The sequence below is a fragment of the Rhodoluna sp. genome, assembly GCF_024641065.1.
Taxonomy (GTDB): Bacteria; Actinomycetota; Actinomycetes; order Actinomycetales; family Microbacteriaceae; genus Rhodoluna.
This window is the reverse complement of sequence record NZ_JAHEDV010000002.1, coordinates 113,074-169,747: the sequence shown is the minus strand read 5'-3', so window position 1 is coordinate 169,747 and position 56,674 is coordinate 113,074. Positions and strand designations below refer to the sequence as shown.

The 56,674-nt window shown below is 52.2% G+C and carries 55 protein-coding genes (2 of these 55 running past the window's edge); 28 read left to right on the top strand and 27 right to left on the bottom strand.

The window, feature by feature from the left end:
* Positions 1-924 carry the 5' portion of an ABC transporter permease gene (locus tag Q0L26_RS02945; RefSeq protein ID WP_296647139.1) on the bottom strand. 114 nt of this gene lie to the left of the window's left edge, so only the first 924 of its 1,038 coding nucleotides appear in the window; it begins with the start codon at positions 922-924; its stop codon lies beyond the left edge, outside the window.
* A 111-nt stretch (positions 925-1,035) separates the two neighbouring features.
* Positions 1,036-2,001 carry a substrate-binding domain-containing protein gene (locus Q0L26_RS02940; protein ID WP_296647137.1) on the bottom strand — a complete coding sequence of 322 codons (966 nt, stop codon included), beginning with the start codon at positions 1,999-2,001 and terminating at the stop codon, positions 1,036-1,038.
* A gap of 210 nt (positions 2,002-2,211) precedes the next feature.
* Between Q0L26_RS02940 and Q0L26_RS02935 the strand changes: the two genes are divergently transcribed.
* The 3 genes from Q0L26_RS02935 (at position 2,212) to Q0L26_RS02925 (ending at position 5,442) form a co-directional block, all read left to right on the top strand.
* Positions 2,212-3,243 (top strand): LacI family DNA-binding transcriptional regulator, encoded by a 1,032-nt coding sequence (locus Q0L26_RS02935; RefSeq protein ID WP_296647135.1) that lies wholly within the window; start codon positions 2,212-2,214, stop codon positions 3,241-3,243.
* Positions 3,244-3,316: 73 nt separating this feature from the next.
* On the top strand, positions 3,317-4,546 hold the full coding sequence (locus Q0L26_RS02930) for a Gfo/Idh/MocA family oxidoreductase (protein WP_296647133.1): 1,230 nt from the start codon (positions 3,317-3,319) through the stop codon (positions 4,544-4,546).
* Entirely contained in the window at positions 4,546-5,442 is an 897-nt protein-coding gene (locus tag Q0L26_RS02925) for a sugar phosphate isomerase/epimerase (RefSeq protein WP_296647131.1), read from the top strand. Before Q0L26_RS02930 ends, Q0L26_RS02925 begins: the two co-directional genes overlap by 1 nt.
* 120 nt (positions 5,443-5,562) lie before the next feature.
* Here Q0L26_RS02925 and iolG read toward each other — a convergent pair whose 3' ends face one another.
* Positions 5,563-6,573, bottom strand: a complete 1,011-nt coding sequence (gene iolG / locus Q0L26_RS02920) for an inositol 2-dehydrogenase (RefSeq protein WP_296647129.1) — start codon at positions 6,571-6,573, stop codon at positions 5,563-5,565.
* A 188-nt stretch (positions 6,574-6,761) separates the two neighbouring features.
* Here iolG and glpX point away from each other — a divergent pair, with 188 nt between their 5' ends.
* On the top strand, positions 6,762-7,724 hold the full coding sequence (gene glpX, locus Q0L26_RS02915) for a class II fructose-bisphosphatase (RefSeq protein WP_296647126.1): 963 nt from the start codon (positions 6,762-6,764) through the stop codon (positions 7,722-7,724).
* On the opposite strand, the gene Q0L26_RS02910 is transcribed toward glpX, so the two are convergent.
* Entirely contained in the window at positions 7,721-8,731 is a 1,011-nt protein-coding gene (locus Q0L26_RS02910) for a LacI family DNA-binding transcriptional regulator (RefSeq protein WP_296647125.1), read from the bottom strand. The genes glpX and Q0L26_RS02910 overlap by 4 nt on opposite strands.
* 157 nt (positions 8,732-8,888) lie before the next feature.
* Between Q0L26_RS02910 and Q0L26_RS02905 the strand changes: the two genes are divergently transcribed.
* The 6 genes from Q0L26_RS02905 to Q0L26_RS02880 all read left to right on the top strand — a co-directional run bounded on the left by Q0L26_RS02905 (position 8,889) and on the right by Q0L26_RS02880 (position 15,409).
* On the top strand, positions 8,889-10,100 hold the full coding sequence (locus Q0L26_RS02905) for a Gfo/Idh/MocA family oxidoreductase (protein WP_296647124.1): 1,212 nt from the start codon (positions 8,889-8,891) through the stop codon (positions 10,098-10,100).
* 2 nt (positions 10,101-10,102) lie between these two features.
* Complete coding sequence (locus tag Q0L26_RS02900; RefSeq protein WP_296647121.1) at positions 10,103-11,101, top strand: sugar phosphate isomerase/epimerase; 999 nt, start codon at positions 10,103-10,105, stop codon at positions 11,099-11,101.
* 84 nt (positions 11,102-11,185) lie between these two features.
* Entirely contained in the window at positions 11,186-12,205 is a 1,020-nt protein-coding gene (locus Q0L26_RS02895) for a sugar ABC transporter substrate-binding protein (protein WP_296647120.1), read from the top strand.
* 89 nt (positions 12,206-12,294) lie between these two features.
* On the top strand, positions 12,295-13,317 hold the full coding sequence (locus tag Q0L26_RS02890; protein ID WP_296647118.1) for an ABC transporter permease: 1,023 nt from the start codon (positions 12,295-12,297) through the stop codon (positions 13,315-13,317).
* Positions 13,317-14,126, top strand: a complete 810-nt coding sequence (locus tag Q0L26_RS02885; protein WP_296647115.1) for an ATP-binding cassette domain-containing protein — start codon at positions 13,317-13,319, stop codon at positions 14,124-14,126. The genes Q0L26_RS02890 and Q0L26_RS02885 overlap by 1 nt, the downstream gene beginning before the upstream one ends.
* Positions 14,127-14,233: 107 nt before the next feature.
* Positions 14,234-15,409 carry a serine hydrolase domain-containing protein gene (locus Q0L26_RS02880; protein ID WP_296647113.1) on the top strand — a complete coding sequence of 392 codons (1,176 nt, stop codon included), beginning with the start codon at positions 14,234-14,236 and terminating at the stop codon, positions 15,407-15,409.
* Here the strand turns inward: Q0L26_RS02880 and Q0L26_RS02875 are convergent.
* Positions 15,365-15,769, bottom strand: a complete 405-nt coding sequence (locus Q0L26_RS02875; protein ID WP_296647110.1) for a hypothetical protein — start codon at positions 15,767-15,769, stop codon at positions 15,365-15,367. The genes Q0L26_RS02880 and Q0L26_RS02875 overlap by 45 nt on opposite strands.
* Before the next feature lie 31 nt (positions 15,770-15,800).
* Here Q0L26_RS02875 and Q0L26_RS02870 point away from each other — a divergent pair, with 31 nt between their 5' ends.
* The 6 genes from Q0L26_RS02870 to Q0L26_RS02845 all read left to right on the top strand — a co-directional run bounded on the left by Q0L26_RS02870 (position 15,801) and on the right by Q0L26_RS02845 (position 22,416).
* Positions 15,801-16,394: a hypothetical protein gene (locus Q0L26_RS02870; protein ID WP_296647107.1), complete on the top strand. Its 594-nt coding sequence runs from the start codon at positions 15,801-15,803 to the stop codon at positions 16,392-16,394.
* A gap of 95 nt (positions 16,395-16,489) precedes the next feature.
* Positions 16,490-18,088: an ABC transporter substrate-binding protein gene (locus Q0L26_RS02865; RefSeq protein WP_296647102.1), complete on the top strand. Its 1,599-nt coding sequence runs from the start codon at positions 16,490-16,492 to the stop codon at positions 18,086-18,088.
* 88 nt (positions 18,089-18,176) lie between these two features.
* Positions 18,177-19,106, top strand: coding sequence for an ABC transporter permease (locus tag Q0L26_RS02860; protein WP_296647100.1), 930 nt, complete (start codon positions 18,177-18,179; stop codon positions 19,104-19,106).
* The gene (locus Q0L26_RS02855; RefSeq protein ID WP_296647097.1) at positions 19,096-20,037 is read left to right on the top strand and encodes an ABC transporter permease; all 942 of its coding nucleotides are present in this window, start codon (positions 19,096-19,098) and stop codon (positions 20,035-20,037) included. The genes Q0L26_RS02860 and Q0L26_RS02855 overlap by 11 nt, the downstream gene beginning before the upstream one ends.
* Positions 20,037-21,641, top strand: coding sequence for an ABC transporter ATP-binding protein (locus tag Q0L26_RS02850; RefSeq protein WP_296647095.1), 1,605 nt, complete (start codon positions 20,037-20,039; stop codon positions 21,639-21,641). Before Q0L26_RS02855 ends, Q0L26_RS02850 begins: the two co-directional genes overlap by 1 nt.
* A gap of 79 nt (positions 21,642-21,720) precedes the next feature.
* The gene (locus Q0L26_RS02845) at positions 21,721-22,416 is read left to right on the top strand and encodes a hypothetical protein (RefSeq protein WP_296647092.1); all 696 of its coding nucleotides are present in this window, start codon (positions 21,721-21,723) and stop codon (positions 22,414-22,416) included.
* A 5-nt stretch (positions 22,417-22,421) separates the two neighbouring features.
* Here Q0L26_RS02845 and Q0L26_RS02840 read toward each other — a convergent pair whose 3' ends face one another.
* Positions 22,422-22,628 carry a hypothetical protein gene (locus Q0L26_RS02840; RefSeq protein ID WP_296647087.1) on the bottom strand — a complete coding sequence of 69 codons (207 nt, stop codon included), beginning with the start codon at positions 22,626-22,628 and terminating at the stop codon, positions 22,422-22,424.
* Between the two features lie 9 nt (positions 22,629-22,637).
* Positions 22,638-23,111: an NYN domain-containing protein gene (locus Q0L26_RS02835; RefSeq protein WP_296647084.1), complete on the bottom strand. Its 474-nt coding sequence runs from the start codon at positions 23,109-23,111 to the stop codon at positions 22,638-22,640.
* A gap of 156 nt (positions 23,112-23,267) precedes the next feature.
* Here Q0L26_RS02835 and Q0L26_RS02830 point away from each other — a divergent pair, with 156 nt between their 5' ends.
* Complete coding sequence (locus tag Q0L26_RS02830) at positions 23,268-24,044, top strand: hypothetical protein (RefSeq protein WP_296647081.1); 777 nt, start codon at positions 23,268-23,270, stop codon at positions 24,042-24,044.
* Entirely contained in the window at positions 24,041-24,316 is a 276-nt protein-coding gene (locus Q0L26_RS02825; protein ID WP_296647079.1) for a hypothetical protein, read from the top strand. The genes Q0L26_RS02830 and Q0L26_RS02825 overlap by 4 nt, the downstream gene beginning before the upstream one ends.
* Before the next feature lie 29 nt (positions 24,317-24,345).
* Here Q0L26_RS02825 and Q0L26_RS02820 read toward each other — a convergent pair whose 3' ends face one another.
* The 11 genes from Q0L26_RS02820 to purS all read right to left on the bottom strand — a co-directional run bounded on the left by Q0L26_RS02820 (position 24,346) and on the right by purS (position 40,005).
* On the bottom strand, positions 24,346-25,644 hold the full coding sequence (locus tag Q0L26_RS02820) for a hypothetical protein (RefSeq protein WP_296647076.1): 1,299 nt from the start codon (positions 25,642-25,644) through the stop codon (positions 24,346-24,348).
* The gene (locus tag Q0L26_RS02815; RefSeq protein ID WP_296647074.1) at positions 25,645-26,526 is read right to left on the bottom strand and encodes a Dam family site-specific DNA-(adenine-N6)-methyltransferase; all 882 of its coding nucleotides are present in this window, start codon (positions 26,524-26,526) and stop codon (positions 25,645-25,647) included.
* Positions 26,527-26,645: 119 nt separating this feature from the next.
* Positions 26,646-28,499, bottom strand: coding sequence for a DUF1998 domain-containing protein (locus Q0L26_RS02810; protein WP_296647071.1), 1,854 nt, complete (start codon positions 28,497-28,499; stop codon positions 26,646-26,648).
* A complete protein-coding gene (locus Q0L26_RS02805; protein ID WP_296647068.1) occupies positions 28,499-31,960 on the bottom strand; it encodes a helicase-related protein in 3,462 nt (1,153 codons plus the stop codon). Before Q0L26_RS02805 ends, Q0L26_RS02810 begins: the two co-directional genes overlap by 1 nt.
* Positions 31,953-33,632 (bottom strand): NERD domain-containing protein, encoded by a 1,680-nt coding sequence (locus Q0L26_RS02800; protein ID WP_296647067.1) that lies wholly within the window; start codon positions 33,630-33,632, stop codon positions 31,953-31,955. Before Q0L26_RS02800 ends, Q0L26_RS02805 begins: the two co-directional genes overlap by 8 nt.
* 4 nt (positions 33,633-33,636) lie before the next feature.
* The gene (locus Q0L26_RS02795; protein WP_296647064.1) at positions 33,637-35,220 is read right to left on the bottom strand and encodes a hypothetical protein; all 1,584 of its coding nucleotides are present in this window, start codon (positions 35,218-35,220) and stop codon (positions 33,637-33,639) included.
* Positions 35,217-36,233 carry a hypothetical protein gene (locus tag Q0L26_RS02790; protein WP_296647062.1) on the bottom strand — a complete coding sequence of 339 codons (1,017 nt, stop codon included), beginning with the start codon at positions 36,231-36,233 and terminating at the stop codon, positions 35,217-35,219. The genes Q0L26_RS02795 and Q0L26_RS02790 overlap by 4 nt, the downstream gene beginning before the upstream one ends.
* 250 nt (positions 36,234-36,483) lie before the next feature.
* Complete coding sequence (locus tag Q0L26_RS02785) at positions 36,484-36,702, bottom strand: hypothetical protein (protein ID WP_296647059.1); 219 nt, start codon at positions 36,700-36,702, stop codon at positions 36,484-36,486.
* A gap of 2 nt (positions 36,703-36,704) precedes the next feature.
* A complete protein-coding gene (gene purL / locus Q0L26_RS02780; protein WP_296647057.1) occupies positions 36,705-39,023 on the bottom strand; it encodes a phosphoribosylformylglycinamidine synthase subunit PurL in 2,319 nt (772 codons plus the stop codon).
* Positions 39,024-39,041: 18 nt separating this feature from the next.
* Positions 39,042-39,743: a phosphoribosylformylglycinamidine synthase subunit PurQ gene (gene purQ, locus Q0L26_RS02775; RefSeq protein WP_296647054.1), complete on the bottom strand. Its 702-nt coding sequence runs from the start codon at positions 39,741-39,743 to the stop codon at positions 39,042-39,044.
* Between the two features lie 13 nt (positions 39,744-39,756).
* On the bottom strand, positions 39,757-40,005 hold the full coding sequence (gene purS, locus Q0L26_RS02770; protein ID WP_296647051.1) for a phosphoribosylformylglycinamidine synthase subunit PurS: 249 nt from the start codon (positions 40,003-40,005) through the stop codon (positions 39,757-39,759).
* Between the two features lie 122 nt (positions 40,006-40,127).
* Here purS and Q0L26_RS02765 point away from each other — a divergent pair, with 122 nt between their 5' ends.
* On the top strand, positions 40,128-40,436 hold the full coding sequence (locus Q0L26_RS02765) for a type II toxin-antitoxin system Phd/YefM family antitoxin (protein WP_366518390.1): 309 nt from the start codon (positions 40,128-40,130) through the stop codon (positions 40,434-40,436).
* A complete protein-coding gene (locus Q0L26_RS02760) occupies positions 40,423-40,689 on the top strand; it encodes a type II toxin-antitoxin system RelE/ParE family toxin (protein WP_296647045.1) in 267 nt (88 codons plus the stop codon). Before Q0L26_RS02765 ends, Q0L26_RS02760 begins: the two co-directional genes overlap by 14 nt.
* Positions 40,690-40,771: 82 nt before the next feature.
* Here Q0L26_RS02760 and Q0L26_RS02755 read toward each other — a convergent pair whose 3' ends face one another.
* The 3 genes from Q0L26_RS02755 to Q0L26_RS02745 form a co-directional block, all read right to left on the bottom strand.
* Positions 40,772-41,305, bottom strand: a complete 534-nt coding sequence (locus tag Q0L26_RS02755; RefSeq protein WP_296647042.1) for a hypothetical protein — start codon at positions 41,303-41,305, stop codon at positions 40,772-40,774.
* A 97-nt stretch (positions 41,306-41,402) separates the two neighbouring features.
* Positions 41,403-43,478, bottom strand: coding sequence for a cation-translocating P-type ATPase (locus Q0L26_RS02750; protein ID WP_296647041.1), 2,076 nt, complete (start codon positions 43,476-43,478; stop codon positions 41,403-41,405).
* A gap of 11 nt (positions 43,479-43,489) precedes the next feature.
* Positions 43,490-43,702: a heavy-metal-associated domain-containing protein gene (locus tag Q0L26_RS02745; RefSeq protein WP_296647038.1), complete on the bottom strand. Its 213-nt coding sequence runs from the start codon at positions 43,700-43,702 to the stop codon at positions 43,490-43,492.
* Positions 43,703-43,783: 81 nt separating this feature from the next.
* Here Q0L26_RS02745 and Q0L26_RS02740 point away from each other — a divergent pair, with 81 nt between their 5' ends.
* Together Q0L26_RS02740 and Q0L26_RS02735 are read left to right on the top strand one after the other, a co-directional pair.
* Entirely contained in the window at positions 43,784-44,287 is a 504-nt protein-coding gene (locus Q0L26_RS02740) for a hypothetical protein (protein ID WP_296647036.1), read from the top strand.
* Positions 44,288-44,324: 37 nt separating this feature from the next.
* A complete protein-coding gene (locus Q0L26_RS02735; protein ID WP_296647033.1) occupies positions 44,325-45,056 on the top strand; it encodes a hypothetical protein in 732 nt (243 codons plus the stop codon).
* A gap of 26 nt (positions 45,057-45,082) precedes the next feature.
* Here Q0L26_RS02735 and Q0L26_RS02730 read toward each other — a convergent pair whose 3' ends face one another.
* Genes Q0L26_RS02730 through purD form a run of 3 tightly spaced genes read right to left on the bottom strand, consistent with a single transcriptional unit; the run spans position 45,083 to position 47,834 of the window.
* Positions 45,083-45,658, bottom strand: coding sequence for a TetR/AcrR family transcriptional regulator (locus tag Q0L26_RS02730; RefSeq protein ID WP_296647032.1), 576 nt, complete (start codon positions 45,656-45,658; stop codon positions 45,083-45,085).
* A complete protein-coding gene (locus Q0L26_RS02725; RefSeq protein WP_296647029.1) occupies positions 45,658-46,569 on the bottom strand; it encodes a phosphoribosylaminoimidazolesuccinocarboxamide synthase in 912 nt (303 codons plus the stop codon). The genes Q0L26_RS02730 and Q0L26_RS02725 overlap by 1 nt, the downstream gene beginning before the upstream one ends.
* Entirely contained in the window at positions 46,569-47,834 is a 1,266-nt protein-coding gene (gene purD, locus Q0L26_RS02720) for a phosphoribosylamine--glycine ligase (protein ID WP_296647027.1), read from the bottom strand. Before purD ends, Q0L26_RS02725 begins: the two co-directional genes overlap by 1 nt.
* 44 nt (positions 47,835-47,878) lie before the next feature.
* Here purD and Q0L26_RS02715 point away from each other — a divergent pair, with 44 nt between their 5' ends.
* Positions 47,879-48,502 (top strand): hypothetical protein, encoded by a 624-nt coding sequence (locus Q0L26_RS02715; protein WP_296647024.1) that lies wholly within the window; start codon positions 47,879-47,881, stop codon positions 48,500-48,502.
* 9 nt (positions 48,503-48,511) lie between these two features.
* Here the strand turns inward: Q0L26_RS02715 and efeB are convergent, their stop codons facing one another.
* Genes efeB through efeU form a run of 3 tightly spaced genes read right to left on the bottom strand, consistent with a single transcriptional unit; the run spans position 48,512 to position 51,656 of the window.
* Entirely contained in the window at positions 48,512-49,735 is a 1,224-nt protein-coding gene (gene efeB / locus Q0L26_RS02710; RefSeq protein WP_296647021.1) for an iron uptake transporter deferrochelatase/peroxidase subunit, read from the bottom strand.
* Positions 49,735-50,850: an iron uptake system protein EfeO gene (efeO, locus tag Q0L26_RS02705; protein ID WP_296647018.1), complete on the bottom strand. Its 1,116-nt coding sequence runs from the start codon at positions 50,848-50,850 to the stop codon at positions 49,735-49,737. The genes efeB and efeO overlap by 1 nt, the downstream gene beginning before the upstream one ends.
* A complete protein-coding gene (gene efeU, locus Q0L26_RS02700) occupies positions 50,847-51,656 on the bottom strand; it encodes an iron uptake transporter permease EfeU (RefSeq protein WP_296647017.1) in 810 nt (269 codons plus the stop codon). The genes efeO and efeU overlap by 4 nt, the downstream gene beginning before the upstream one ends.
* 112 nt (positions 51,657-51,768) lie before the next feature.
* Between efeU and Q0L26_RS02695 the strand changes: the two genes are divergently transcribed.
* From Q0L26_RS02695 to Q0L26_RS02675, 5 genes are all read left to right on the top strand, one after another.
* Positions 51,769-52,149 (top strand): sterol carrier family protein, encoded by a 381-nt coding sequence (locus Q0L26_RS02695; protein ID WP_296647013.1) that lies wholly within the window; start codon positions 51,769-51,771, stop codon positions 52,147-52,149.
* A 4-nt stretch (positions 52,150-52,153) separates the two neighbouring features.
* Complete coding sequence (locus Q0L26_RS02690) at positions 52,154-52,417, top strand: hypothetical protein (RefSeq protein ID WP_296647010.1); 264 nt, start codon at positions 52,154-52,156, stop codon at positions 52,415-52,417.
* 26 nt (positions 52,418-52,443) lie between these two features.
* Positions 52,444-53,988: an amidophosphoribosyltransferase gene (purF, locus tag Q0L26_RS02685; protein WP_296647007.1), complete on the top strand. Its 1,545-nt coding sequence runs from the start codon at positions 52,444-52,446 to the stop codon at positions 53,986-53,988.
* Positions 53,981-55,078, top strand: a complete 1,098-nt coding sequence (gene purM / locus Q0L26_RS02680) for a phosphoribosylformylglycinamidine cyclo-ligase (protein WP_296647005.1) — start codon at positions 53,981-53,983, stop codon at positions 55,076-55,078. Before purF ends, purM begins: the two co-directional genes overlap by 8 nt.
* Positions 55,079-55,232: 154 nt before the next feature.
* A protein-coding gene (locus Q0L26_RS02675) for a glycoside hydrolase family 3 C-terminal domain-containing protein (RefSeq protein ID WP_296647002.1) crosses the window boundary here: on the top strand, positions 55,233-56,674 show its 5' portion. It continues 1,015 nt past the right edge of the window; only the first 1,442 of its 2,457 coding nucleotides appear in the window; the start codon lies at positions 55,233-55,235; its stop codon lies beyond the right edge, outside the window.

Sequence of the window (56,674 nt, the reverse complement as noted above, 5' to 3'; positions counted from 1 at the left end):
AATACCGATGTAGGCCATACCCATGATGAGTGCACCGATTGAAGCACCGATGGCAGAACCTGCACCACCGGTAAGCAAGGTGCCACCAACTGCAGCGGCGATGATGTAGTAGAACTCTTGGCCAACACCCTGACCAGCCTGCATGCCGCGAAGGCGCAGAACGAACATGACGCCAACCAATGCAGCTGCAACCGCAGTGGTTACGAAGAGCATGATCTTGGTGCGGTCAACTGGAACACCTGCGTTGCGAGCCGCGTTTGCGTCCCCACCAACAGCGAAGATCCAGTTGCCGAAGCGGGTGCGGGTTAGAACGAAGGTCGCTACAACGGTGATTACTACCCACCAAATCAGCGAAATCTGAAAGCCAGACTCGCCAATCTTTGAAGCAAAAATTGCTTCAGCAGTGTCGAAACCAGCAGCCTTGTCGGTTCCGGTTACACGAACCGAACCAGAAACCAACTTGGTGTAAGCCATGTTGGCACCTTTCAAGACAAAGAAGGTAGCCAGGGTCACGATGAATGAAGGCAACTTGGTCTTCACAACTACATAACCGTTGATGAAACCCACCAGTGCTGCGAAGGCTAGTGCAATCGCGATGGCTGACCAGATGTCAAGGTGCCACTCGGTGACCAAGAGGCCTACTAGAAGACCGGTGGTTCCCACCATTACACCGGTAGAAAGGTCGAACTCTCCGGCGATCATTAGAAGTGCTACGGCGATACCGACGATACCGATTGGTGCTGCGATGTCGGTCCAGCCAGCAATACCGCCAGCGTTAGCAAAGTTTCCGGTGGTGTCAGTGGTTGCAAAAAGAATGAAGATTGCGACTGCACCCAGGAATGCTCCGAATTCGGGTCTGCGCAGAACTTTGGTGATGAGACCTGCGTTTTTAACGCGCTCATCCACAGTTGACGACTTTGTCATTTGATACCTAACTTGTGTTGTTTCTAAGACTTTATGTTTGTGCCTCTAGTTAGAAGCAGAGTGGCGGGTTAGGAAAAACCCTAACCCGCCACTGTTAGAACTGGCTAGAGACTAGCGGGTTCCTGCTGCTACTAGTTCCTTGACTACTGCTACGTTGTCGGCGGTTACGAAACCAGGACCGGTGTAGATAGGAAGGCCACCACCAAGCTCGTGAGCGTTGGTTAGGTTTAGGTACAAAAGAACTACTGACATGTAGCCCTGTGCGTACTGCTGCTGGTCGATAGCGAATGACATGGTGCCAGCCTCGATTGCGTCAAGCGCCTCAGGTGACATGTCTACGGTACCGATCTTCAACTCAACGCCAGCTGCCTGAGCTGCAGGAAGAGCAGCCTTAGCTGCGATGTCTGCGTTCAAAGCGAAGATAGCGTCGATGGTTGGGTCAGCAGCCAAAGCAGCCTGTAGCTTTGCAGCTGCAGCGCTTAGGTCAGCAAGACCACCATCAAGGTTGAAGTTCTCAGCCTTACCGGTGAAGGTTTCAGCTAGACCCTTGCAACGGTCCTCAAGACCAACGTTTGCTGCCTCTTGGATTGGGCACAATACGTGCTTTACACCTAGAGCGTTGAAACGAAGACCAGCTTCGCGACCTGCAACAACTTCATCCTGGCCAACGTGAGTGAATGCACCTAGGTCCTTGAATACTGCAGAGCCTGAGTTCATGGTTACGGTTGGAATTCCAGCATCGTGTGCAGTAAGCATTGCTGACTTGATTGCCTCTGGGTCTGGTGCTGATGCTGCGATGCCGTCGCAACCAGCTGCGGTTCCAGCTTCGATTGTTGCTGCCTGCTTTGCTGCATCGTTGGTTGAACCCTGGTAGTCAAGCTCTACGCCTAGGTCAGCTGCTGCTGCCTCGGCACCCTTCTGAGCTACTGACCAGAAGCTACCGCCATCACCGTGTGTGTAAACACAGATCTTCAGGTCTGAACCTGCTGCGGTTGGTTCTGCGGCTGGAGCCGATGCACAACCCGCAAGGGTTAGAGCGGCTACAGCAGCAAGTGCTGCATATTTCTTGAATGACATTACTTACCTCTCGTCGTTGAGTTTCATGTAGATCAGCTCACGGATAAATTCACCCATAATCTGTCAATTGACAGTATGTCAACACAAATAGAAATATTTGGACCGTTCCACGATTTCGTTATCGAACCGAAATCTATCGCTGCGTCGGTGCTAGCCTTTTAGACAGTCCAATTGGACAAGTACAAAAAGCAAACTTCTTTAGGGGAATCCGTGGCACTGAACAAGCGACCAACTATTCGCGATGTCGCAGCTGAAGCTGGCGTCTCTAAGTCGTTGGTTTCACTAGTGTTCTCAAGCGAGACCGGTGTTAGCCAAGAGCGCCGCGATAAAGTCATGGCCGCGGCTAAGAAGCTTGGATTTACCCCAAACCTTTGGGCGCGCTCTCTTTCATCTGGGTCTGGTGACTTTGTCGCGTTGATTGTCGCCGACTTGCACAACCCGCTGTTCACCGAGATCGCAGACTTCACTCGCAAGGCTTTGCTCGAACGCGGAATCAACACATATATGGCGGCAGCCGTAATTAGTGAGCGCAATGGTCGCAAGACTCTTGAACCGTCAACCGTTAGTTCGGTGTTAGACCTTCGCCCAAAGAGCATCATGATCGTGGGCGGTCTGCCTGACTACAAGGCATTGAAAAATGTGCCAGCTTCTGTGCCTGTGATTATGGCCACGGGTATTGCAACCCAGTTGCCTAAAGCGATCACCGTGCGAAGTGACGACAACGAGGGCATGCGCCTGGTTGTGAAGCACCTGAAGAGTTTGGGCCACAACCGCATTGCCTACATCGGCCCAAGAGACGAAGCGGTGTCGATTCTTCGTGAGGCGGCCTATGAGCGCGCAATGCTTGATGCCGGCCTAGCAAAGTCGATTCGTGTCGAAGAGTGTGACCGCACTGAAGCTGGCGGCTATTCGGCGGCAAAGCTCTTGTTGAGTACCAAAGAAAAGCCAACGGCAATTGTCTCGTTCAACGACATCATTGCCATAGGCGCCCAAGATGCCGTTGATCAAAACCTTGAAGCCGGCGGCAAAAAAGTTGCTCTAACCGGGTATGACAATGTGTACATTGCCGCATTGAGCAAAGTGTCGCTGACTTCTGTAGAGCAAGAAAAAGAAGCAATCGCCCACAAAGCGGCTGAGCTTTTGGCAGACCTTGACCTAGCTGAAGAATTCAAGGGCCAAGAGATTCTCCTACTGCCGCGACTGGCGGTACGTGATTCGACAACGACGGCATCTGCAAAATAATTCGTCAGATTGATTTGACAACTGGAATTTTGTCCACAAAAATTGGACCGTTCCATTATGAAAGAAGGATTCAATGGCGATTCCAGTAACTAAGACCGTCGGTGTCGGCCTCATCAGCGTCGGATGGATGGGCAAGGTGCATTCTCGCGCTTACCAGGCGCTACCGATTGTTTACCCAGAATTGGGAATCAAGCCTCGCTTGATCATTGCTGCTGACACCTCCCAAGAACGTGCCGACTACGCTCGCGATGTTCTTGGTTATGAGCGTTCAACCCTTGATTACACGGATGTCTTGAACGACCCGGAGGTCGACGTAGTTTCAATCTGTGCACCAAACTTCTTACACGCCGAAATCGGAATCGCAGCAGCGAAAGCCGGCAAGGCCTTCTGGATTGAGAAGCCTGTTGGGCGCGGGGCAGAAGAAACCGAGTCAGTTGAGTCAGCTGCAGTCGAAGCCGGGGTAGTCAGCACCATCGGATTCAACTATCGTCACGCCCCGGCGGTTGAACACATCAAGAAATTGGTTGCCGATGGTTCTCTCGGCCAAATCACAAATCTTCGTGGAACCTTCTTTGCTGACTATTCATCAGAGCCAAACGGAGCGCTGTCATGGCGATTCATCCGTGGCTTAGCTGGCAGCGGAGTGCTTGGAGACCTAATGGGCCATCTGGTTGACCTAGTTCAATACATGGTCGGCCCGATTGCCGAGGTTTCAGGTTTCACCAAGACTGTCTACACCGAACGGCCAGTTTTGCAGATGGGCCAGGGAACTCACTTTGACGTTATAGAAGGCGGCGAACGTAAGCCAGTTGAGAACGAAGACTACGCGGGAATGTTGATTCGCCTTAGTGACAACGCAGTGGCTGCGGGCGCAATCGGAACGCTTGAAGCATCACGTGTTTCAGTTGGGCCTCGTGCAAGTTACAACTTTGAAATCTATGGCACCGAGGGTTCAGTCAAATGGGACTTCGAGCGCATGAATGAACTTGAGGTGGCCATTGGCCGCAAGGGAAACCACCTTGGCTACCAGCGAATCATGGTGGGCCCTGGGTTCGGCGACTTCGACCACTTTCACCCAGGCGCCGGCACCGGAATGGGCTATGACGATCTCAAGGTAATCGAAGCAAAGAAGTTTTTGCTCGCCTACTTGGGTGAAGAGGCAAAGAACTCAAACATCCATGATGCAGTTTCAGCTGCCCGAGTGTGCTCGGCGGTCGAAGAGTCTATGCAGTCCAAGCAGTGGGTGCCCATCGCGCCAAGCAAAAACTCAACAGCAGCAATACGCGCAGAAAGAAAAAACTAATGAGCTCAGCAACCGTAAAAATCGCCGGCGCACCTATCTCTTGGGGTGTTTGTGAAGTTCCAGGATGGGGTCACCAGATGAGCCCAGAGCGTGTGCTTCAAGAGATGGCCGAACTTGGCTTGGGAGCAACAGAATTTGGTCCTCTCGGTTTTCTCCCGGTTGAGCCTGCCGAGCGAGCAGAAGTTCTCGCCGCCCACGGAATGGAAGCCGTTGGAGGCTTCTTTCCGATTGTGATGCACCAGGCAGATTATGACCCGCTGCCAATAATCTTGAAAGAACTTGAAAGCTATGCTGCGGCTGGGGCCAAGACGTTGGTTTTGTCTGCTGACACCGGTCTAGACGGCTATGACACCAAGCGCCCAGAGCTTGATGAAGCCGGATGGAATGTGTTTTTCACGAACCTGAATCGCATTCAAGTCGCTGCTGCCGCGCAGGGTGTAAAAGCAGTGCTTCACCCTCACGTTGGCACCATGGTTGAGACCAAGGCAGACGTAATGGCTGTGCTTGAAGGCTCTAACATCGACTTCTGCCTAGACACCGGTCACATGATTATTGGTGGCACCGACCCTGTTGAGTTTGCAGCTAAGTATGCAAAGCGTGTTGCACACTCACACCTCAAGGATGTAAACCTGGCAATCGCTAACCGCGTTCAGTCAGGCGAGATCACTTATTACCAGGGAATCCTTGAAGGAATGTATGTGCCACTGGGCACCGGTGACGTTGATGTGCGTTCAATCGTGCGCAACTTAATTCAATCTGGCTTCGACGGCTGGTTCGTGCTTGAGCAAGACAATGTGATTAATGGAGAGCCCGAAGCAGGCCAAGGTCCATTCGCTGAAGCAAAACAAAGCGTTGATTTCATCAGATCAGTAGCGAAAGAGCTCGAAGAGGAGTAGAAATAGAAAAGGTCACAAACCCCAGTGACCTACAAGCTCCAAATCCCCATCTTGAAACAGAAGTGCCGGCCTCGAAGTTGAGACCGGCACTTTTGCTTTTCGAAAGGTGACAGAGAAGCTTTATTTGTTTAGATCTACCTTGACCGACTTGCCAGTGGTAGCTGATTCTTGAGCTGCATCAGCCAAGATCAGAGCCGCACGACCGTCTTCGAAGGTAGGGTTTAGAACTTCACCAGATTCAATGCTCGTGATGAACTGCTCTAGTTCGTTGCTGTAGGCGAAGGCATAGCGCTCCAAGAAGAACTCCATGTATGGGTTTCGAGCTTCAACAACCTTGTTGGTGTAGAGCTTCACAGTGGTTGGCGCAACGTTCTCGGCGAACAAGGCGCCATCGCTACCAAATGCCTCAAGGCGCTGGTCATAACCAAATGCGCTGTGACGTGAGTTGATGATGGTAATTAGCTCGCCGCCCTCGCCTTTGAGAGTCACAACAACGCTGTCAAAGTCGCCAATTTCACGGATTTCGTCGCTGAATGAGTTTGCGCCTACGGCCGAAACTTCAACGATGTTTGGCACAAAGAAACGGGCCATGTCGAAGTCATGAATTGTCATGTCTCTGAAGATGCCGCCCGAAACCTCTAGGTAAGCCTTTGGAGCCGGGGCTGGGTCGCGACTGATGATGGTGACCTGCTCTAGATTGCCAATGTCGCCAGCTGCAACGCGCTTCTGAATCTCGGCGAACTGCTGGTCGAAGCGTCGGTTGAAGCCAAGTGCAATCTTGATGTTTGCGGCTTTTGCCTTGGCGCGCAAAGAGTTGACGCGGTTGATGTCTAGGTCAATTGGCTTCTCGCACAGCACGTGAACACCAGCATCGATCGCAGCGCTGATCAAGTCAATGTGGGTTGAGGTAGGTGAGGCAACGATTACCGCGTCAACTTCGCCAGAGGCAAAAACAGCAGCTGGGTCGTTGGTTGCCTTGCCGCCATACTGAGCAGCGGTCTTTTCGGCACCTTCAACAAAAACGTCGCAAACCCAGGTGAGTTCTGCGTTTGCAGAAGCTGCCACGGTGGCTGCGTGAACCTGACCGATGCGGCCGGTGCCAATCAAACCAATACGTACTTTGTTGCTCATAGGGACTCCCTTGTCTCTGTTCTAAATCTTTGAGTCAAAAACTTTAATAGCGCGACTTCTCGCCGTTGAAAGAAAAATCTACACTAAAAAGAATGGACCGTTCCAACTTTACGCAATAAGTTCAATGACAAACCAAGAAATTGCTAAAATGTATTAACAAAAGCATCGGCTTAGACAAAGGAGTCGCCATGAACACAAGACCAGACCGCAACCTCGGAATGGAATTGGTGCGAGCCACCGAAGCAGCTGCGATTAAGGCCAGCGCTTTCATCGGCCGTGGCGACAAAAACGCAGCTGATAAAGCAGCCGTAGATGCCATGCGTGAATTTCTTTCAACCGTAGACTTCGCCGGCACTGTCGTAATTGGCGAGGGCGAAAAAGACGAAGCCCCAATGCTCTTCAACGGCGAGGTCGTCGGAAACCTGAACGGCCCAGAGTGCGATGTTGCAGTCGATCCGGTTGACGGAACATCCGTTACCGCTGCCGGCCGCGCACACGCTATCTCAGTTATCGCAGTAGCCGACCGCGGGTCAATGTATAACCCTCAAGATGTTTTTTACATGGATAAGCTCGTCACCGTCGCAGCCGGAAAAGGCGCGGTAAGCCTTGACCAGACGGTTGAAGAAAACGTTCGTGAACTTGCCAAAGCTCTGAAGAAAGATGTGAGCGACATCACAGTTGCCATGATCGACCGACCTCGTCACGTGCCGCTTCAAGAAGCCGTTCGTCGCGCTGGTGGCCGCACCCGCTTGTTCCTCGACGGCGATGTTGCTGCCGGAATTCACGCCGTTACCGGAGACGGAAACATCGACATGCTTCTTGGTGTCGGTGGTGCTCCAGAAGGAACCATCACCGCTTGCGCAACTAAGGCACTGGGCGGTTTCATGCAGGGTCGAATCAGCCCGCAGTCTGCGCCCGAAATGCAAAAAGCAATTGCCGCCGGGCACGACCTCACCAGAATATTTGAAATGGATGACTTGGTAGCGAGCGACAACACCTACTTTGTTGCCACCGGAGTCACCGACGGTTTGCTACTTAACGGTGTTCAAAAGAACGGTCAATACCTAACCACCGACAGCATCATTCTTCGAGCCCGATCAGGCACCATTCGCCGCGTGAAAGCCGACTACTTGGCTTCACGCTGGCGCTAAATTTTTCTGGTCGATTTTCTGACCACTAGGTCTGGCTTCAAGAGCACTACTTTAGGCGTGGCCTTTTTGGGCTCATTTGCGCGCTCAAGAATCAAAGTTGCCGCATTTCGCCCAATAGCTATACCCATGTCATCAACTGATGAGAGCTTGAGCATGAAATTGCTTGAAATAGGTGCGTTGTCATAGCCGACAACCGAGACATCCTTGGGCACTGAAAGATTTTGTTCTTTGAGGGCTGAGATCGCACCGGCCGCCATGTAGTCGTTTGCCGCGTAAATTGCAGTGAACTTTTCGCCCGAGGCAAGCAGCTCTTTAGCGCCCAGGTAGCCGCCAATTTCAGTAGTCGGCTGCGAGTGGCCAAAAACCACGGGTTTGAATCCGCGTGATTTCATTTGCTTCACATATGAGTTGCGACGGTTTGCAGCGATGCCGCCAACACCGGTTAGGTGGGCAATGTTGCGGTGACCCAAACCAGAAAGGTGCTCGAGAACCAGGCGGGTACCTTCGCTGTCGTCAGAAGAGACCAGGTCTGAGCCCTCGATCAAAGTCTCGCGACCGCCGATCATCACAGTTGGAATGTTTAGATTTTTGGTGCGCAAGCCAGCGGGTTCGGCAATGAACACGATGCCCTCAACCTCCATCGAGACAAATGCGTCAACCGGGTCTTCAGAAAAATTGGGGCTTCGGTGAATGTCAGAAATAATCACCTGATAGCCGGCGTCGTCGAGAACTTCGCGCAGACCTTTGAGCACGTTTACGAAAGACAGGTTTTTATAGTCGGTGATGAGCACGCCAACCGAGCGAGTTTTGTGGCTGGCCAATTGCTGCGCATAGCGGCTAGGTCGGTAGTTCAGTTTTTTGATTGCTGCCAACACAGCATCACGGCGTGGTTCAGACACCGAAGGGTCGTCGCGCATAACCAGCGAGACCAAAGATTTAGAAACGCCAGCTACAGCCGCGACATCGTAGATGGTCGGCTTTTTAGGCGCTTTGTTGGTCTCAGACATGATTTCTCCAATCTAGCGGAGCGCTCCAAAAATAACACTTTGTTATTACAAAATAACGTTTCAATAAAGTTCCACAAATCTAGATTGCTTCCTGCTACTTTTAGTGGAGCGCTCCATAATGGAGCGCTCCAGCAGGATTCTCAAAGGAGAGAAACACATGACCATCGGTGTTGCCGTAATCGGTGCAGGTATGGCAGGTCGCGCTCACGCAGCCGCCTACCGCGCAGCTACTTCGCTATATGACTCAAACTTGCCACCAGTTAGATTGGTCTCGATTGGCGATGTAATGCCTCAGTTCGGCCAGCAGGCCGCTGACCGATTTGGCTACGAGCGCACCGACTCTGACTGGCGTCGAATTGCCGATGACCCAAACATCCATGCTGTTTCGGTTGTGGTTGCAAACCACCTACACCGTGAGATCGTTGAAGGCCTATTGGCTGCCGGAAAGCATGTGCTGTGCGAGAAGCCACTTAGCGACACCCTTGATGACGCACGAGCAATGGTCGCAGCCGCAGACAACGCAAAGTCAGTTGCTCGCATCGGTCTAACCTTTCTGCGTAACCCAGCAATCGCAGCAATTCAAAAGATCATCTCTTCAGGCCAGCTAGGTGAGGTTCTTCACTTCAGCGGAAACTACTGGGCCGACTATTCTTCAGACCCAATGTCTCCAATGGCATGGCGCTACAAGGGTGGCCCAGGCACCGGCGCACTAGCTGATGTTGGCTCACACATTTCTTATGTAGCCGAATTCATCACAGGAAAACCATTCGCTTCGGTTTCGGGTGCACGCTTTGTTACTTCGATCAAAGAACGTCCAGTTGCTACCGGCGCAGTTCAAGGCCACTCTGGTGCAACAGTCTCAGACAAAATGGAGGCCGTTGAGAACGACGACTATGCAGGCTTCATCGCAGACTTCGGCGGAGTTGCCGGAGCAATCGAAGTATCACGTGTTGCCGCTGGCCACCCAACCTCTCTAGAGTTCGAGGTTTACTGTGAGAAGGGTGCCGCAAGATTCACCCAGGCTCGAAACGGTGAATTCCAGCTGGTTCTGAACGAAGACCCATATGGTCAGCGTGGTTTCCGAACCATTCAGGTTGGCCCATCACACCCTTACATCGCTGGCGGTCTGCCGGTTGATGCGCCGGGAGTAAACGTAGGCCAAAATGACCAGTTCTTCTTCCAGAACCGTGCATTCCTTCAAGAAGTAGCCGGTCTTCCTGAGACCGATGCCCTGCCATTCTGTCCAGACTTCCGTGACGGCCTTCACAACATGGAGGTCATCGAAGCAGTAATCCAGTCAGGTAAGGCGCACGGTGCAAACGTTGCAGTGCCTGCTTCAACCCCGAGCTATCTAAAGGCAGGAAAGTAATCATGAAGTTCGGTCTATACAACGCGATCCTTCACGACCGCAGCCTGCCAGAGGCAATCAAAGTTATTGGTGACCTAGGTCTAACCACTATCGAGCTAAACACCGGCGGCTTCTTGCCAGCAGTGCACGTTCCAACCATGGATGAAATTCTTGTCAGCGATTCGGCTCGTGACGACTTTCTAGCAATCTTTGAGGGAACCGGCGTTGAGATCGGTGGCTTGAACTGCAACGGAAACCCACTGCACCCAAACAAAGTAATTGGTGACAAGCACGGAGAAGACGTTAAGCGTTCAATCCGTCTTGCCGGCCGACTAGGCCAGACTCGCGTGGTGACCATGTCGGGTCTGCCTGGTGGTGAACCAGGGGCTAAGTACCCTAACTGGATCGTAAATGCTTGGAACTCGGCATACCTTGATGTTCTTGAGTACCAGTGGGGTGTAGCAGCTGAGTACTGGTCAGAAGTAGACAAGCTTGCAGTTGACAACGGCGTAAAGGTGGCTCTTGAGCTTCACCCACAGAACCTAGTCTTCAACCCATCGTCAATGCGTGAACTGGTTGAGCGCGCGGGCACCACCAACATCGGCGTTGAGCTAGACGCCTCACACTTGTTCTGGCAGCAGATGGATCCAATTGCGGTTGTTCGCGACTTGGGCTCACTGGTTGTTCACGCAGCTGCCAAGGATGTTCGGGTTAACCCGCACGCCGCCATCGAGGGCGTTCTAGACAACAGCTTTAGACGCCTTAGCCCAGATGAGAATCGCACCAACCTTGGTGGCGACGAGTGGGTTAACGAATGGCCTAAGAACTCGGCTTGGGACTTTGTTGCCCTGGGTCGCGGACACGACACCGCTTATTGGGCTGAGTTCATCAAGGCTCTAAACGAGGTCGATCCAAACATGGTTCTCAACATTGAGCACGAAGATGTGTCGCTAGGGCGCATTGAGGGCATCGAAGTTGCGGCCAAGGTCTTGCTCGACGCAGCAAAGATCGCCGGAATCTAAATAAAAAACTTCGGGCGAGAGATCGCACGAGATACGCCAGAGATCACCTGGAGTAATCAAACAAAGGAAACGAAAGGACGAAAGATGAAGATTTCTCGCTTCGCAAAAGCAACTTCTCTTTTTGCAGTATCAGCATTAGCACTGTCGCTAACCGCTTGCAGCGCCTCTCCAGCCCCATCAGAGAGCAAGCCAGCCTCAACCGACGGTATTGATGTTTACGTAATCGGTGGTATGCCGAGCGACCCATTCTGGGGCGTTGTTAAGTCAGGCGCAGAAGCAGCTGCAAACGCTGTTGAAGCAGCTGGCGGCACCGTTACTTGGCTTGGCCCACAGAACTACGACAACCTAGGCCCAGATGCAGGAAAGCTTGTTGACTCAGCTATCTCTGCAGGTGCTGAGGCAATCGTTGTTGCTGACTGGGTTCCAGACGCCGAGAACGAAGCGATCAAGCGTGCAGTAGCTGCTGGCATTCCAGTAATCCACTACAACGCTGGTGGCATCGAGCAGGCTGACGCAACCGGTGCACTTACCTACATCGGTGCTGACGACTACGTTGCCGGTGTTGCTGGTGGCGAGGCTGCAGCTCTTGCCGGTGCAAAGCACATTCTTTGTGTTAACACCGTTCCTGGTTCAGCTAACCAAGAGGCACGCTGTGCTGGTGTAGCTGACGGTGCAGCAAAGCACGACGCAACTGGTGAGCAGCTTCCACTGCCTTCATCAAACTTCGGTAACCCAACTGCAGTTGCTAACGCAATCAAGGCAGCGCTAACCAAGGACCCAACCATTGATGGCGTTGTAACCATCGGTGTTCAGGATGCCGACAGCGCAGCTTCTGCAATCGAGCAGGCTGGTCTAACCGGCAAGGTACAGCTAGGTACCTTCGACCTATCAGAGACCCAGCTAAACCGAATCAAGGATGGCACTCAGTTGTTCGCAATTGACCAGCAGCCTTGGCTACAGGGTTACTTGGCTGTTTCAGCAGCATGGCAGTACGCACAGTACGGCATCTTGCCTGCATCACGCCCAGTACTAACCGGCCCATCTCTAGTCACCAAGAGCAACGTTGACGTTGTTATCGCAGGTGTCGCAGCAGGCGTTCGCTAGTTAGAAAATTGAATTGGTTGGGTCGTGCTTCGGCACGGCCCAACCAAATCACCTAAGTTTCATCTCAAAGACGAGGATTACCAAAAATTATGTCCACTCAAGTGAAGAAGCAATCAGTCGGTTTCGGCTCGCTTATTCGTAGACCAGAATTCGGTGCCCTAATTGGTGCTCTGGCCGTTTACATTTTCTTCGCGATCGCCGGCGGTGCACCATTCATGGCACCCGGTGGTTCTGCTAGCTGGCTAAACGTAGCCGCAGAGCTCGGCATCATCGCTCTTCCAGTGGCATTGGTAATGATCGCTGGTGACCTAGACCTTTCAGTAGGTTCGGTTCTTGCAGCTAGCTCAATGACTCTCGCAATTCTTTCTGGCTTTTATGGCCTACCAACCTGGGTTGGCATCATCGCCGCCCTGCTAGTTGGAACCCTCATTGGTATCGCTAACGGTTACATTGTTACTAAAACCAACCTTCCAGCCTTCGTGGTTACGCTGGCAACCTTGTTTGCTGTTTCAGGTTTGACCCTTGGTCTAACCCGTTTGCTAGTTGGTTCAACCGCTGTATCAATGACCGCTGACCCAACCACCAAGGCACTCTTCGGAACCCTGCTTGATGGCAAGTTCTCAGTAGCCATCTTCTGGTGGCTCGGTGTTGCAGTGCTGGTTTCATGGATTCTCTACAAGAGCATCTTCGGCAACTGGATCTTCGCAATTGGTGGCGATGTAATCTCAGCTCGCGCAACTGGAATTCCAGTGGCAAAAGTTCGAATCGCCTTGTTCGCCGCTAGCGGTTTTGGTGCCGCACTCGTTGGTGTGCTTCAAACCTGTATGTACAACGGTGCTCAGGTAGCTAACGGTCAGTCATTCGTCTTCAACTCGATCATTGCAGTTGTTGTTGGTGGCGTTCTTCTAACCGGTGGTTACGGATCAACCATTGGTGTAATTCTTGGAACCCTAACCTTCGCAATCGTGAACCAGGGCATCTACTACACCGGCTGGAACGCCGACTGGGCTGCGCTCATCCTAGGTATTTTGCTACTAATCGCAGTTCTAACCAACAACACATTCCGTCGCCTAGCTCTATCGGGTGGCAACAAAAAGGAGAAGAAGAACTAATGTCAAAAGCGACTCCAATTCTTAGCCTCAAGAATGTTTCAAAGGTCTTCGCAGGCTACCGCGCACTGAACGATGTTTCACTCGAGGTTTACCCGGGCAAGGTACTTTGCCTGTTGGGCGACAACGGTGCCGGAAAGTCAACTCTGATCAAGGTGCTCTCAGGTTTTCACGAACCAACTTCAGGCACTCTTGAGGTGAACGGCGTAACCGCAGTTTTCAAGAGCCCTAAAGATGCCAGCAACGTTGGCATCGCGACTGTTCACCAGTTCGGCGGCACTTTTCCGCTGATGAGCATCGGCCGCTCGTTCTTTGTTGGCGCAGAGCCAACCAAGGGCCGCGGAATCTTCAAGCGCTTTGACAAGAAGTATGCAAATGAAACTGCAGTGCGCGAGATGCAGCAGCTGGGAATCACCCGCGTTACCGACGGTGACCGTCTAATCGGCGGTCTTTCAGGCGGTGAGCGTCAGGCATCAGCAATTGCGCGTGCAGTTCACTTTGGTGCCAATGTTCTAATCTTGGATGAACCAACTGCAGCCCTTGGTGTTAAAGAAGCTGCGCACGTGCTTCGAATCATCATGCAGGCTCGTAACAAGGGCGTTGCAGTTATCTTGGTTACCCACAACGTTTCACACGCATTGACCGTGGGTGACCACTTTGCAGTGCTTATCCGTGGTGAAAAAGCGGATGACTTTGCAAAGGGTGAACGCACTCGCGAACAGATTACCGACCTAATGGCCGGTGGCGAAGCGATGGCCGAGCTAGAGCGCGAATTGAGCACACTAACTGGGACCATCAACCAAATAAATTAGTGGTGCCTTGAATCACTGCTATCTCGTCGTTGGGTTATTTGGTTTTGGCAAAGGTCCGGTCGAAAGACCGGGCCTTTGCTGATTTAACAGAGGAATAGGCTTGTGCCATGAACACTTCAATCGGCGGCAACTTTGACCCGCGCTTTCAATCGGTAGTAGATCTATTCGCCAAACAAAGCCGTGAATTGCCAGCCGGTGGGGCAAACATGGCCATCTATCACCGAGGCAAGCAGGTGGTGAACGTTTGGGCTGGTGAGGCAACCCCTGGCAACCCTTGGTCGCAAGACACAATCTCACTCATCTTTTCTTGCACCAAAGGTTTGATGTCGATTTTGGTAAACCGCCTGATTGAGCAGGGGCTGATTGACCCTGAGGCTTTGGTCACCGACTATTGGCCAGAGTTTGGGCAGGCTGGCAAAGACCAGGTTCCGGTCAAGTGGTTGCTTCAGCACCGCGCCGGGCTATCGGCCGTTCGTCGCGATTTAACCTTGGATGAACTTCTCGACACCGAACTAGTTCTAAACGAGCTGGCCAAGCAAGAACCACTGTGGGCACCGGGCACTGGCTATTCGTATCACGCGCTAACCTTTGGCCACTTGGCTCATAAGTTGATTCACTCGGTTACCGGGCTAACCGCTGGCGAATACTTTGCCCAAGAGCTGGCTGGCCCACTCGGCCTCGATGCTCACGTTGGCTTGCCTGAGTCGGCCTTTGGCCGCTTGGCTCCGCTGGTTACCGATGGCAAACGCGAAGCGCCATCTGTGCCGTTTGCAGTGGGCAGCCCCGATTATTGGATGGCCAAGTCGATGACCTTTGGCAACGCCTTTGACCACACGGTTGCTGGCCCAAACACAGGTTTCAATGACCCGAGAGTTTTGAAAGCCGAGTTGCCCGGAGCAAACGGCGTGATGAGCGCAGACGCCATCGCCAAAATTTATTCGGCGGCAGTTACCGAGACAGATGGAATTCGCCTACTGAGTGAAGAAACCATCGATCGCGCAATAGTTCCGGCATCAACCGGAGCATCAGTTTGGGGTGAACCAGGCCCATGGCCGGCACGCGGCCTCGGATTCATGTTGCACACACCTGGATTCAGAGAATTCAGCAGCGCACGCTCATTTGGGCACGATGGTTTGGGTGGGCAAATTGGTTTTGGTGACTTAGAAAACCAGATTGGTTTTGCCTACGTCAGCAGTTTCTTGCGCAGTGGTGAAACCGAGCAAGACGCGCAACAGGCTCTAGTTCGCAGCCTTCAGCAGGGGCTCGCAAATCTGAGCGATTGAAACCATCTTGGTGGTGACTGACTGAACATCCTCGGCTTTGGCTGGGTCAAGGTCTTTGACTGCCAAGGTGCCTAGGTCGCGAAGCACATAGCGAACCTGACCCTTTTTAGTAGCCAACTCAAACGAGTTATTGCCTGCCTGTGATAGCTCGCGAAGGGTGTCTTTCATAGTCGGCTGCTGCATAGCCGCTGACTTTAGTTCTTCATACTTTTCGCAAGCCGCAACATCGTTGGCCAGGTTCTGCTCAGGCAAGATAACTGAGCCGTAATAAACCAACCAGCCGATGCCCACTGCTGCCAAAATGCCAGCAATTACCAAGGCTTTGGTTAATGTCGAGAATGATTTCGCGGTTTTCTTCACTCAGCAAGATTACCTTGCGAGAATGGACTTGATGAAAAAAGATGACTGGTCTGGGGCGGGTGACACCGACGAGGCAATTGACGCCTGGGGTGGCGATGTCACCAATAAAGTGCTGGTCAAAGACGGTCGCCTGAGCGTCAAACACATTCCTTTTTATAAGTTTCCTTATTACCCCGATGTGCTCGATCTGCGAAAGTGTGGCTATGAGCTAGATGCTTTTGCCGAACTCTTCGACATGCTCGATGGCGCTCACGTTCGGCACGCAACCGTGGCCCACATTCTGTTGCATTTACCCACGGATGAATACGGCCGCATGGGCGATGGTTCGGGCGGAAACCTAATTTGGAACCCTCGCCGAGCTCGCGAACTTGAGTTTCAAGTAAGAGCGGCTCTGCACCGATTTGGGGTCAGCGACATTCCGACACTGCTGCGTCGAACCATCGGAAAGGCTTTTCCGGGTGACTCGATGTCACACATCGCAGTTGATCTTTTGAACGTATTCTTCTGGGCAGCAATGGCCAAAGTTGCCCGCGATTACGTTTGGCGCGACCCGAGACTTGAATATGCGGCCGAGTATCTCGAATACCCGGTGAAACGAGCTTTTGGAAAATTTATCTATTCGTAACATTTTCGAGACTTTAGAGAATTTTTCGCATTTAGGCTGAATCACGTAGCACGTCGGCGTCTACTTCGCCGACTACCCACTTGAGGAGGATATTCGTGCGATTTAAGAAACTCGGTCTAATTGCTGCGGCATTGGCCACCACAGTTGCGCTCTCGCTGACTGGCTGTGCAGCCGGCACCGATGGCGGCAACAACAACATCATTTCGATTAACGGTTCAGAACCGCAGAACCCGCTTATCGCAACCAACACCAACGAGGTTGGTGGCGGTTTGATCATCGACAACATCTATGCAGGTTTGGTTTACTACGATGCTGATGGCACTCCAGTAAACGACATGGCAGAGTCAATCACTTCAACCGACAACATCACTTGGAACATCAAGATCAAGAGCGGTTGGAAGTTCACCAACGGTGAAGAAGTTACCGCCGACTCATTCGTAAACGCTTGGAAGTATGGCGCGCTTTACAGCAACGCGCAGCTAAACAGCTACTTCTTTGATGCAATCGAAGGCTTCTCATACGAAGAAGACACCGAGCTAACCGGTCTAACCGTAGTTAGCCCAACTGAGTTCACAGTTAAGTTGACCTCAGCTCAGTCAGACTTTCCGCTAAGACTCGGTTACACCGCGTTCTTCCCGCAGCCACAGGCATTCTTTGATGACCCAGCTGCTTTCGGTGAGAACCCAATCGGCAACGGCCCTTACAAGCTAGCTGCAGAGGGTGCTTGGCAGCACAACGTTGACATCAACCTAGTGAAGAACGATGACTACAAGGGTGGTCGTGTTGCTAAAAATGGCGGTCTAAAGATTGTGTTCTATGCAACTCTTGACGCTGCTTATGCAGACCTTCTAGCTGACAACCTTGACGTCATGGCGGGCATCCCAGATGCTGCGCTAAAGACCTACAAAGATGACCTAGGCGACCGTGCAGTTGACCAGGCCGCAGCTATCTTCCAGTCATTCACCATTCCATCTCGTCTTGAGCACTGGTCTGGCGAAGAGGGTGCGCTTCGTCGTGCAGCTATCTCACAGGCAATCAACCGCCAAGAGATCATCGACGTAATCTTCAACGGAACTCGCAAGCCAGCTCGTGACTTCACCTCACCGGTTATCGCCGGTTGGTCAGACGCACTTGAGGGTTCAGACGTTCTCGACTACAACCCAGAGAACGCCAAGGCACTTTGGGCACAGGCTAACGAGATTGCTCCATGGACCGGAACCTTCGAGCTTGCTTACAACGCAGACGGTGGTCACCAGGGATGGGTTGATGCGGTTATCAACAGCATCAAGAACACCCTAGACATTGATGCATCTGGCAAGGCGATTGCGCTCTTCTCTGACTTCCGCACCGAAATCACCGAAGACACCATCACCGCTCCATTCCGCACCGGATGGCAGGCAGACTACCCAGCTCTAGCCAACTTCATTGCTCCGCTTTACCAGACTGGTGCTGGCGCAAATGATGGTGACTACTCAAGTGCTGAGGTTGACGCACTTATCGAGAAGGGCAACACTGCCAAGACTCTTGATGAGGCCAACAAGGCATACCAGGATGCCCAGGTGATCTTGCTAAAGGATCTTCCTGCAATTCCAATGTGGTACGGCGTTTCAAACGGTGGATACTCAACTCTTGTATCTTCAGTTGAATTCGGCTGGAACTCAGTGCCAGTGCTGCACAACGTAATCAAGAAGTAAAGTACTAATCAGCAGGTAGGCCGGGGGCGGCAATCATCGCGATTGTCGCCCCTTGGTCTGCCGCCCACTACTAAATCAAAGGCGAATTTTGGTCGGGTATATCTTCAAGCGGGTGCTTCAAGCACTGCCGGTTTTCTTCGGCACCACGCTGCTCATCTATTTCATGGTCTTTGCTATGCCCGGCGACCCAATCGTTGCCATGTTCGGCGACCGCGGTGTCAACCAAGCGGTTTATGAGCAGCTTCGTGCGCAGTATCACCTAGACCAGCCATTCTTGGTTCAGTATTTCTACTACATCACCGGCATCTTTCAAGGTGACTTTGGCACCTCATTCTCAGGTCAGCCAGTTGGCGATGTTCTAGCCGCAACTTTTCCGGTAACCATTCGCCTAGCTCTCATGGCAGTGACCATCGAGATGCTGGTGGGTATCGGCATTGGACTATTTGCCGGTCTTCGCAAAGGCAAACTATTCGACAACTCATCTTTGGTGATGAGCCTGTTGCTAATTTCAACCCCGGTTTTCGTTATTGCATTTGTCTTTCAATTTGTTTTTGCCATCAAACTCGGTTGGGCTAAGCCAACCGTGAGCGGCGCAGCCGGATTCACCGAACTGCTCTTGCCGGCGGTTGTGCTCTCAACTTTGGCCGTGGCATACATCGTGCGCCTAACCAGGTCATCGGTGATTGAAACCTCGGGCCAAGACTTTGTGCGCACCGCATATGGCAAGGGCCTAACCCGTCAGCGAGTAGTTCGCGTTCACATTCTTCGCAACTCACTTATTCCGGTGGTCACCTATCTCTCCATTGACTTTGGTGTGCTGCTGGTCGGTGCAACCGTGACCGAAGGTATCTTCAACGTGCCGGGTGTTGGTCGCACGCTCTACCAGGCAATCATCCGTGGTGAAGGCCCAACCGTGGTGTCATTCGTAACCGTGATGGTGCTGATTTATCTTGCGGTAAACCTAATCACCGACCTGCTCTATGCAGTGCTTGACCCAAGGATTCGCTATGGCAAATAGAAACGAACACTTTGTTGCAGACTTGGCCGCTAGCGAAGTTGCCGAGATCGATGCCGTTCGCATCAGCGAGAAGCCAACCAACCTTTACTTGGATGCTTGGCGCGACCTGCGCAAGCGCCCAATGTTCTACATCGCCGGAGTTTTGATTTTGGCGGTTACCGTGATGGCGCTGTTCCCAGGGCTGTTCACCCAGACCCTGCCAAACGATAACTGTTTGCTGGCTAACAGCAACGCTGGCCCAACCGATGGTCACCCACTCGGGTTCACTCGCCAGGGCTGCGACATCTATTCGCGAATTGTGCACGGCAGCTCAACCTCGCTTTCGGTTGGCCTAATCGTGACCGCGATGACTATGGCAATGGGTGTGTTCTTCGGTGCGCTCGCCGGGTTCTATGGCCGCTGGGTTGACGCTTTGCTTTCAAGAGCGGGCGACATCTTCTTCGCGATTCCTTACATCCTTGCTGCAGTGGTAATCATGTCGGTGTTCTCTGACTACCGAAACGTTTGGGTGATCTCAGCTGCGATTGGTATTTTTGCCTGGCCGTCTACGGCACGTGTTTTGCGCGGTGAGATTTTGCGTGTGAAGCAGGCCGACTACGTGATGGCTTCGACTGCAATTGGCGTTAGCCGCTTCAAGATTTTGATGCGTCACGTGCTGCCAAATTCGATTGCTCCGGTGATTGCAGTAACCACTATTTCGCTAGCCGCTGCGATTGTGGCCGAGGCAACCCTTTCGTTTCTTGGTGTTGGTTTGCCCACCTCGACTATGTCTTGGGGCAACGACATCAGCCAGGCGCAGGTTGACCTACGCACTGCTCCACAGGTTTTGATTTGGCCTTCGCTGGCACTTTCAATCACCGCACTCGCATTCATCATGATGGGTGAAGCCATCAGAGATGCACTTGACCCGAAGGCGAGGGCTCAACGCTAATGAGTAACGAAACTCCACTACTAAGCATTCGCGATCTGGCAATTGAGTTTAGAAACCAGCACGGCGTTGCTCGCGCAGTTGACAATGTTAACTTCGATCTTTGGCAGGGTGAGACCCTTGCCATCGTTGGTGAGTCTGGTTCGGGCAAGAGCACTACCGCTCACGCCATCATCAACCTCTTGCCTGGCACCGGCCGAATTGCCGCCGGCTCGATTAAGTTCGACGGCAAAGAGTTGGTTGGTGCAAGTTCGGCCGAGCTCGAGAGCATCCGTGGCCGTGAAATCGGCTTTGTGCCACAAGACCCAATGAGCAATTTGAACCCGGTTTGGTCGGTTGGTTTTCAGGTTGAAGAGGCCATCAAGGCTAATAACCCGGGCATGGCCAAGCAGGCTGTGCGTGCCGAGGCGATTGCGGTTTTGCAAAAGGCTGGTTTGGCCGACGCTGCTGCTCGAATGAAGCAATACCCGCACCAGTTTTCGGGCGGAATGCGCCAGCGCGTGCTGATTGGCATCGGCCTCTCGGCTAACCCAAAGTTGTTGATTGCCGATGAACCAACCTCGGCACTTGACGTTACTGTGCAGCGCACAATTCTTGATCACTTGTCTCAGCTGACTAAGGCCAGCAAGACCTCGGTGATTCTGATTACTCACGACCTTGGTTTGGCGGCAGAACGTGCCGAGAAGCTTGTGGTTATGTATCGCGGCAAGGTGGTTGAAGCAGGGCCTAGCCTAGAGATTTTGCAAAACCCTAAGCACCCTTACACCCAAAAGTTGGTGGCTGCTCGCCAGGTGACCCCTCGCGTGCCACACACCAGCACCGAGGTAGCGGTTAAGGTTTCGAACTTAGAGAAGGTTTATTCAATCAAGGGCTCTGGTTTTAAGAGCACTCCGTTCACCGCAGTTTCGGGCGTCTCGTTCGAGATCAAACGAGGAACCACCCTCGCCCTCGTTGGCGAATCTGGTTCGGGCAAATCAACCGTTGCCAAGATGGTTTTAGGCCTCGAAAAGCCAACCAGCGGTGAGATCGAGGTTGATGGCAAACAGTTGGCCGGAATGAAACCGGCTGCTTTGTTTGACCTTCGCCGTCACATGCAGCCGGTGTTTCAAGACCCATACGGTTCTTTAGACCCACTGCAAAACATTGCCAACACCATCGCCGAACCGCTTGTGACTCACAAGGTTGGCACTCGCAAAGAGCGCCAAGAACGAGTGCGTGAGTTGCTTGAGCAAGTGTCTTTGCCTTGGGCAATTTCAACTCGCTACCCGAGTGAGCTAAGTGGTGGCCAGCGTCAACGCGTGGCGATTGCTCGAGCCCTAGCTCTAAAGCCAGACATAGTTGTTCTTGATGAGGCAGTTTCTGCCTTGGATGTTTTGGTGCAAGCGCAGATTCTTGATCTGTTGGCGCAATTGCAAGACGAGCTCAAGTTGACTTACCTATTTATTACCCACGACCTTGCAGTGGTAAAAGCCATTGCAGATGAGGTTGCGGTTATGAATAAGGGCCAGATTGTTGAGTTTGGTAGCACGGCTGAGATCTTTGCGAACCCGAAGCAGCAATACACCCGCAACTTGCTTGATGCTATTCCTGGGGCAAAGCTTCTCTAATTTGTTCACCTAATTGGTTTTTGTTGCGAATGCGCTGAGTGCTAGCCTTGCAGTGAACTTTTATTCAGGGGGAATCTAAATGAAGCGTATTTTCGCAAGCGTCGCAGCCGTGTTGTCAATCATGTTTTTGACCACCGGTTGCATCAAACTCAACATGAATCTCGATGTTGCGGCCGATGACACTGTCTCGGGCAACATTGTTTTTGCAATCTCTAAAGACCTAGCTGATTTAGCTGGCGAAGATGGCGCTACCGAGACTGACACCCTGTTGCCAAAGTCAGACGCAGTTAAAGTTACTGAGTTTGATGACGGAAAATTCGTCGGAAGTAAATACAGCTTCGCGGGCATTCCGATTGAAAAGTTCTCTGAGGCATCAAATGATGCAGGGCAACTAAAGATTGTTCGCGATGGTGACAACCTTGTTGTCTCTGGTGAGCTTGACCTTTCGGGCGGCGCTGCAGCTGGCGAAGAAAACCCGCTACTCGATGGCTTTGATATGGGTGCAGACATCTCGGTAGTAATGACCTTGCCTGGCAAGATCGTTTCTTCAACCGGTGAAATCGAAGGCAACAAGATCACCTGGACTGGCAAGTTTGGCGAGAAGCTTGTAATTGCTGCTGAGACCAACTCACCAAAGTCAGCCCCAATGCAGATGATTCTTATTGGCCTAGGCGCAGGTGTTGTTATAGCTGTTGCAGTTATCTTGGTTCTTCGCCGCCGCAAGGCTGCTAAGGCGCCAAACGAGGTTTACGAAACCGGCGACGCTCAGCCTTAATCTAATTAGCGATCTTCGTCGTCTGAGTAATAGTCGGCGGCGTAGCCACCCGAATAGCTTGGGCCCTCATAGCCACCTGGGCCGGAGTGAACATCGCCTTCATCCATGTCGTAATCAAGAAGTTCGGGTTTGGTGTTCGAATTCTGCGGGCGCTTGGTTGACGGCTCATCTAGGCCAACTCCGAATAGTGCCGCGAGGCATCCTTTAGCCATGGTTTGCTCCTAAGCTGCTAGACCGAAGGTTTCTTCGATGTTCAAGATTGGGCAGTGCAGGGCACGCATTTGGTGTGAGAGTGAGCGACCGAGGCTAACCACCTTAAGTTCGCTGCCCAACTGAATGAGGTGCTCGGCAAAAGGGGCCAGGCCGCCATCACCAGAGGCTAGCACCACAGTTTGAAAGCGCTGTTCTAGGTGCTCGTTGATCATCACTAGAGCAAGTTCGATGTCGGCACCGTCTTGGCCCGAGCGAAAGACGTGCTTGCCATTGGGCCAACCAAAGGCAGCTGCCTCTTGGTTGTGGTTTGAGGCAGCGATAACGAATAGGTCGTCAGCGTTTGGCTGAGCCGCGGCAAAATATGCCTCGCGAGCATTCTCAACCGAAGCAATGGTCAAATCGCAAGAACCACAAAGGTTCTCGATGTCGATTAAGTGAATGGTGCGGTTTGCCTTGATTGCCTGGAGTGTCTTCTTGTTCATTTGTTGCCCCCTTCGCTGACCTGCTTGCTAGTGGAGTAATTATCGAGGGTACCTCTGACATTTTGTTTAGTCGGTTTCGGCAATAGATGTCACACCTACAAATTAGGCTGTTAAGCAGATGAAGTTTGACTATCTAAAAGTCATGAGGGGGCTTACATGAAAAAGGATATTGGCTGTGCGGTGGCCTTTCTAATCTTTGTCGTGGTGGTCATTCTCAACGCGATTCAAAAAGACCCACAAGTGGCCATCCTGGTGGTATTAGCCGTTGCCCTCATCGTATTTTTCGTTCGCTTCTTTAAGCGCGAAAATCTGGCAAAGGCCGCTCAAACACATCTGGCGCTGGCTGACATTCTTGAAAACCTAAGCAAGCGGCTTGGGCTTGAGATCAACTCGACTCTCTCGCTAAACCCGGGCGAAGTCATCGTTTATAAGTTGAACCAGGTCGGCCTGACCGAATATGTGAGCAGTGGATCAACCTATTCGGGCGGTACCCAGGGGGTTAGCATTCGCATCGCCAAGGGGCTGGCTTATAACGTTGGGGCTAGCTCGGGCAGCCTGACCAAGAACCCTGAAGAACTCACCATCATTGATTCGGGCGTGGCCTACTTCACCAATCAGCGTGTGGTATTTGCTGGCCCTAAGCAGAGCCGTGAATGGTTGTTTTCGAAAGTATTGAACGTTGATGTGAGCGGAAACGGCGTGAACCTAGCGTTGGCCGTTTCAAACCGACAAAAAACCTCGGGGCTGGTTTGGCAAGATAAGGCCGACCTAACCCCGGGTGTTGCTATTGCAATTGCCATGGATTATTCAGACGGCGGCCTAGAAAAAGCCAAAGCCCGCTGTGTGAATACTGCCAAAGCCTTTAGAGCTATCGCTCAAGGAACCACACCCGAAGACGCCACTGCCATTGCAAACCCGGAGGCCAACCTATGACCCGCATCAATTCCATTGAAATCTTCATCGTTGTCTTTATGGCAGCCAGCTGGCTGCTAGGAGCAGTTCTGGTTGCCAAGGCCGCTAAAGATCGCGGAAAGTCATTCGGCAACTACCTAGCCCTCGGAATCTTCACCAGCTGGGTAGTCAGCCTCATCACACTTACAGTTGTTCGCTCTAACGAGGCAAGTCACCACACCTTTTGCCCAGACTGCGCAGAAACCATCCAGTTGGCAAATGCCACCTGTGCTAGTTGTGGGCGGAAGCTCTAACTACGGATCAGAAGGTTGGCAATGCTGGGCTAAGATTTACCAAAACCAATCAACCATCTAACCCAAGCCAGTATCGTTTGCGTTCTACGTACTATTGTGGCTCCAGAGATTCCTTCATCGCGACTCCATTTCTCTAGCACCCGCTCTGCCGCTGCCCTTGGCATAATGGTTAGGCTGTCGAAATATGCAAGATATATTTCTCGAAGTGCCGGTATTTGCAAAACTAACTTGGCCATCTCAAGGCGTTTCTCTGCATAAGGCATTTTCGAAATTTCGGAACCTAGCGAGGTAGCTTGCCTGTATTGGAGTCCATCAGAACCTCGAACTATCTCGCCTAGTCCAAGATAACGAACAGCGGAGAAATAATAGTCAGACTGCCGGGCAGAAAACTCGTAGAGGTTTGTAATGTCTTCGATTGATCGTGGCTCGGCGGCAACAAACTCAGTCATGTCGATTATTCGCTCAAAGTCGTCAGCCTGTGGGAATGGCGCATCCCGGGACACCCTATTATGCGAACCAACATCAATTGCCAGGGCGATTTGAAGAATTTCCTTCTCGCTCACATGGGAGTCCGTCAGCATGTACCTTGAAGACGCCACTAGGCGGATTGAAGAAAGCTCAGTCGGATCGTCAAAGGCAAATTCTGTGATGTCGAAAACATCGTTTGCAAGTGTGATGAACATCGGGCGAACGGGTTTTTTTACTCGACTAGAGAAAGTCAAGTACGGATATAGAAGTTGCCTTACATTGAAATCCAAGGACAAGTGGCGTTTAGCTTCGAGTAGGACTAGTGCGTTTTTACCTTCAAATCCTGCATCAACTTCTATCTGAGCACTTTTGACATTGATTGGTGTTGACCCGCCATAGGTATTTCGTGCTGTGAAGTCAAAAGTCGCCGATCGCCCTTTGCCAGTTATGGTTGGGAGCAGCGCTTCGCCGGCAAAATCATTCAGAATGTCGGCCGCAGCCGCAGCATTGACTAAAGCACCTTCGCCGGTAATCCCGTTACGAGTTAGTGACTCCAGCCACGAAGGCAGGGATTTAGTTTTGACAGTATGGTCGGGTGTGGTCCAGGCGGGGAGCTTCTCAAAAATCTCAAAACGACCGATGCGCCATGATGAATTTGTGAGTGTGAGAATCGAGGTCCCAGTTGCCTTCATGATTGGAGGCAACTGGTGCGAGTGATCAACCTTCGTGTGGAGACGCGCCTCCAGGTGGTTGTCCTTGAACTGAGAAGCGAGAATATCGAAGTAACCATGCTTGTCGACATGCTCTGCAATTCTGTATTTCTCAAACAGGAACTTCCAGTTGTCCCCCGACTTAGTCACTTAGCTCCTTCGGATTGCCTTGAAATTGTCAATAAGCACTTCAGTGAAAAGCCCGCGATTCTCCGAGTTTGCCGCAATCGCACGTCTAACAACCAATTCGTTGACAGTAAAGAACTTTTCTGAATAAAGCCTTCGAATGAACTCCGTGTCTGAGTTGCTCAGTAAGACACGAACGCCAAGTTTGGTAAGTCGAACTACTTCATCGTGGAGTTCAATTTGATTTTCTTCGTTGAAGCCGTCGCGCGTGTAGCTCTTGAAGCTGGTTGCAGTCGTAGGGTGATAGGGCGGGTCGCAATACACTAACGCTCGTGGGTTCGAAACGTTCTGCAGAATGTCCTTGTAGCCCCCTGTATGGAATTCAACAGCTGGGCGACCAGCTGAGTCTGTCTCGCTTAGGAATGCTGATACTGCCCTGAGGTTGTCCTCCATCAGGAGATCAACCTTCTTCGGGTGACCATAAGGAACGTTGTATTGGCCTTTGCTGTTGACTCTGTACAGTCCGTTGAAACCGAGACGATTCAGGGCAATAAAGCGCGCAGCTCGAGAAGTCTTGGAGCGACGTGCAAACGAGGGGCTTCTGTCCCAATCTCGTATTTCGAGGTAATCCTCTAACGAATTGGTCCGTTTCCTAAGTTCCCGTAGGAGCCCGTCTACGTCATCCCGGATAGTTTCGTAAACAGAAATCAATTCGGCATTGAAGTCAGATACGATTTTTGGAGTTTCTGCAGGCAGTGAAAAGAAGAGCGAACCGGCACCCAGAAAAGGCTCGTAATACTCGTCGACATCGTTGGGGACAAACTGCAGTATTTGCTTGACTAGAACGCGTTTTCCTCCAGCCCACTTGAGGAACGGCGTAGCTTGCGCATTACCTTGCGAAGTCATTAAATTGGCCAAGTCACGTCTTTCTGGATCATTGCTTACAGTTTATTTCGAGCCTCAGACATTTAGTTCTTGCCCCGCTTGAAAGATTCAGGTATACGGCCCCATAAACCTAGTCGGCACTATCGCGATATGAAATCAAAGTATCCAAGGAAATCTTGAGCGCCAGAACTGTCGCCTATCAACATCCCTCGATCCAAGCCAGCATTGAAATGCTCGCAGGCTGTTTCTGGGAGTAGGCAGCAGTTGTGGCAAGCTGCGAGATTTGAGCCTGAATTTCCATGAGTGGTGTCGCCCATACAAACAGGGTCATTTGAACACCAGCGCGCGTTTGTCACGGCATTTGAAACTGCCTTAAGCAGATTCTCCGGGGAAGACATTTCAACAAGTCCGCCCATTGTGCCGTCAGCTGATGCCGACGCGGTGTAAATGAGAATTCCATTCTTGTCGCCACTCGAGTAGATTCGCTCGGCGAGGGCGGCGGCGGTATAGCCACATTCGATTACGAGTTCCTGAATAAGCACGTGGGCGAACGTGTGCAGAAGTATGAACTTGGCTTCAGCCTCACCGCCCGGGATAGTCCTGTTGTTCTTCAGGAGTTTGTCTTGGATTAGTTGGATTCTTTGCTGGACACCGATTTGCGCCGCCCATTTGTTCAGCTTCTCACTGTCGAGTGTGATCAGGATGCCTTCGCCACTCTGCTGGATTGCAGGCAGCCAGGACCTAATTGGGTCGCGGCGCAAAAGCTGACGGCCCATGGAAGCCGTTACATCTTTGGAGAACAAACGGCTGAAGCCTCTCAGCGCGGTCGTCTTCCGCAGGAGAGGCACGGCGTTCACGTCGCTTATCCCTAGATTGTTGTTGCCGTAACCGGGGACGGGCCTAACAACTAAATCTCTTTCTTCCCTTGCCGAGATTAGTGCTTTCCATTCGGGGGTTCTGTCAAATGGCGGGACTTCCTCTGAGTCAGTTTTTGGAGGAGGCGGGTTTTTGCCGAATGCCTCCTGCAGGCCCTGTGCTAGTTCGTCGACAGTGAAACCCTCATAGTAGTTCGGGTCATTCATCAGCACCATTTGGGCAACTAGGGGGTAGTTATTTCGAGGAGGAGTATCCAAGTAAGCCTGAATTTTCCCCTTCTTGGGGTCTTTTAGAAGGCGTTCAACGGCTTTTGATGCTCCGCCATTATTTTCGGGAACCAAAATGGAACTGACCGTAGTTGCAAAATAAATGTTGTTTGAACTTCTTAGAACCATTCGCACATGTCGTTGGCAACCTGATTTCTGGTGAGTTTGCAACCAGGGCATTGAACCTTTGCAAAGGAATTCAGACCCGCGCTGGAGATTCAGTGAAAGATCAGTAGTGCCGTCTGGGTTTGCGGTGTTGGTGCCGGAAAGGTCCCTGTAAGAGCCACAAGCAAGACACTCGATTTTTTGACTTCTAAGTTCCACAACGCCATTGGCCTTGAAAATCAAATTTTTTGGATTCGGACAGGCGCCTCGTATGCCCTTGTGGACCCATTCCACCCAAGGAAACTCGTCCAAGTGGCCGTCTTCGCACGCGATCACAAAGTTGGTTTGAACCATTCTTCGACCCTTCTTGCCTTCTGAGATGCAATGTGGGCACTCATTTGGACGGGGTCCTTCGTTTTTGCGCATCCTGTTGCAGGAATAACAAATCATCCAAGATGGAAAAAGTGTGAGGTCCAGGTAGTCGGAGTCATCTTCTTCTGATACGCCTTCGGCCGGAGGCAAAACGAAGTGATCGACACCTAAGTTTGCTGCAAGCAATGGGTCTCGCAGGATCACGTCATTTGGAATTCTCTGTCTTTGTTTTTCACCAATCTTCTGACGTTTCGGGGTCACGTACCAGGCGTCGATACCTGGAATAAGCGCTGTTGAACCATCTCTTAGGACCGTGAGTGAACCAGGCCCACCCCCAAGAATCAAACTGCTTTGTCTCACGTTGTTTTCGACCATTAGGCCTGGCCTCCTAAAGTTGAATCAAAACTATAAACATTCGACGACGTTTCTACCTTCGTTTGACCGTCAACATCACGCATCGATTGTGGAATGGTGATTGACCTGTCTCCACGGATATCACCGAGTGGCCTAGCCCCGCGACGGAGAAGCGCCGTTGAGGCATTGGTTGACTGCTTATCCGGTTGCTCTTGCAGCCAGTCGTAAACCCACTGAATTGGCCTGTATTGGATCCATTCATTCTTGAAATCTTGGACTTGCCTTTCAAAGTCATCAAGTCGGGTAAAGCTCGATTTGAGGAACTTCATACGGGCACGGAGTATTTCTACAACTCGATCGAAAACAGCTTCGTCCAAATAGGTCGGACTTGCTTCGATCGGGCTGTAAATTCGGTAAAGCGCAATTAGCGCGCCACGGAGGCCTTTATCCATCGTTTGTATTGCGAATGGCGTGACGCTAAGCGGCTCCACTTGTGCGTATAGGCGTTTATGGAAAACACCAAAGTGCTCGTAAACGCTTCTATCGCGAGCTCGCCCCGAGTTGTATAGCATTACAACTAGACCAGGACCCTTTTCGGGCTTTCGTCCAACACGGCCTGAAACCTGAATGTATTGGGCTGTCAATTTAGGCTGGCTATAAATCGTGAGTAGACCTAATCGGGATACATCGACGCCAACCTCCATAATGCTGGAAGCTAGGCATGTTTTTACGAAACCATTCTCTGAATTGGACCTCTTCAAGTCATCTAGAGCTGTGGATACTTCCTTTGAGGAAATGCGACCAGTAAGTTCCATAATCGGTTCAAGGGAGCGAGTCTTGCTGTTTGGGAGCCTTGCTTCCCTCCACATTGCGTTCAATAGTGAAACGACTGTCGACTGCAGAAGCGTTAGAGACTGCCCCAATTCTTTAAGGCTGTTGAAGAACCACATTGAGGTCGAGTAGTAGTCAATCTCTTCTGCCGGCCCGTCCCATGCGCTAGGGGCCTGCGACAGGAAGGCGCTTACTTGGGATGTGGCTAACTGACCAGTTGCATATGTGGCTGGGTTGATACCTAAATACAGGGTGCCGCGATCAGCTTTTCCATTTGTTCGCTTCACAGATGAGAAAAATGTTTCATTTGCTCGAGATATAGCCTGAGGGAACAAGGTCACTTTGTTTCTTGCGTAGAGACTGTGCACTTGAGATTCATATCGTCGTGTCGTGGCAGTAGAGGCAATAATCTTTGGCTTGATCCCTGCGCCGTCTCTGAAGTCCGTGCAAAACGATTCGATAACACCTTCGTAAAGCCCAACTAGGGAACCCAATGGTCCGGAAATTAGGTGCAGCTCGTCCTGAATGATCAAGCCCGGAGGTGGTCCAACCCTAACTCCATCATCACCAATATTGAAAAGAGTTCTCGCTTTTGGCTGCCAAGATAGCTGAGCGAATTTGTCGACAGTGCCGAGCACGAATGAAGGCTTGTTGTCGTATACATCGTCATCAGTAATCCAAATTGGAAGTGCTTTGCTTTCGCGGCTGAACTCGCAACTTGTATCACCGCAAATGAAAAGCAGAGTCTCAATACCTTCGGTGCTCTTTTTGTAACCAATCCATTTCTTGTCAGATTCTCGGCGAGCGAACTTAGCTCCACACCAAGGGCACTTCTTTAGGACAAAGGGATTAGCTGGTTCAGATTTCTTAGCCTTTGCTTCTAGAATCTCAACTGCGACACTGCGCCTGTTTGGCGTGGTGTCTCCTCCAAGCCAAACACCAATTGAAATTGGCTCAGTGCCTAGCACCTCTGGTTGTGCCCGACGCATGTGCTCGAGTGCGACGATTAGTCCAGAGCTTCGTTCGAACTGTTGGACGGTTAGCAATCGAAGTGTGTAACGCATTAGAACATCGACTCCGTGGTGGGCATTGTCGCATAGTCGTCGATATATGATTTGAATTGCAGCTGCACCAAGATACGCTTCGGTTTTTCCACCACCCGTTGGGAAGAATATAAGGTCGACTTCATCCCGATCTTCGCTGCTTGGGTCAACAATCCCAGCAATTGCCATCAATATGAAGCCAATTTGGAATGGCCTCCAGGTTCCATACTCGGTCGGATCTGGCTCCACGATAGGTGGATACTGAATCGGAGCCCCTTTTTTATCTATGATTTTTCGCTCAGGGATAAGCCCTCTTTGTTGCTGAAGGTACATCGCCTTGTTTGCGAGTTGAAATGCCTGAAATATTCGTTGATCCTTATTTTCAAACAGGATTGCCAGGCCTTTGCGCATTCGCTGGGCAATGTGCCTGTTCTTGCTAATTAGGCGCTTGCCGATAGCTAGTTGGTCACCAGTTAAAACCGCAAGAATTGAGTCTTGTTGCCCAATCCACTGTTCGTATTTAGTGACTAGTTCCTCCAGAGGCACCCGAGCAGAAATCCGTTCAAACTTGGCCAACTCATCCATCCTGATCGAAAGGCCAGAGATGCTTGTCTCTAAGCGCTCCTGGTAAAAGGATGGAATTACTGCAGTCGTTACCTGTGAAGGCGGTGCCCCGTCCAGTTCTTCCCAGTCCACGGCGATGCCGTGTCCGTAGGCGTAATTGCCAATGTGTCGGTACAGGAATTCGATTTCTTGATCTTCTTGATTCTCTCGATCAAGAAGTCTGGCCGCATCAACGGATGCGAAAGAAGCAGCTCCGTTCAGCTTGAGCGACATCGAGAATTGGAATAGCTCTTTGTCCTCTTCAACGCCTTTATGCGCTACTACGGCGGTGAGAGCCTTGATAGTCGAGCCAGTAATGTCCTGTCCACCAGTTTCGCGCCATCTAAGCTGCAGGTTTGCAATTTCTCCAATTGCCCCTGGAATTGGTTTAGGTACGAGAGCATTTCGTCGGTTCGAAATTTCGCTCCATTGCACAAGAACTTTCTCGGAGTGTGCCTTGCGGCGATACCATTTCGCGGTTCTTTTGCCATCAATTAGGACATTTATCTCTTCGTAAGTTGAACCAGCGATTTCAAACTCGAATGCAAAATCGCCAAGATTGGTGAACTGTGCTGTGAATCCCATTGCGCTTGGACGGTATTTCTGGCTTTCATCGATTGACGATTCGTCCGAATCACTAGTGGTCAAGTTTCCCGTAGATTCCGGAACTTGAGCGTTTACGAAAGCATCCCTCGGTGCGTCTGTCTGAGGGCCCGATTCGGACTCATTAGGCGTGGAAGTTTCTTCCTCTCGTGGTGCGTGAAGAATGCCAGTTCCAAAAACCATTTTTGGACGGGAATACTGGACGATAGGGAAGCCCGTTTCAGGGTCATGAAAAGCACGAGGACTTGATTCCTTCTCAATATGCACTTTGCCGTCGGAACCCGGCGCTGGTAAAGGCTCGCCGGTGTACAAAGAAAATTCAGTGGGCCCGAGAATCTGTTCAACTAAGTAGTTTGAGATCGTTTCCCGCGCAGTCTCTGGCTTTTGAGGCTGATTAACCATTTTGAGCTCCCTGCACTAGTGCATCATGTTTTGTTTCCGTGATTATGTAGGTGAAGTCGTGTAATGCTCTTGTCCCACCAACGTAGAACGTTTCCGTTAGCGAAGGATTAGGTGAATCAAATTCGACTATCACTACGGCCATCGCTTCGAGTCCCTTGAACTCTTGGATGCTCCCTAGCCGAATTCGCCCAGGCCGAGGGTTTCGAAGCTCCGTGTAATCGATCTTCGACCTTTCCGCCAAAGCGATAAGGAGTTGTTTTTGTGCGCTTAGGAGAACGACGTGTTCAGGGCTGAATTTGTGAGTAAGTTCGTAAATTTCATTGCTCAAGACGGAGCCGAATTTGGCCTCGGAACTCACAATTTGTGAATTTACTTTGCTATCTGAATCTTCGCGCCTGTACGCGTCATACTCAGGATTCATTCTCAACAAGGCAACCAGGTAATCCCCAAGAGTTTGCGTATTACGACAATTGGTTAGCAGCGGCGAGAGAACCTGCAATCCAGGTATTGCACTTACGTAGTTGGCCAGGCTTTCCTTGCCGGATAGGTAAACGCCTTGGTTTTCGAAGTCACCACAAGCCAAAACCTTTGCACCAGCAAGCCCATGCTTCAAAAGGGCATCGATCAATACCAAGTAGTCGGTTGTGCCAATATCCTGTGCTTCATCAATAACAAGCGTGTCAAAAGGATTTTCCTCAGCGAATTGGACGGCATTCTTAAGAGCCTCTGAGACGAGTGTGTGCTCCCAGAAGTCTTGATTTGCATCGCTCGGGACCGAAATGTCGGCTATCTCGAGCAGTAAGGCGTGTAGAGAAACAATCCTCACTGAAGGGAAATTGACCATAAGGCCCCTTAGGTGCTGGGCAAGCATATTGTTGTAACAGAGGAAGAGCGTTTGTTCTCCACGTTCATGCGCTTGGCGAGCAGCTTGTAGAGCGATGTGAGTCTTGCCTGTGCCGGCCATGCCGGGAAGTAGGACGGCCTTCAGGCTGCCGACAAGCTTCATCATTTCGAGTTGTTCTTGAAGCGCCGAGTCCAGAAAGTCTTTCACCTCTTTCTGGCGTGCAATGGGGGATTGATATGCAGTGAAGCGCGGCAACAAAGCCTGAGAAATTTGCTTCAACTTGCTTTGTGGAGCCAGTTGAAGGGGCTTATACATTTTTAGCCCAGCAACTAGCCTCTTTGTTGCGTTCGAAAGCACGTCCACAATGTCACCGGCTAAGTCTTCCGATGAGAGTATCTGCTCATCCTGCCAAGCTATAGATGCATGGATGCCACTACGCGTTATGTCTGTGAACCAGACGGCATACACAAAAGGTACATCTTGGTAGCCGACACCAACTTCATCCAAATATTCCATTATCGAACGCATTGCTTCATTGGCTTGCTTGAAAGGGCCTCGTTGTTCGACCTTATTGCCGATTTTCCAACCTGCAGGCCCATGGGATATTGATTTTGCAGATTTCACTTCTAAGACGAGTGCACCGACTCCAGGTATAAAGACTACAAAATCGGCTTCGGATTGAGTCTTGGTTACATGGCTTAACAAATCCAAACTGTGCAGGACTATCCAGTCCCTGCCTTTCTCGCTGTCCCTGAGTTTCTTAAATATTTTCCGCTCGCCTGGGGAGGCATTGGGGTGTTCTGAAAATGAAGTTGGTGTGATTTCCAAGCTATTAGACCTCAAACTTTCCTGCAACGACGCGCCTAACTTGTGAACTCCTGAACATAATCACGTCATCGCCGACGCCCATGATTGGTGCCAGCAGGTACGTAGCATCTCCATGGTCTTCAAGGGTTACTTCAAGTGCCTGGCCTTTATCCAGAGCCAACAACTCCTGTTCATCAAGACTCTGAGCAATGGCATTGCCGGCATTCCTGCCAGCTTGAATGCGGGCACCATCCATGGATTTCGCCAGTTCCATCACAAGTTTTGCTTCCGACTTGCCAAGCCCTAGCCAATGAAGTAGGACTTCGAAATCTCGATTTAATAAGGGGTCAATTTGTTCTTCGTCCACCCAGTTGCGCGCACGGCTGTATTTTTCCACGCCGGCGCCTTTTAGCTCGGCCTCGACTGTGCTGATTCCCAGTTGTGCGATCTTTGCTTTTAGAAGCCCTTTCCAATGAATCTGTGATGACACATAACGATGAAAATCGTCGCCCATGTCTTTAGCAGCGCGTTCGCGCAAAGCCTGAGATTCAGATCTATCGACGCACGCGACTAGATAGTCTCCTGGGTGAAGGTCTTTGAATGGATTCTTGAACACTATTTGCCATGCATCTGCCTTCTCGTTGAACTCAAAAACCGAAACTTTCTTCGAATCTGCTTCTACCGGGAAAACCAATTCTTCGCCAATGGCGATGACTCGGCATGATTGGTCTCCCCCTGATTCATAGGTTGCGTAGTCTCCTGAGGCGTGGCGCGGGATCCAGTCCTCAAATACATCCGAAGGTGTAGGTGCTTCCGGAACCAGCGAGATGTCCACGTGGAGCGGTGTAGATATTTCTACCGGTGGCAAGTTGGCCAACTCAAATCCTGGCATCAGGTGCCTGTCAAGTTGAAGGTCTCGATTGAACATGAACCAATCGGGGCTAACGAAAGTAGCTTTTGGGGTGATGCCAGTTAGGAGAAGTGCACGTAGGTGTGATGCAAATTGTTCTCTGTTCAAATAAGCGGAAGGCGATGAAGGGAAGAGGGTTAATTCGAAAGGTTCAAAGAGCTGAATTCTCACATCTCTTAAAGAATGCACTGTGACTTTGTCGCTCAGTCCATGTGAAGCGACCCAGTCATCTGCTTTATGCCTAAGCCTCGCCGTTTCGGGGACAAGTAAGACCCGGCCATCGACAGCGTCAACGGCGGCGCGGATACTCTCGGACTGAAGTCGTGCAATCTCTTCGATGTTCTGTCGAAGGAAGCTCAGAAGTTGCTCGAGTGACGCTAGTTGAGAGGCCGGGAGGTAGTTTCGAGTGGCGAAGATTTCACTCTCCAGGGCCGAAAGTTCGTTCGTCCAAAAGTCGCCCATTGGTTCGCCGGCGAGAAGGCATCTTGAATATGTCTTAATTACGTTGAGGGCGATTGCGAGATTGGAAAAGGTTGCGTCCTGCCAATCAAATGACGATCGTCTAAGTTCGGCTAATTGCGTCGCTAGCTCTGTGCCTTTGGGGCTTGAGTAAAAATCGATTTTCCATGATTTCGGAACAGCCACGGCTTCCGCAGCATTTAGGTAAAGGCGATTAACTTGCTCTACGAGATTCGTCATTTGTTGCTCCAAGCCCAAATTTGCACTCCGGCTGGTGGTGTCCATGCCAGCAGGGTCGAGGCATCAACGCGCTTTAGATTAGCCGTTTGTTCTGTGAAAGCTGCCAATGCTTTGCCCTGAGACCTGGGGATGCCCATTTCGACGATAGACAGAACCCGTCGGTCAATGAGTGCCTCTTTTGCAGAAAGTTTGGTCGAGGCGCGATTACCGTCCAAGACCACCCATTCGCATAGGCCCGGCAAACTATGTGGCCAATCGCTGAGTTTAGGGAAGGAATTCACCGGTTCGAATAGATTCACAAAATGCGGGAACTTATTTTCTGCGTAATCGATCCGCCCCATGTCTTCGAGAATCGTTTCGGACGTGCCAAGGACTGCTTGCATGGGTGCGTACCGCACACCTGTAGAGGCCTGCTCGCGGAAATAATCGACCTCGCCATAAATAACCAGTCCAGGTGAGGCTTGTGAGTTCCAGCGTATTGCTGGTACTTCTTGACTGAGTTTGCCGGCGGGCGGAACCGGAAGTTTGTGCAAACCAGTTGGAAAACCCATTGGAAGAACTGAAAGGCTCGCGATGCGAGACCGTTCCAGCACCATGAACGGCGTCTGACTGCCATTTGCCTGAATCGTGATTCGAACAGACGTTACTTCAGATGAATTTGCCGACGTTACAGACTCGAGGGCGACATCCTGAATGTGCAAATCTGAACTGCCCAGGCCGGGCTTCCTCTCGATTCTTAGGATTTGACCCGTTTCTAGGTCAAATACGGCTTCAAGTTCAACATTCTTAAGGAGCGTCTGACCTGATCGAAATTTCTGAATTGAATAACCGAAAGCCAATGCTGCCGAGACGAATTCTCGCTTCGGGCACGCTACAAGAATTTTGTTGATGTGAAAATTAGGCGAAGCGGTCGCCTCCGCGAGTTGGACTCCGAGATTTACAAACGACTTAAACCAGGCACCAGCTTCGACCCAATCACTGCCAGGCGCTATTGGCTTAAGTTCGATTTTCATAGTTCCCCCCAATGGCTAAAGATAGCATTGCAGTCAGACATTATTGACAGACGAACATTTCGATTTGATTCCACAAGCGGTAAAAATGATTGGGAATCTGCCCATCGTGCTTCACTTGCGAAGCATGTCCCCGAACATTGCAGTTTCGGCTCGGTTGCCTCGACTGGGTGAATGATGCCATTAAGAAAATTAACCAGACAATAAGTCAAGGCCCCAGCGAATCCGCCAGGGCCTCAACTCTCGAACTTACTTAGATGCGCTTCCAGCGCGCACGGCTGCCATCCTTGACGCATTTCACACGAGCGCCATTGTCTGCAATTTTCTTTTTGCCGATGTCAGCTTTTTTGCAGAACTGCCCGGCTTTCACATCGTGAATAAAAACCTGATCAACAGCCAATGCCGGCTGAGCAGCAGTGATTGGGGCTGCAATAAACACAGCCGCCATCGCCAAACCAAGCACTTTTTTCATGATTAGCCAAACAACTCAGGCAAGGTTGCCTCGTGAGCACCGCGAAGGTCGCTTAGCTGCCAGGTGGCAATGTCTTGAATCTCAAGCTGGCCGCTGTTGTCGGTTACACCAATGCGCAGCACCGGAATTCCGCGAGCTTCACACAGGCCAACAAACTTAACGTCGTCTTCGCGACCAACCGAAACCAGCACGCGACCAGTTGACTCTGAGAACAGAGCACAGGTGCGGTCAACGCCATCGCGCTCGCTGATCTCGTTTAGCCAAACACGAGCACCCATGTTGAAGCGCAGGGTGCACTCAACTAGAGCCTGAGCCAAACCGGCCTCTGATAGGTCGTGAGCCGAAGCCAATAGGCCCTGCTCGCTTGCTGCTGCAAGAGCATCGCCAAGCTGCTTCTCAAAACCAAGGTCAACAACTGGTGGGCGACCACCAAGGTGACCGTGAATAACCTCAGACCAAACTGAGCCATCAAGTTCATCTTTGGTAACACCAAGAAGATAGATGTTGTGGCCCTCGTCTTGCCAACCGCTAGGAATGCGGCGGGCTACGTTGTCGATAACACCAAGCACACCAACAACCGGGGTTGGGTGAATAGCTACATCGCCGGTCTGGTTATAGAACGAGACGTTACCGCCGGTAACCGGAATGCCAAGCTCAAGACAGCCGTCGGCCAAACCTGCGGTTGCCTGCTTGAACTGCCACATAACTTCAGGGTTCTCTGGTGAACCAAAGTTCAAACAGTTGGTAACAGCCATTGGCTTTGCGCCACCAACTGCAACGTTGCGGTATGCCTCGGCCAATGCCAAGCGAGCGCCCTGATATGGGTCTAGGTAGCAGTAGCGACCGTTTGCATCCGTGGCAATTGAAATGCCAAGGCCGGTCTCTTCGCTAACGCGAACCATGCCTGAGTCATCTGGCTGAGCCAACGCGGTGTTGCCGCCAACATAGCGGTCATACTGGTTGGTGATCCAGCCCTTGTCGGCCTGGTTAGGGCTTGAAACAATCTGAACCAACTGGGCTGCAAGCTCAGATGAGTTGTCGTTCGCGCGGTAAAGACCACGTGAGTGAACGGTGTCGTTGTTCAGTGCGTCTTGATATGAAGGGAACGCAACTGGGCGCTCATAAACTGGGCCATCGTGAGCAACGGTGCGAGGTGGCACGTTGACGATCTCTTCTTCGCCCCAGTTGATGTAGAGACGGTCTTCGCCGATAACCTCACCGATAACCGAGTACTCAACCTCCCACTTGTTCACGATTGCCTCGAAAGCCTTTAGGTCTTTCTTAGGAACGATGCCCATCATGCGCTCTTGAGACTCTGACATCAGAATTTCTTCTGGGGTTAGTGACTCGTCGCGCTTTAGAACCTTTTGCAACTGAACGCGCATTCCGGCGCCACCGTTTGAAGCAAGCTCTGAGGTTGCACAGCTAATGCCGGCACCGCCAAGGTCTTGAATTCCGGCAACAACCTGTGCGTGGTAGAGCTCAAGGCAGCACTCGATTAGAACCTTCTCGGCGAACGGGTCGCCAACCTGAACTGCCGGGCGCTTTGCTGGGCCGGTTGAATCGAAGGTCTCAGATGCAAGCACTGAAACACCACCGATGCCGTCGGCGCCGGTGCGGGCACCGAACAAAATAACTAGGTCGCCAGGGTTTGAAGCCTTTGCAAGCTTTAGGTCTTCGTGGCGAAGCGCGCCAACGCTAAGTGCGTTAACTAGCGGGTTGCCCTGATAAACCTTGTCAAAAACAGTCTCGCCACCGATGTTTGGCAGACCCAGGCAGTTTCCATAGAAACTGATGCCGTCAACCACGCCGTGAACCACGCGAGCGGTGTCTGGGTCGTTAGGCGCACCAAAGCGAAGCTGATCCATGACAGCAATTGGGCGGGCACCCATGGTCAAAATGTCGCGAACAATGCCGCCAACACCGGTTGCTGCACCCTGAAAAGGCTCGATGTATGAAGGGTGATTGTGTGACTCAACCTTGAAGGTCACAGCCCAGCCCTCGCCGATGTCAACCACACCGGCGTTCTCGCCCATGCCGACCATGAGGTCTTTCTTCATCTCGTCGGTGACCTTCTCGCCAAACTGACGAAGGTAGATCTTTGAAGACTTGTATGAACAGTGCTCAGACCACATAACTGAATACATTGCCAACTCAGATGAGGTTGGGCGGCGGCCCAAAATCTCACGGATGCGTGCGTATTCTTCTAGCTTTAGACCGAGCTCAACAAAAGGCTGTGCCTTGTCTGGAGTAACTGCCGCCTCGGCGGTGGTGTCAACGCCTGAAGGAACGAACTTCTGCTTCTTTTTGAAAAGTGCCATGATTTGAGCCTTCTGCGCTTAGGCGTTGACTAGCGAGTTAATAACTGAGGTGAAGAACTTGAGGCCATCGATGCCCGACTTCATTGCCACCGATGAGTCTGGGCCAAAGCCAGGCTCAACCGCATGCTCTGGGTGAGGCATTAGACCAACAACGTTGCCGCGCTCGTTGCGCAAACCTGCGATGTCGTTCATTGAACCGTTTGGGTTTGAGTCAAGGTAGCGGAACGCAACTAGGCCCTCACCCTCAAGGCGCTTTAGGGTCTCTGGGTTGGCAATGTAGCCACCCTCACCGTTCTTTAGCGGAATGGTGATTTCTTCGTTCTGGGTGAACTGGTTGGTCCACGGGGTGTTGACGTTCTCAACACGAAGGCGCTGGTCGCGGCAAATGAAGTGCTGTTTTTCGTTGCGAATTAGACCACCCGGAAGCAGGTGTGCCTCAACGAGCACCTGAAAACCGTTGCAAATGCCAAGCACCGGAAGGCCGCCGTTGGCAGCCTTGACGATCTCGGCGGTTACTGGAGCCTGAGCTGCGATTGCGCCACAGCGAAGGTAGTCACCGTATGAAAAGCCGCCCGGAAGAACTACTGCGTCAACCTTGTGCAGGTTGGCATCTGCGTGCCATAGCGGAACAGCCTCAGCACCGGCGATGCGAACAGCACGCTGTGCGTCGCGGTCATCCAAGGTGCCCGGAAAAGTGACAACACCAATTTTGATGGTCATTGGGTGGCCCGCCTTAGTTCTGAACGGTTACCGAGACAACGTCTTCGATAACAGCGTTAGACAAGAATGATTCACCGATCTGCTGAGCCTCAGCGATGTCGGCGTCGGTAACTGCGCGGTCAAAGTGAAGCTCGATGCGCTTGCCGATGCGAACAGCAGTGATGTCTTTGTGGCCCTTGCGGTGCAGGGCGTTGTTCACTGACTTGCCGGCTGGGTCAAGAAGAACCTCTTTTGGCATAACTTCAACGATGATTTTTGGCACAGGAACTCCTGATTTTTAGGCGGCAGGTGGGCGCACGAACGGCCGTCTTTGGCTGGGCGAACCCTTCTATTTTAGCGGGTTTCGAGTTTCTATAGACAGCCCAACTCGGGTTGTACATAATTATGTACATGAGGTTCTTTTCGGTGGCTGAGGCCCGTGCAAAATTTGCCCAGATTATTCAAAGTTCTGAACAGACTCACGAGCGCATAGTTATCACCAGAAATGGCGAACCAGCCGTAACCATGCTCAGCATTGACGACTATGAAGGCATGGTTGATCAAATAGAAATTCTCAGTGACCCTGAGCTGCTCAAAGAACTAAAGGCCTCGGTGGCTGAGTTTGAAAAGCACCCCGAAAGCTTTGTGACCGCCGATTCAGCGGCGATGCAAAAACTTATCGGTGAGCGCAAAGATTCAAGTGACTCGGTTTAAGGTCGTCTATTCGCCTAGTGCACAGCGGGCAATAGCCTCGTTGCCACTCAAGGTGGTTGACGCGGTTTTGGCTTTTTGCGAGGGGCCCTTGGCCGAGAACCCACAGCGGGTAGGCAAAGAACTCAAGTTTGAAAAAGTTGGGTTTTATAGCGCTCGCCGCGGTTCGTATCGAATCATTTATTTGATTCACGATGCCGAGGTGGTCGTAATGGTTGCCAAAATCGAGCATCGAGCACACGTTTATCGGGGTTAAAGAAAATCGACGACCGTTCGAACACGAAAACAGGGCCCCGGCTGCTAACCAAGGCCCTGCTGTTGTCACGTTTGTATGCGATTTAGTCTTCGGTTGAAGTCGAACCGCTGGTTGTGTTCGAGGTGGTGCTGTCATCAACGGTGAAACTTGAATCGTCGTCAGAGGCGTCTCCATCTGGGCCATGGTGAGCACCGTGGCGGCCATCGTCGTCAGCGTCGCCATCGTCATCTGCCGGGGCAAATCCATCCACGGTGTCAGTGATTACAAAGTTCTCATCAAATTTCACGGTCACGACTGAGCCATCGGCGTTCTTTAGGTGCACCTCATAGGCTGCGCCATCAGAATCGGTCTCGGCGCGAATCACGGTTGCATCGGCAACCTCGGCTAGCGCTGCCTCAGTCAGCCTGGCCTCGGTAGTTGCATCTACGTTTGCCTCGCCCTCGCGAACTGAGGTTGCGCTAAAAATGTCTGGCTTGTCGGCCGGTGTGGTGCTGGTTGAATCTGTGGTTGAGGTGGTGGTCGAGTCAGCTGCGCTTGCTGCACTGATTGAGAAGGCACTGCCTGCTACTAGGCCAGCGGTTAGTAGGCCGGCAGCTCCAAGAATTTGTTTCTTCATTTGTTGCTCCTTATCTAACGAACTCTTTGCCCGTTAGAAAAAGCCTTTCGGCCCAACATGTGAGAGTTGTGCAAAAAGCCTTAGAGCCACCCTTGGGTTAGGTGTGAAAAGGCTGAGTGCTTCGACGTACTTTCAACCGCAAAGCGTTGAGCACCACCGAAATACTCGAGAATGCCATAGCGGCACCAGCAAGCATTGGGTTTAGCAAACCTAGAGCAGCCACCGGAATCAGAATCACGTTATAGCCGAAGGCCCACAAAAGGTTTTGTTTTATGTTTGCCCAGGTGCGCCGTGATAGTTCGAGCGCATAGGCAATTGCTTCGGGGTTGTCGTCGATGATCGTGATGGCTGCGGCCGATTGCGCGGCGTGAGTGCCCGAACCCATGGCGATGCCAACATCAGCACCGGCCAGAGCAGCAACATCGTTGAGGCCGTCGCCGACCATTGCGGTAACCACGCCGTTGGCACGAATCTCATTCACCTTAGTCAACTTGGCCTCGGGGGTCACCTCGGCATAAAACTCGGTAATCTCAAGCAGTTTGGCAACCGCAGCAACTCGTGCCTGAGCATCGCCCGAAAGCAACACCGGTTGAACACCAAGGGCCAATAGCGCACGGATAGCCTTCGGCGCCTGAGCTCTAATGTCATCTTCGAGTGCAATCAAGAGCCAAGCCTGCTGGGCCACCGAAAGCACCACGAATGATTTTGGGCCACACTCAGCAACTGCTGCATCTAGCTCGACCTGGTTGGTGAATCCGTTGGCTGAATAGCGAGAGACCACTGCTGAAACCCCATCGACCTCGGCGCTCAAGCCGAAGCCTGCGGTCTCGGTGACATTGGTTGCGGTGAGTGAGTTATCTATGCCCGAAATTGCCTTCGCAATTGGGTGAGCCGAAGATTTCTCAACGGCAGCAGCCATGGCAATCGAACGGTTTTGGTCAGCCCCGGCCAGCGCAACGATTTTAGATACTCGCAAATTGCCGGTGGTTAGAGTGCCAGTTTTATCGAGCACAACTTTTTGAACCTTGTTCAGCAATCTCAGAGCATCCGGGTCGCGAATGACGATTCCGCGTCGGGCGCCCAACGATGTTGCCACCACCAAACTCATCGGCACGGCAATGCCAAGCGCGCATGGACAGGCGATCACCAGAACCGCAATTGCGGCTGAAAGCGCGTGGCCGGCATCGTTCAAAACAAATGCCCAAACTAAATAAGTTGCCACTGAAAATGCGATTACCGCCGGCACAAAAATCTCGCTGATGCGGTCGGTCAGAGCAGTGATCTTGGTCTTGTGCGCGGTGGCCTCGCGAACCAGGTTGGCAATCTGCGAGATGCGGCTATTGGCGCTAACCAGCGTGGTTTCAATCACCAAAGTGGCACCTAGATTGATTGAGCCAGCATGCACGGTGTCGCCCAGAGTCACATCTTCGGGCACAGATTCACCAGTGATTAGCGCATTGTCGAGCTGGCTGTGACCTTCAATAATTCGGCCATCAACTGCAATTCGCTGACCAGTAGCAACCACAACTTGGTCGCCCACCAAAACCATCGAGGTTGAGATGGTTTCTTGAATTCCGGCTCGTCTGACCACAGCTGTGTCAGGAATCGCCGAGAGCAACGCACGAACCGAATCGGTTGCGCTGCGGCGGGTGCGCACCTCAAGCCACCGACCAAACAACACGATGGTGGGCACCGTTGCCGCAACTTCGAAGTACACATCCATGCCACCGGTTAGAAGCTGAATCACGCTGTATAAATAGGCAACGATTACGCCGAGTGAAACCAGGGTATCCATGGTTGTGGTTTTGAGTTTTAGATTCTTGAAGGCTGCCGAGTGAAACGGCCATGCCACCCAGGCGGCAATCGGCAAAGTTGCAACCGCGGCAATCTCGTGCCAGTTTGGCGGCATGAGTTCGTGGAACATGCTGATGACAGCAATTGGTAAGGCCAAAACCCCACCGATAATCAGGCGGTAAACCAGTGTTCTGAGTTCGCTGCGATTCGAGCCAACTTTATAGCCGGCGTCTTCGACAGCCTGGCGAAGTTGTTCTTGGGTAACCTCAGCGGCCGCGGTTACGTGAGCTTTTTCTGAAGCAAAGTCGACATAGGCCGAGACCCCCTCGACCTTGTTGAGGTTCTTTTCAACTCTTCGGGCGCAGGCCGTGCAGGTCATGCCCTCGATGTCTAATTCGAGATTAATTTGTAGCCTGCCTCATCAACCGCGGCGGCAAGGTCATCGGTGGTCACCGAATCGGCTACGGTCAGGTTGGCTGTGCCGGCTGAGGCAGAGACTTTAATTTCGCTTGCACCTTCGAGCTTGCTGAGTTCTTTGGTCACCGAAGCTTCGCAGTGACCGCAGGTCATACCTTCAATTTTGAGTTCCAAAGTCTTCGACATGGTGTCTCCTTTTTTGTGGCTACAACCTCATTCTGACACGCTGTCAGGTTGAAAATTTTTTGACCACCTAACTTTGTGCTCGTGAACAAATCATTCTCGAAAAAGCTCATCGGGCTGGCTCTGGTTGCCTCGCTCTTGACCGTTGGTTCGCCGGCACTAGCGGTGGGTTCAGCCAAGACCGTCAAAGGCCCAGCCGGTCAAACGCTGATTGCTTCAAAAACTCAACAAATTGCCGATGGAACCAAGGTCACAATAACCGGCAAGGGCTACAGCCTCAAGGTTGGCATCTATGTGACCTATTGCGTTGTGCCAGCAAAAGGTAAAAAGCCCGAGCTCTGCGGCCCGTTCGACATCACCGGCAAAAACAACGCATCCGTGTGGATCTCTTCTAACCCACCCCTCTATGCCAAGTTGCTGGTCAAGCCATTTGGCAAAGGTGGCACGTTCAAAGAATCAATCAAAGTCACCAGGATGATCGGTGACTATGACTGCAAAAAAGTAAAGTGCGCGCTGGTCACCCGAGCTGATCACACCCAAGGCAGCAATCGCAAAGCCGATGTGCTGATTGCAGTAACCATCAAATAAGCCCCCTGAAAACCGAAACCCAATCAAAGGAATCACAGTGTCAATCAAGAAAGTATCAATCGCTATCGCGACCAGCGTTTTGCTGGCAACCGCAGCCGTTGCACCGGCCCAAGCTACCGGCTTTGCCGTCGCCGCGGACAAAACCACAGCACTGATTGCAGCTGGCGACAACGTCAACGTAACTATCAGTGACCTTCCGGCTAACACCGGAATCTATGTTCGTTTGTGTGCCGGCACAGCTGCCGAAGCACTGGTTGGCCGCCCTGCCGACTGCTTTGGTCAGGGTTCTTGGGCAACCAACAACAGCGCATATTTTGGCTATGGTGCTGTTGATGCGGCCAACCCGGTTGCGCTTGCGGTTCAGGCCCAGTTCACCGCTAACGGCCACGACATCAATTGCCTAACTCAGGCCTGTGGAATTCACATTCGTCGCGATCACCTAAATGGCACCGACTACTCGCTAGACCGTTTTATTCCGCTGACCTTTGCCGACCCAACCGTGGTTGATGCCCCGCCAGCATCTGACCCAGTAGCATCTCCGGTGGTTGCGCCTAAGAACGGCGTGAGCCACAGCCCAGGCAAAGTGACTTTCACCATCGTGAACAAAAAGGGTAAGACCGTGACTGTTTATGTTGGCACCCGCCGAGTGGTCAAGAAGATTCCGAATAACAACTACAAGCTAAACGTGGTTGCACCCACTCGTGGCTGGTTCACCGCTGTTGCCTACATCGGTGGTGTGAAGATTCTTTCGAAGAAGTTCACCAACTAGCGAACTTTAGTCAGGCACTTTCCCGACTAGTTTGTAGGCCGCAGTGCTCCGGCGATTCCCGCAACGGTGAATTGTTCGAGTGCTGCGGCCTCTCGCACATATTCGCTGCCTTCATCAATGCGCTTGGCTGCAGCAGCAACCGAGGCATAAATCAGGTGACAGGTTGCTGTCACATCGCGAACACCAATCTGACCAACCGGGCTAACCAAAGCCATCATGAAGTGACCGTGCATGGCGTTGATCATTCCGCGGCTTTCTTCAGGCAGCGAAGCAATTGAAATTTCACGGATAACTCGGTGCTCAGCGCTAGCCAGATGCGCGAGGGTGTAGTGAATCCAGATGCGAATGCGCTCCATCGGGTCTTCAAACTTGGCGATGTGCTCGTCGATGGCGTTGCTCAGGTCGGCCATCTCGTTGATTACCAGCTCAGCGAGCACGTGGTCTTTTGAAGAAAAGTATTGATAAATCGCTGGGCGACTCAGGCCAGTAGCCTTAGCCAACTCGGCCATCGAAACCGCTTCAACACCCTGCTCGGCAATTAGTGACTGTGCCGCCTGCAAGATTGCATCCTGGCGTTCGTCTCTAACTGGTGCTGGGGTCATTAGGCCACTTCTGTTGTAAGGCGCTCTACTAACTCGGCATATTTGTCGGCAGTTTGCGCAACGATCTCAGCAGGTAGAACCGGAGGAGTGCCCTCTTGATTCCAATTTTCTGCCAACCAGTTACGAACAATCTGCTTGTCGAATGAATCTTTGCGCTCGCCGCGATCCCAGGCGGCCTTGCTCCAGAATCGGCTTGAGTCAGGGGTGAGCACTTCGTCGCCCAGGGTTATGGTTCCGCTAACACCGTTGAAAGTTGCGGTCGGCTCTCCCGAAGGGTCGATTCCAAATTCAAATTTGGTGTCGGCCAAGATCAAACCGGCGTGTTCGGCAAGTTCGCTTGCGCGCTTGAAAACATCCAAGCTCAATTTGCGAAGCGCATCGGCGTTGGCCTGACCGATAAGTTCAACCACCTGGTCGAAAGTGATGTTTTCGTCGTGCTCGCCCATCGGTGCCTTATAGGCCGGGGTGAAAATTGGCTCTGGCAAACGGCCGCCAAAAGTTAGGCCCTCTGGCAGCTGAACGCCACAGATAGAGCCGTTGGCCTGGTAGTCCTTCCAGCCTGAACCGCTGATGTAACCGCGAACCACACACTCAACCGGGAACATCTCAAGCTTCTTGGCTACGGTTGCGCGGCCAGCAACTTCGGCCGGAACAGCAACATCGGTGCTTAGGTGGTTCGGCACCTCTAGGCGGTCAAACCACCAGTTGGTTAGAGCGGTGAGGTGCTTGCCCTTGCCTGTGATAGCCGGTTCGAGCACGTGGTCAAAGGCGCTCACGCGGTCTGATGCAACCACCAAAATTACGTGCTGCAGGGCTGGGTCTTGGCTCTCATAAAGATCGCGAACCTTGCCTGAATAAACGTGGTTCCAACCTGCGATGTTTACAGCTGCGTTGGCTGATTCGGCGGCCATTAGTTGGCAACCTTGGCAGCGATGTCGGTGCGGTAGTGGCTACCTTCTAGGTGAATCTCGGCCAAACCTTCATAAGCCTGGTCGCGAGCGCCAGCAAAATTCTTGCCGGTTGCAACTACTGAAAGCACACGGCCACCGGTGGCAACCAAGATCTCTTCGCCGTCTTTGGTCTCTTCAAAAGCAGTAGCCGCGTGACAGATTTCGACACCCTTAGCCTCGGCAGCGCTCAAACCATAAAGTGGTCGGTTTGGAGCCGACTTCTCTGGGTAGCCCTCGCTGGCTAGCACCACGGTGATGGCAACATCCTTGCTGAATTCAGGCTGAGGGGCGCTGTCAAGTTGACCTGTTGCTGCCTTATAAAGAAGTGTCGCCAGCGGGGTGATCAGGCGACGAAGCACAACCTGGGTTTCTGGGTCGCCAAATCGGGCGTTGAACTCAATAACGCGAGTGCCGCGCTTGGTAAGAATTAGGCCGCAGTAGAGCAGTCCAACAAAAGGCGCACCCAAGCGGGCCATCTCTTGAACGGTTGGAATCGCAACATCGCGTTCGACCTCTTCGATGAAACCTTCAGGCAACCAAGGCAGCGGGCTGTAGGCACCCATGCCGCCGGTGTTTGGGCCTTGGTCGTCGTTCAGTGCACGCTTGAAGTCTTGGGCTGGGGTTAGTGGCAGAACCGACTTTCCGTCGCTCAAGAAGAACAGGCTCACCTCTTGGCCATCTAAGAATTCTTCAACCAGAATGCCCATGTCGATGAACTTGGCAGCGTGCTCTAGAGCGGCAGCGCGGTCTTCGGTGACGATAACGCCCTTGCCAGCAGCCAAGCCGTCGGCCTTGATTACGTATGGAGCGCCGAAGTCATCCATGGCCTCTTCAACCTGCGCGAGGGTGTCGCACTGGCGAGCCATGCCGGTTGGAACACCAGCGGCCGACATAACTTCTTTAGCAAAACTCTTTGAGCCCTCAAGCTGAGCGGCTTCTTGTGAAGGGCCGAAGACGGCAATGCCCTGCTCGCGAAGGGCGTCTGAAACACCAGCGATTAGCGGAGCCTCTGGGCCGATGATGGCTAGGTCGATTGAGTGCGCCAGCGCAAACTTTGAAACCTCTAGCGGGTCATTTGGGTTTAGGTCTGGCTCACAGTGAGCATCAGCGGCAATGCCAGCGTTGCCAGGCGCAACAATTAGATCGGCCTTGGCTGTGCCAGTGCGAATCAAAGCTTTGACGATGGCATGTTCGCGGGCACCCTGGCCCAAAAGAAGAATCTTCACCTCTCAAGTTTAACTGACACAATGAAGCCATGAGAATTTTGGGGATGGCTCTTGCGGGGGCATTAGTTTTGACGGGTTGTGCGACTGGGCCAGCTTCAAACCCTTCGGTTTCGCCATCGAGCTCGGTTTCGCCAAGTGTGGCCACTGCCCGAGGCGCCGACCCGCTAGCCGAGTTCACCAAAGTTGCCACCGATAGTTGCGATAAAGCGAATGCCGAGGGCGTGGTTGAAAACATCACCGATGACGGTAAGCAGGCATACAAGGTGATCATGACCGCCAAGGCTGAGGCCTATCAGGATTACTCAGCCGTTGGTGTTGACCCAGGTGGTGTCACCGAAATCATCTATGAGGCTTATGCCTTTGAGGTTTGCTACTTTGCCGGAGTAATTGGTTTGGTAACCGAGGGCGGCACCGATGTTAGCGAGAACCTGACTGTCACCTATGACCAGGCAACCAACAGCTACACCGCCGAAGAAGATGCCGAGATGGCCGGTGAGGTTCAAACCACGCGCTACTTTATTGACGACGCTGGGCTAATGACCAAGGTTGACTACCCAACCGACACCGATGGCCCTTTTGTGCGAACCATCACTTTTGGCGCGCCCGGTGCCGAAGACCTAAAGATTCTTCAGACCGCGGTTGATGAGCTGTTGAGCTCGATGGAGTAGCCCGCCAAACTAGGCAAAAAGTTGGTGGCCCCAGAATTCTCCAGGGGCCAATCCTGGTGGGCAAGCGTAGGTTGACGAACCGATTACCGTGACGTATTCATTCATCTGATCGTTGTTGGCTAGAGCCCGCTGAATTGGCACAAACTGTTTTTCGAGGTCTTTCTGATACGAGATAAAAAGCAAGCCGGCATCAATTCGAGCAACTCTATCTGTGCCGTTTGAATAGTTGAAGGCGCGCCGAAGGATTTTGGCTCCACCGTGTTTGCTCGGATGAGCCAGAGCCATGTGTGAATCCTCAGCGATTGCGAGTTCACCCCGGGCATTCTTGGCCTTGAAGTCAGGTTGGCTAAATTCGGAACCTCCGCTCAGGGGAGCGCCAGCGCCTTTGGTTCGCCCAAAAACCTGCTCTTGCTCAACAAGTGAAGATCTGTCCCAGGTTTCAATGTCGAACCTAAAATTTCTAACTGCCATGTAAGTGCCGTTGGTCATCCAACCGCGGTCCACCCAAAGGTGCATCTGCGTTTCGGTGAAGTCGTCAACGTTTAGATTTGCGGTTCCATCTTTGAAGCCAAACAGGTTGCGCGGGGTGTGTCTGCTGGCCGAGGCCTTGGCGGCACCCGAGAATCCAGACTGCAACCAAACCGGCGAAATGGTTCCCTTGGCAATACGAATTAGGTTTCTAATCGCGTGAAAAGCGACTTGGTCATCATCGGCGCACACCTGAATCATCAAGTCTGCATTTTGCTGCTCAGATTCAAGTTCATCGCGGGCAAACGTGGGCAACTTTTCGAATCCGGCAGGTTTGCGTGAAGCAAAGCCGAATCGTGAATCAAAAATGCTTGGCCCAAAGCCGATTGTCATGGTCACCCGTGCGGCGGGCAAATCGAGGGCTTCACCAGTGTCGTCTGGCGGCGCCTCTGGCATGCCTGAAGCTGCTCCAATTGGCCCAGCATCTGTGCCTCGACTCATTCGCTCTGCTGCCAGTGTCCACTCTTTCAAGACCCGTTTTAGCTGGGCCGTGTCTTCAGTCTCAACATTAAAAGCTGCGAAATACAGACGGTCTTGCATCGGGGTAGTTATGCCTGCTTGGTATTTGCCATAAAACGGCACCGATGAACCGCCAGCCATGGCCGCAAACCCTGAGGTTGCAGCCAAGGTCGACGGAACGCCAACCGCGGCCCCAAGGCCAAAGGCCCCGGCTAGCCCAATGAAACTTCTGCGATCAAGTTGCACTATTTGACCAGAGCTGCCGTCATCTTTGAGAGTGGTTCAGAAACTGCCTCGACTAGACCGGCAAGTTTAGAAACTTCAGTCGCTGAGAGTTCGGTGTAAAGCTTGAAACCATCGCCGACGCGGTGTTTGTCGAGTTCGGTGTTCAGGGCTGCGAATCGGGTTTCAAGATCGGCTAATAGTGCCGGGTCTCTCTGCTCCAGAAGGTTGGACGACACTTCTAGAACCTTTTGAGCGCCAAAAACGTTCGCCTCAAAATCCCAAAGGTCGGTGTGAGAATAGCGTTCCTCTTCACCGGTAACTTTTCCTGTGGCAACCTCATCAAGCAGTTCTTTGGCACCATTACCCATCTGCGAAATCGTAAGCTCAACTGAGTCGATTCGATTCACCAATTCTTGAGTGTCTGCTAGAAGCAAATCGGCAATACTCCCCGCATCACTTTGCAAGCCACTGACCCACAATTGTTTTTCTAGGTTGTGCCAGCCGGTCCAAGCAACGCCTGGGTCTAAGTCACCCTCCCGGGCATCCATCTTTGGGTCTAGGTCGCCAAATGACTCTGCAACTGGTTCGATTCGTTCCCAATAGACGCGAGTTGATGCATAGAGGCTTTTCGCAAGTTCGACATCGCCTGCCTTCACCGCATTCACAAATTCACGTGTTTCATTCAACAATGTTTTTGCCTGGCCACGAACAAATTCGGTGTACTCAGCAATCGCGTTCTCGGTGGTTGGGTCAACCACTTTTGAGTCGTTGCCTTTGGCAACCTCAAGTTCGCCTCGAATAACATCGCCGCCGTCCATCTGCTCGCATGAATATCGGTAGGTTCCTTCGGCTAACTCAACAGTTAGTTCGCGAGTCAGCCCAGCACCGATGTTCTCGATCTCAGTCAAAATTCCGTCGTCGTTGCCGTTCAAAATGTAGAACTCAGCCGTAGTATCACCAATATTTTGAATGACGAAGGTTGCAACCCCTGAGGTTAATTCGGTTTGTGAAAGTTCGCAGGTATTTGCATCTTGGGTAACGCTCACGCGAACGTCAGACGCGAGCGGCGCACAGCCGGTCAGTGAAACGGCGGTGAAGGTCGAAATTAGGGCTATGGCCAGTTTTTTATTTCTCATTTGGCTTCTTTTCTGCGGTTGAATACCCAGACGGCGAATAGAACATAGCTCACCCAGGCGATTGCTTCGATCCAAGACGTTTGTGGACTGAAGTTAAAAATTCCCTTGGCCAATGCGCCGAACCAGCTATCGATAGATATGGTTTCTGAAAGGTCGAATGCCAAAACCTTCAAACCTGGCAATACGCCAGCTTCTTGAAGGTCGTGCATTCCATAGGAGAGCACTCCGGCTGCAACCAAAATTAGGAAGTAGCCAGTCACGGTAAAGAAATTCTTAAGATTGATCTTCACTGCGCGTCGATAAAGCAGGTATCCGAGAATCGCCGCTGTCGAGACACCAAGCACAAAGCCAATTACCGGTTCTAGAGTTGAGCCGGCTGCCTGAACCGCACTAAAAAAGAAGAGTGCTGTCTCGAGACCCTCCCGGGCTACCGCCACGAAAGCCATTGCGGCCACCGTGACTACACCACCCTGTATTGCAGATTCAAGTTTTCCCTGCAATTCGGCACTGATTCTCGCACCGGTATCGCGCATCCAAACGATCATCCACGTCACCAGTGCCACCGCAATTATTGACATGACGCCGCCGAAAATCTCTTGAGATTTGAAGTCGGCTAGAAGGGTGAAACGAGTGTAGGTGAGGAGTGCGCCAAAGAGCAGGCTGAGCCCGAGTGCTGCAAAGACGCCGAGCCAAACAAACTTGATATTTGCTTTGCGGTTTGTTTTCACAAGATAAGTAATCAAGATGCTGACTACCAGTGCAGCTTCGAGGCCCTCGCGCAAACCGATTAGGTAATTTGAGATCAATTTTTTCTTCCGTCGGGTCAGTATCATCTGACTTCGGTAAGGTTAGGCTACCCTAACTAAATTCACTTGGCAAGAGTTATTTTCAACACTTCGGTTGCGAGAGAATTGGCCTATGGCAAGACGCAGAATCAAAACAAATGCCGGCATGGATGCAGTGCGAGCTGCGCTTGCCGAAGGCGTGGCTGCGGCTGAATTTTCAACAGCCGTTCGGTTTTTGCTCGAAGAATTGGCCGAAGTTGCCCCAGGCAACTCGGTTGAGGTGAGGGTTCCGCCACTCGGGGCAACCCAATGCATAGAGGGCCCACGTCACACTCGCGGCACCCCACCGAACACCGTTGAGATGAGCCCAGAAACCTGGTTTGCCGTTGCCACTGGGCAGCTCACTTGGGCCGAGGCCGTGGCTCAAAATCTAATTGCAGCTTCGGGCACTCGAGCCGATCTTGGCGATATTTTGCCGCTGGGAATTACCCGCCCCACCGGTTTGGTTGAATAGTGGTATGAAAACCGAAAAGGTCACTATTCGTCGCGCCCCTAAGTTTTTGCCGTTCTTGCTCACCGGCGCAATTCTCGGCATTCTTTTGGCTTTGATTCTCGACGCGAGCATTCCAGCCGAACAGCGAACAGCCGCACCAATTCTTAGTTATTTGGTTGCGTTTCTGGCTGCACTGGGTGCCGTTGCCGGAATCATCACAGCAACTGTGATCAGCAGCGTTACTGCCGCTCGTGCCAAAACAGCCGAGGCCACTAAACTAGAGGGGTAGCCCGCTCTTACCGACAGGAAACTGCCTTGCTCCGTGGCGATGGAAAACTAAATCTCGATATCGCAGTAAGCGATGACGATAAAGCACCACAAGACCAGTGCGGCGTATTCGGCGTATGGGCACCAGGTGAAGAAGTAGCCAAGCTAACTTTCTTCGGCCTCTATTCACTTCAGCACCGCGGTCAAGAATCAGCGGGCATCGCCACCTCAGATGGCAAGAAAATCTTGGTCTACAAAGACATGGGTTTGGTATCGCAGGTTTTCTCAGAGTCAGCACTTGAGAGCCTGGTTGGCCACATTGCAATCGGCCACAACCGCTACTCAACCACTGGCGCTAGCCACTGGCGAAACGCGCAGCCAACTCTCGGCCGCACATCTGCCGGCACTGTTGCTTTGGCTCACAACGGAAACCTAACCAACACCGCAGATTTGCTTGACCTTCTCAAAGAGCGTTACCCAGATCAGGGCGCTAACGAGATCACCGGTGGCAACACCACCGATACGGCAGTTTTGACCGCGCTTTTGGCCGGCGACTTAGACCACACCCTTGAGTCGACCGCACTCGAATTGTTGCCAAAGGTTAAGGGCGCTTTCTGTTTGGTCTTCATGGATGAAACCACCATGTATGCCGCCCGCGACCCTCAGGGTGTTCGCCCACTAGTTCTTGGCCGTTTGTCTTCAGGCTGGGTAGTTGCATCAGAGACCGCAGCCCTAGACATTGTTGGTGCCAGCTTTGTTCGCGAAGTCGAACCAGGTGAACTTATTGCCATTGATGAGAACGGTCTTCGTTCGACTCGTTTTGCTGAGACCAAGCGCGCCGGTTGCGTTTTTGAATACGTTTATCTGGCCCGCCCAGACACCTCAATCAATGGCAAGAATGTTTATGACGCTCGTGTTGAGATGGGCCGCGAACTTGCCCGCGAATATCCGGTTGAAGCCGACCTGGTTATTCCAACTCCTGAATCAGGCACCCCGGCTGCCATTGGCTACTCGCAAGAGTCAGGCATTCCATTTGGTCACGGCTTGGTTAAAAACTCTTATGTTGGCCGCACCTTTATTCAGCCTTCACAAACCATTCGCCAGCGCGGTATTCGCCTCAAGTTGAACCCGCTTAAAGAAGTTATCCGTGGTAAGCGCATTGTGGTGATTGACGACTCGATCGTTCGCGGAAACACCCAGCGCGCATTGGTTCAGATGCTTCGCGAGGCTGGAGCAGCCGAAATTCACGTTCGAATTTCTAGCCCACCGATCACCTGGCCATGCTTCTATGGCATCGACTTTGCTACTCGCGCCGAACTTATTGCTACCGGTCTTGGCGTTGACGATGTTCGCACCTCGATTGGCGCAGACACTCTCGGTTATTTGACCAAGGATGGCATGGTTGCCGCCACCGGTCAGCAGGAATCACAACTTTGCACCGCTTGCTTCACCGGCAAGTATCCAATCGAGCTGCCAACCGCAGACCGACTTGGCAAGAATTTGCTTGAGCAGGATGCAGCAGCTTGCAACCCTGGCCCAGACTCAGAACTTGACGCCGTAGTGCGCGAACAACAGGAGACTCTGAATGACTAACGCCTATGCGGCATCTGGTGTTGACACCGAAGCTGGCGATCTAGCCGTTGAACTTATGAAGCGTGCCGTTGGCGCGACCCACAACGACCTTGTGATGGGTGGCCTCGGCGGCTTTGCGGGCATGATGGACGTCTCGTTCTTGAAGGCTTATGACCGCCCACTTTTGGCAACCTCAACCGACGGTGTTGGCACCAAGGTTGCCATTGCTCAGGCAATCGACAAGCACGACACCATTGGCCAAGACCTAGTTGGCATGGTTGTTGACGACATCGTCGTGGTTGGTGCAAAGAGCCTATTCATGACTGACTACATCGCTTGTGGCAAGGTCGTTCCAGAGCGCATTGCCGACATCGTTCGCGGCATTGCCGAAGCTTGTGCATCAGTTGGCGTTGCCCTGGTCGGCGGCGAAACTGCAGAGCATCCTGGGCTGCTTGGTGTTGATGACTATGACGTCGCCGGCGCTGCCGTTGGCGTTGTTGACGCTGCTAAATTGCTGGGCCCACAAAACGTTCGCGTTGGCGATGTGGTTTTGGGTATGTCATCTTCTGGTCTGCACTCAAACGGCTATTCTCTGGTTCGCAAAATTGTTCGTGACAAAGGTTTTGACTACAACGACCAGGTTGCCGAGTTCTCTGGCGTCTCACTTGGCGAGAAGTTGCTTGAGCCAACCGCGCTATACACCGGTGTTCTAAACAGCTTGCTTGAGAGCGAGCTTGGTTCAGCGGTTCACGCAATGAGTCACATCACCGGCGGCGGCATCGCGGCTAACATTGCCCGCGTTCTTCCGCAGGGTGTTGCCTTGGATGTTCACCGTTCATCTTGGAGCCCGCAAGAGGTATTCCAAGTTCTCGCTGGCTGGGGCGGTTTCTCGCTCGAATCTGTTGAGGGCACCTGGAACCTTGGCTTGGGTCAAGCAGTTGTTGTCGAAGCCGAGAAGGCTGACGAAGTTGCCGCAACCCTCACCAAACTAGGTGTTCACACCTGGAACCTTGGCGAGATTGAAGCCGCACCGACTGATTTGGCGACCTATGTTCAGGGTGCCAAGGGTGTTGACGGTGGCGCAGTTCGCCTAGTTGGCGAATACAAGTAGCCTCACGGGCAGCTAACCTCGAGCTCAATATTTATTGCGGCCTGACCGGCCAATTTTCACAGTTTCATAACGTCGACACAAAACCATTCACATAACAGGTTTTCGGTATACACTTTTTCTGTTTTCGCGTTTCAACGAAGAAAGAGTGCCTCGAATGACAAACCTTGTTTCACGCATCGATGACCTAACCGCCAAGCTGAGCCTTGAAGAAAAGGTTTCACTGCTTACCGGTCGTGATTTTTGGAACACCGTTCCGCTCGAATCAATCGGTCTGCGCAACATGCTGCTCTCTGATGGCCCTGCTGGTGTGCGTGGTGAATTCTGGGATGAACGCGACAACTCACTCAACCTTCCATCGGGCACCGCACTTGGTTCATCTTGGAGCCCAACACTTGCTGCCGAGTATGGCCGCACGCTCGGTAGCGAAGCTCAACGCAAGGGCGTTGACGTTGTTCTTGGCCCAACCATCAACCTGCACCGATCACCGCTTGGTGGCCGACACTTTGAGTGCTTGAGTGAAGACGCGATGCTTACCGGTGCCCTAGCCACCTCGTTCACCCAAGGCATTCAGTCAACCGGAATTGGCGCGTGCCCTAAGCACTATGTGGCCAACGACTTTGAAACCGAACGCTTCACCGCTAACGTGACCGTTGACGAGCGCACCTTGCGCGAGCTTTACCTTCGCCCGTTTGAAGACGCTGTGGTTGATGGGCAGGCCTGGACAATCATGAGTGCCTACAACTCGGTGAACGGCAAGACCATGACCGAGAACGACCTGCTGCAAACTCCGCTTCGCAGCGAATGGGGATTCGACGGTGTAGTCATCAGCGACTGGACAGCCGTGCGAACCCTTGACTCGGCAAACTATGAGCAAGATCTAGAGATGCCTGGCCCAACTGAGTTTTGGTCACAGAACCTAATCAATGCGGTTCGCAGTGGCGAGATTGCAGAAGAAACCATCGACCGCAAGATCAAGCGCATGATTCTGTTGGCCATTCGAGTTGGTGCAATCGGCGCTGACGGCTCGACCCCTGCGCAAAAGCCTCGTCACAACAACATTTCTGACCAAGATGTAGCTTTCGCTCGCAAAGCAGCGGTTCAGACCTCAGTCTTGCTTCGCAACCAAGAGCAGAGCCTGCCAATTGACTTCAACAAGTTTGGCAAGGTTGCCCTCATCGGAAACAACGCTTCAGTTGCCCGAACCCAGGGCGGTGGCTCAGCAACCGTTATGCCAAAGACTGTGGTGACCCCGCTTCAGGCGCTCAAGAAACTGCTTGGCGACAAACTCAGTTATTCAATCGGCGCAGTAGTTCAGCACGGTTTGGCCGAGTTGCCAAAAGATGAACTGAAAAACCCAATCACCGGTGAGGCTGGTGCGCACCTTGAACTTTTGGGCGAAGACGGCCAGCCGATCTTTACCGAAACTCGCGGTGGCAGCAACCTAATGTGGCTGGGCTCTGGCTCACCAATTGCGGCTGCTCACGGCCTGCGCTTCACCACCGATTTCACTCCAACCGAAACCCGCACCGAACTTATGGGCGTAGCTAACACTCGCTACAACAAGGTGACTGTTGACGGTGACGTTCTGATTGATCA

Excerpts from the sequence above, each read along its gene's own strand:
- Q0L26_RS02880 (WP_296647113.1), top strand. The coding sequence starts at position 14,234 with ATGAACACTTCAATCGGCGGCAACTTTGACCCGCGCTTTCAATCGGTA.
- iolG (WP_296647129.1), bottom strand. The coding sequence starts at position 6,573 with ATGAGCAACAAAGTACGTATTGGTTTGATTGGCACCGGCCGCATCGGT.
- Q0L26_RS02815 (WP_296647074.1), bottom strand. The coding sequence starts at position 26,526 with ATGACTTCGCAAGGTAATGCGCAAGCTACGCCGTTCCTCAAGTGGGCT.
- Q0L26_RS02850 (WP_296647095.1), top strand. The coding sequence starts at position 20,037 with ATGAGTAACGAAACTCCACTACTAAGCATTCGCGATCTGGCAATTGAG.
- Q0L26_RS02895 (WP_296647120.1), top strand. The coding sequence starts at position 11,186 with ATGAAGATTTCTCGCTTCGCAAAAGCAACTTCTCTTTTTGCAGTATCA.
- Q0L26_RS02830 (WP_296647081.1), top strand. The coding sequence starts at position 23,268 with ATGAAAAAGGATATTGGCTGTGCGGTGGCCTTTCTAATCTTTGTCGTG.
- Q0L26_RS02825 (WP_296647079.1), top strand. The coding sequence starts at position 24,041 with ATGACCCGCATCAATTCCATTGAAATCTTCATCGTTGTCTTTATGGCA.
- Q0L26_RS02795 (WP_296647064.1), bottom strand. The coding sequence starts at position 35,220 with ATGACGAATCTCGTAGAGCAAGTTAATCGCCTTTACCTAAATGCTGCG.
- Q0L26_RS02790 (WP_296647062.1), bottom strand. The coding sequence starts at position 36,233 with ATGAAAATCGAACTTAAGCCAATAGCGCCTGGCAGTGATTGGGTCGAA.
- Q0L26_RS02900 (WP_296647121.1), top strand. The coding sequence starts at position 10,103 with ATGAAGTTCGGTCTATACAACGCGATCCTTCACGACCGCAGCCTGCCA.
- purL (WP_296647057.1), bottom strand. The coding sequence starts at position 39,023 with ATGGCACTTTTCAAAAAGAAGCAGAAGTTCGTTCCTTCAGGCGTTGAC.
- Q0L26_RS02905 (WP_296647124.1), top strand. The coding sequence starts at position 8,889 with ATGACCATCGGTGTTGCCGTAATCGGTGCAGGTATGGCAGGTCGCGCT.
- Q0L26_RS02805 (WP_296647068.1), bottom strand. The coding sequence starts at position 31,960 with ATGGTTAATCAGCCTCAAAAGCCAGAGACTGCGCGGGAAACGATCTCA.
- Q0L26_RS02910 (WP_296647125.1), bottom strand. The coding sequence starts at position 8,731 with ATGTCTGAGACCAACAAAGCGCCTAAAAAGCCGACCATCTACGATGTC.
- Q0L26_RS02840 (WP_296647087.1), bottom strand. The coding sequence starts at position 22,628 with ATGGCTAAAGGATGCCTCGCGGCACTATTCGGAGTTGGCCTAGATGAG.
- Q0L26_RS02695 (WP_296647013.1), top strand. The coding sequence starts at position 51,769 with ATGGCAAGACGCAGAATCAAAACAAATGCCGGCATGGATGCAGTGCGA.
- Q0L26_RS02930 (WP_296647133.1), top strand. The coding sequence starts at position 3,317 with ATGGCGATTCCAGTAACTAAGACCGTCGGTGTCGGCCTCATCAGCGTC.
- Q0L26_RS02785 (WP_296647059.1), bottom strand. The coding sequence starts at position 36,702 with ATGAAAAAAGTGCTTGGTTTGGCGATGGCGGCTGTGTTTATTGCAGCC.
- Q0L26_RS02715 (WP_296647024.1), top strand. The coding sequence starts at position 47,879 with ATGGCTCTTGCGGGGGCATTAGTTTTGACGGGTTGTGCGACTGGGCCA.
- Q0L26_RS02750 (WP_296647041.1), bottom strand. The coding sequence starts at position 43,478 with ATGACCTGCACGGCCTGCGCCCGAAGAGTTGAAAAGAACCTCAACAAG.
- Q0L26_RS02940 (WP_296647137.1), bottom strand. The coding sequence starts at position 2,001 with ATGTCATTCAAGAAATATGCAGCACTTGCTGCTGTAGCCGCTCTAACC.
- Q0L26_RS02755 (WP_296647042.1), bottom strand. The coding sequence starts at position 41,305 with ATGAAGAAACAAATTCTTGGAGCTGCCGGCCTACTAACCGCTGGCCTA.
- purM (WP_296647005.1), top strand. The coding sequence starts at position 53,981 with ATGACTAACGCCTATGCGGCATCTGGTGTTGACACCGAAGCTGGCGAT.
- efeO (WP_296647018.1), bottom strand. The coding sequence starts at position 50,850 with ATGAGAAATAAAAAACTGGCCATAGCCCTAATTTCGACCTTCACCGCC.
- Q0L26_RS02925 (WP_296647131.1), top strand. The coding sequence starts at position 4,546 with ATGAGCTCAGCAACCGTAAAAATCGCCGGCGCACCTATCTCTTGGGGT.
- purQ (WP_296647054.1), bottom strand. The coding sequence starts at position 39,743 with ATGACCATCAAAATTGGTGTTGTCACTTTTCCGGGCACCTTGGATGAC.
- Q0L26_RS02810 (WP_296647071.1), bottom strand. The coding sequence starts at position 28,499 with ATGGTCGAAAACAACGTGAGACAAAGCAGTTTGATTCTTGGGGGTGGG.
- Q0L26_RS02885 (WP_296647115.1), top strand. The coding sequence starts at position 13,317 with ATGTCAAAAGCGACTCCAATTCTTAGCCTCAAGAATGTTTCAAAGGTC.
- glpX (WP_296647126.1), top strand. The coding sequence starts at position 6,762 with ATGAACACAAGACCAGACCGCAACCTCGGAATGGAATTGGTGCGAGCC.
- Q0L26_RS02690 (WP_296647010.1), top strand. The coding sequence starts at position 52,154 with ATGAAAACCGAAAAGGTCACTATTCGTCGCGCCCCTAAGTTTTTGCCG.
- Q0L26_RS02745 (WP_296647038.1), bottom strand. The coding sequence starts at position 43,702 with ATGTCGAAGACTTTGGAACTCAAAATTGAAGGTATGACCTGCGGTCAC.
- Q0L26_RS02870 (WP_296647107.1), top strand. The coding sequence starts at position 15,801 with ATGAAAAAAGATGACTGGTCTGGGGCGGGTGACACCGACGAGGCAATT.
- Q0L26_RS02725 (WP_296647029.1), bottom strand. The coding sequence starts at position 46,569 with ATGGCCGCCGAATCAGCCAACGCAGCTGTAAACATCGCAGGTTGGAAC.
- Q0L26_RS02855 (WP_296647097.1), top strand. The coding sequence starts at position 19,096 with ATGGCAAATAGAAACGAACACTTTGTTGCAGACTTGGCCGCTAGCGAA.
- Q0L26_RS02845 (WP_296647092.1), top strand. The coding sequence starts at position 21,721 with ATGAAGCGTATTTTCGCAAGCGTCGCAGCCGTGTTGTCAATCATGTTT.
- Q0L26_RS02730 (WP_296647032.1), bottom strand. The coding sequence starts at position 45,658 with ATGACCCCAGCACCAGTTAGAGACGAACGCCAGGATGCAATCTTGCAG.
- Q0L26_RS02835 (WP_296647084.1), bottom strand. The coding sequence starts at position 23,111 with ATGAACAAGAAGACACTCCAGGCAATCAAGGCAAACCGCACCATTCAC.
- Q0L26_RS02765 (WP_366518390.1), top strand. The coding sequence starts at position 40,128 with ATGTACATGAGGTTCTTTTCGGTGGCTGAGGCCCGTGCAAAATTTGCC.
- Q0L26_RS02890 (WP_296647118.1), top strand. The coding sequence starts at position 12,295 with ATGTCCACTCAAGTGAAGAAGCAATCAGTCGGTTTCGGCTCGCTTATT.